This window comes from Streptomyces sp. NPDC046379 (assembly GCF_055587785.1).
In genome coordinates this window covers 1-49574 of sequence record NZ_JBVJFP010000027.1, presented here as the reverse complement: position 1 = coordinate 49574, position 49574 = coordinate 1, and the positions used below count along the sequence as shown (strand labels likewise).

The window sequence follows — 49574 nt, the reverse complement described above, 5'->3', positions numbered from 1 at the left end:
CACCCCCCAGGTCATCCGTTCGACAGGGGGCAACAGTCATGCCGGGCCCGGAGGCCAGCGGCCCTCTTGCAGGACCGCGAAGAAGATAACGGGGGACTGCGACGCGCGCGGAGGCTGTCACAGGAGCAGCGGAACACCCCCGCGTCGGCGGGGAGGACTGACCCCATGAACGCGCCGAAGGGCCGCCCGACGGAACACCCCCACGTCGGCGGGGAGGACCGCCGGCAACCGCACGAGCGGGAAGGACTGATTGGAACACCCCCCACGTCGGTGGGGAGGACGGCCACCGGCGCGTAGGGCTGCTCAAAAGTCACCGGAACACCCCCGCGTCGGCGGGGAGGACGACTCACCCTCGACCGCCGGCGACTCCTCCGCCGGAACACCCCCACGTCGGCGGGGAGGACCCGGTGGCCTCCAGCCACGGGCGGTTACAGTGCGGAACACCCCCACGTCGGCGGGGAGGACACGGACACACCGCGCAGGAACTGGCCCTTGATCGGAACACCCCCACGTCGGCGGGGAGGACGATATCCAGGTCCGGGCCGGCCATTACGCCTCCGGAACACCCCCACGTCGGCGGGGAGGACCTGATAATGCGCCACGTTGCCTCTTGCTTCTACGGAACACCCCCACGTCGGCGGGGAGGACGGGTCCCTCACGGAGGCGCGCGCTGCCGGACTCGGAACACCCCCACGTCGGCGGGGAGGACCTGGCACGCCCTCGAGGAGACCCGGGAACGGGCGGAACACCCCCACGTCGGCGGGGAGGACGCCCGCGCGGCCTTGGCGTGACCGGATGCGGCCGGAACACCCCCACGTCGGCGGGGAGGACGCTGATCGTGCAGGGCTATGAGGAGACGTGGGCGGAACACCCCCACGTCGGCGGGGAGGACTGCCAGGCTCGGCGGAGCCGACCGCGAAGCGGCGGAACACCCCCACGTCGGCGGGGAGGACGCAGCCGGCGAGGTACGCGTTCACGGAATCGTCGGAACACCCCCACGTCGGCGGGGAGGACAACCACGGGAGCCGCCCCATGGCCGAACTCAACGGAACACCCCCACGTCGGCGGGGAGGACCTACCCCAAGACGCGCCGAAGGGCCGCCACAGCGGAACACCCCCACGTCGGCGGGGAGGACCTCGGTCTCCATGTGCTGCCGCAGCGTCGCGGCGGAACACCCCCACGTCGGCGGGGAGGACGTAGTCGTTGGTGGTGAGGTCGCGCTCGGCGGCGGAACACCCCCACGTCGGCGGGGAGGACAGCGGGTGGACTGCGGGGGCGAACACCACGCTCGGAACACCCCCACGTCGGCGGGGAGGACCCCAACGAAGTCACCGCCCTTCGTCGCGCCGGCGGAACACCCCCACGTCGGCGGGGAGGACGCCATCAAGCTGCGTGACGAGTGCATCCGCCGCGGAACACCCCCACGTCGGCGGGGAGGACGGGTGGCGGCTGAGGGCGTGGTCGACGTAAGCCGGAACACCCCCACGTCGGCGGGGAGGACCGCTTGGTGAAGGTGACCTCGCTGTAGGTCTGCGGAACACCCCCACGTCGGCGGGGAGGACACGGCGACCTGCGCCTTGTCGACGTCGTCGAGCGGAACACCCCCACGTCGGCGGGGAGGACACGCCGGCTATGTGACGCTGACGCTGCGGGAACGGAACACCCCCACGTCGGCGGGGAGGACGGCTGAATCACGTTGCGTTTTTTGCGTTCAAACGGAACACCCCCACGTCGGCGGGGAGGACGCAGCCCGTGCAGTGCGCGACCGGCAGCCGGCCGGAACACCCCCACGTCGGCGGGGAGGACAGGTTCTTTTGCCCTCCGGGCACTGGGACGAGCGGAACACCCCCACGTCGGCGGGGAGGACGTAGAGCTGCCACCCGCTGATCGGGCCCAGCATGGAACACCCCCACGTCGGCGGGGAGGACGTCTCGAAGTGGTCGCCGCCGATCTGCATACCCGGAACACCCCCACGTCGGCGGGGAGGACATCGCTGGGACGCTGAACGCCATGGTGCCCGGGGAACACCCCCACGTCGGCGGGGAGGACTCGCGGACTTGCACGCAGGTCTTCCGGTCGACCGGAACACCCCCACGTCGGCGGGGAGGACGCATACCCCGCCATTCACTCCACCATGGACGCCGGAACACCCCCACGTCGGCGGGGAGGACTCGGCCCGCGCCGCAGCACCGCGAACAACTGACGGAACACCCCCACGTCGGCGGGGAGGACGTCTGCGCGACCGGGTCGGCGTTGCGCCGCACCGGAACACCCCCACGTCGGCGGGGAGGACTTCTGCCACTCCTCCAGCGGCTTCTTAAGCTGCGGAACACCCCCACGTCGGCGGGGAGGACCCTTCCCGACCTGCAGCTTAAGAAGGGCTTTGCATTTCCTTTACCTTTGGTGCGGCGGTCATGCGGATCAGGGTGAGGCCGTCGAAGTCGGCTGGGATGCGGCGGCGGGTTCCTGCGGTTCGGATGGCGTAGCCCTGTTCGGTGGCGGCGGGGTGGACGAGGACGGCGGCGCCGTTGCCCACTACTTCGGTGACTGCGTTCCAGAGTTCGTCGCGGACGCGGGCTGAGACGCTGCCGATGAAGATGCCGGGGACTACTTCGCTGGTCCATCGGCTGAGGGCGCCGCGCAGGTGGTCTGGGACGGCGGTGGTGGCGATGACGAGCATGGAGGGCATCAGCCGCCTCCTTCGGCGTAGTTGACCCCTGCCGGCAGTACTCCGGTCTTGGGGTCCCAGAGGTGGACCATGCGCACGTCGCGTCGTTCGGAGTTTTCCTCGCCGGCGTCGTCGGCTGTCGTTGCGTCGGCGTGGGGCGGGGTGAGCAGGGACTGGACGTCCTGGACGATGCGGGGCAGGAGGCGTAGGAGCCGGAGGTCTTCGCGGAAGCGGCGGCGGGCTTCCTGCTCGGGGTTGTCGGAGTTGTGGAGGGCGAAGGCCAGGGGGAGGGTGACGTCGGTCTTGTAGAGGTCGGCGATGTCGTAGACGAAAGCATGCTGGGTGCCGGCATGGACGTAGCCGAGTGCAGGCGAGAGGCCGAGGGCGAGCAGAACGGCGTGGACGACGCCGTACAGGCAGGTGTTTGCGGCGGACAGGGCGAGGTTGACGGGGTCTTGGGCTTCCCATTGGTCGGGGCGGTAGTTGCGGCGGAAGCGTCCGATGCCGTGCTGCTGGGCGAGGATTTTGTAGTAGGCCTTCATGCGCTGGCCTTCCATGCCGCGCAGTTGGTCCAGGGTGACGGAGTCCGGTACGTCGGCGTCCTTGAAACGCATCCGGTACATGCGCACCGCGACCTCCAGGCGCCGGGCCGGGTCGGCCCATGTCGCGACCTGCTGTTCGAGCCAGTGGGTGGTGAGGGAGTCCGGGAGGATGCCCGCGTAGGCGCGGACCGCGCCGGCTCCGACGCAGACGACGCTGGTGCCGTGGCGGGCGAGGGTGGTCAGGGCCGGGGTGGTGATGGAGACGCCGGGGCCCAGGAGCAGGCAGGACAGGGCGGCGGTGGGGATGTAGACGAGGTCGGTACGGTGCTCGTCAACCTGGATCTGCGCGCACACTCCGGTGTCGTCCTGCACGACGCGGACCATGTCCAGGTAGAGGAAGGACAGGGAGTCCGCGACGCGGGGAAGCATGGCAAGGGTGGGGGCGGCGAGGCGCCTGCGCGCATCGCCGCCCCGTCGGGGCGCGCTCACGCGGTTCTTGCCGGGGCCAGGCTGAGCAGGCCCGCGCCGTAGGATTTGGCGCGTCCGATGCCGTGGACGACGGCTTCGCGGAGGGCGTCGGGGTCGGTGACGGTGGCGGTGCCGTCGTAGCGGAGCAGGCTGTGCCGCATGCCGGCGGCGTCCCGGCCGCGGGGGCGGGTCGGCTCGAGACTGGTGGGGGTCAGGACGTGCAGGGCGAGGCCGGATTCGGCGGCGCGGCGCAGCCACCACTGATCGGCGTCCGCGCCGGAGAGCGGCATGATGCGTCCGCGTTTGCCCTTCTCCTGCTGGGACAGCCGCTCCCGTTTGGCGGGGTTGACGACGATGCGGTAGCGGACGCCGAGCCCTTTGCGTAGGGCGGTGAACATCGGAGCGAGGCTTTTGACGTCTGCTTCTCCGTATCCGGCGGGCAGGCGTGCCGGGTCGAGCGTGGCGGCTTGCACGAGGAGCATGCCGGAGGTGTCGGTCTCGTCCAGCCGGTACAGCAGCCCGGCCTTGTGGCGGGGGGCGTCGCCGAGGCCGTCGGGCGCCATCCGCATGACGGTGCGGTGCATCTCGGTGGCGTCGCGCAGGTCCCGCTGCACCTCGCGGCTGTACGGGTTGAGGCGGATGCGGGCGAGCACCGGGTGGTCGTTCATGCGCTTTCCTCGAGGTGGGCGTAGTCGATCAGGCGCTGCATCAGGGTCTCCGGGGGGCCGGCGAGGGAGCGGGGCACCGGGAGCCGGGTGCGGTGGATGCGGCGGCCGGTGTGGCTGCGGCCGTGCCGGGCGAAGCTGACCGGCGTGTCGTTCACATCGATTACGTCGGCCGGCGCGCCGTGTCCGGGTTCGCCGGCGGGCGGCGGTTGCTCGAAGAGGAATTCCACGGCGATCGTCTCGGCTTGGCCGCTGCTGTTCCCCGTCTTCGGTGCGGGGCGGCTGAGCGGCACGCGGGTGCGGAGTTCTTCCTCGGGGTCGTCGACGTGGCGGCGCAGCAGGAACGGCTCGTCGGGGACGCAGGAGCGGCGGCCCAGGTAGGGCGCCCAGTGCGGGCGGCTGAGGGCGTCCGCCAGGCGTTGGAGGAGCTCGTCGGCGGCGGTGACGGCGACGACGAACACGGCGTCGGACAGGTAGTGGCGGCGGGTGATGACGGCGGCGCCTTTGTTGCTTCCGCCGCTGGTGGCGGCGGTGCGGTCCTTGGGGAATCCGCCGCCGACGGTGTGGTAGTCGACGAGCCGGACGCCCGGCCGGTCCACGCGCACGGTCAGCCGCACGTCCTGGTAGCGCTCCAGGCCTGCTGCTTCGCGGTCGATGCCTTCGGCCGCGGCGAACATTCCGATCAGTGCGGAGCGGGTCGGGAAGGGCGCGGTGTCCCGCACCGGGGTGAACGCGGAGCGTTCGCCCCAGGACTGCAGGGGGCCGGCCAGGCGGAGCAGGAGCCCGCTCACTGCTGGTCCTCCACGGTGGGCACGGCGGCCTCGACGGCGGCGTCGACGAGCTGGTCGAAGGAGTCGTGTGCGGCGCCGAGCCCGGTGTACTGCTCGGCGGGGTCGATGACGGTGTGGCCGTGGAAGCGGCGGTTGCGCTGGCCGGTGAGGCGGTTGAGGTTGCCGGCGTAGGCGTCGAGGGCCTGGCGGGAGGGCCGGGAGAAGCCGCCCTGCCGGTCGCCGGTGACGGGGGTCTCGAAGGCGGCGGCCAGGGACAGCGGCCGGTGTTCCCGCACGGCGAGGTAGGCCAGGTCCGGGACGGTGTGCGGGGCGGTGCTGTTCTTCTTCGCCTGCGGCAGCGAGAGCAGGAAGTGCTCGGCGAAGGAGCTGAGGACGGTCCGGGCGGCCTTGACGTCGCCTTCCAGATTCTTCAGCAGGTCGGCGACGTTGACGGTCGCATACCGGTAGAAGACGCCGGCGCTGAACTCGGCGGTGTCGAGGTGGCCGCTGCCGGTCTCGGCCTCGCCCAGCCAGTCGTCGACCGCGGTGAAGTAGTCGCGCTGCGGCTCGGCGGCGTGCGTGGTGAACGCGTGGGCGACCTGGGCCGCCCCGTCCACGTTGGCGTCCGGGAGCTCGGCGAGCATGCGGCCCAGCAGGCCGATGGAGGCGGTGCGCCGCTTGAGGATCGCCTCGATCCTTCCGGGCGGCAGGACCTGGCCGGGCTTCTTCCTGCCCTGGGCCGCCTCCAGCTTATCGCGGTGCTCGGCGCACACGGCGGCCAGCTCGTCGATCGCCGCCTCCGGCAGGAACAGCAGCACCGAGGTGTGCCCGGCCGATTCCGTGCCGATGCCCTTCTTCCCGGCGCTCGCGGCGACCTGCGCCCCGGCGAACGCGGCCAGCTCGGCCGGCCAGCCCGCGCTCTCGAGGGCGCGTTGCACCTTCGCCGGCACCAGACGGGTGCGGGCGGCCTTCTCCCCCAGGTCCTGCTCGACGCCGAGCCGGATGACCCGCTTCCAGGACTGGCTCGAGACCCTGATGCGCGAAGCGTTGCCGTAACGCACCTGCTTGGGCGAGCCGAGGTCGTCACGGTTGAGGTTCGCGGCGGGCACCGACTGCAGAGCGCTCAGGTCCAGGTACAGGGTCATCGGTCGTTCTCCTCAGCGGAATCGGGGTGAGCGGGGTCGGTCGCGCCGACGGCGGTGCGGAAGTAGCTCTCGAGCCAGCGGGTGGCGATGCGGTCGCGGCTGCGGTTCCACCAGGCCAGGTCCTCCAGGAGGACCGCCCAGTCGACCGTGACGCCGCCGCCCGCGAGCTGGCGGACCAGGGCGGGCAGACCGGGATGGACGGCGTCGCTGCTCTGCCGGGCCATCAAGTGCAGAGCGCTCTCGGCGGAGTTCTCCTTCAGCACGCCCTGGGCGACGGCCTGGCCGAGCGAAGCGCCCAGGTTGGGCCGCTCGTACCAGGAACCGGAGGCGCTGTCGCCGGGCGCGGTGTCGCGGGCCGAGCGGGGCCGCGCGGCGATCAGCGACGCCACCGCGTAGTACGCCCGCCGGACGTCGCCGTGGTGCGGATCGTCGTGGTCGCGCAGCCACGGCACCAGGTAGCGGTGCATGTAGTTGCACCGTTCCACCGGCAGCCCGAGCCCGCGCCGCAGCGCGGCACGGGCCTGATTGGACTCGCACACCTGGTGCACGTAGGCGACGAACCGGTCCGAGACGCGGACGCTGGAGGAGTCCGGCGGGGCAGGCGCCGCCGGAGTGGAATCGGTCATGAAGACATCCCTGATACCGGGGAAATGGGGGTGAGGTGACGAAAAGCCGACGGCGTCGGCGCGGGCGCAGCCGGGCGCGTTCAGCCGGCTGCGGGCCGCTGCAGCAGTGCGAGGAGCAGGCTCCGCGCCCGGTGACGGGCCCGGGCCACGCGGATGTCCGCGCGGTTGGCCTGGCCGATGGCCTCGTCAAGAGCGGCGAGAGCCGCGTCGACGAACGGCCTGCCGACCTGCTTCCCGCTCGGGCCGGCACCGGTCAGCTGCCAGAACTCCCGCTCCGCGGCCGGCCAGTAACAGGTCAGCGCGGCAGCAGCCCACGGTCCGGGTTTGCGGGCGTCCAGCTTGATCTTGGCCTTCGGCGACAGGTCGACACCGGCGTCGGTAGCGATCTTCCAGGCGATCCTCGCCGCGAAGTCCAGCCGGTCGCCGGCCTCCTCCGCAGCGGTGTGGCAGCGCTTGACGTGGTAGGCCATCTCCTGGTCGTTCTCCTCCTGCCACTGCAGGACTGGAGGACTCGTCGCCCGGAACCAGACGCTGTCCTTCTGCTGGCCGTCCTGGTCGAAGCCGTAGGCGCGCACCCGCAGCCGCGGCAGCAGCCAGGCGGGCAGGTGCTCGAGGACCGGAGGGCGCAGTGCGTCCTGGCGGCTGTCCTTCAGCAGCAGCGAGTCGAGGTCCCGCCACAGGGCCCTGGCGCCGTCGGCCTCCCGAGGCTGGAAGTCCCCGTCCTTGCGCCGGTCGAGGATCTGATACGGGTCACGCACCTTCTGCGGCGGCTCGTGCGTCGACCAGGTGAGGTAGGCGTCGGTCACCGTCCGGCTGTCTTCGGACGGCACGAGCAGCGCGGCATGACGGAACCGCCCCGTCAGCATCCGGCCCGGCCACATCACCGGCGGCAACGGCCCCAGCGGGGCGTTGAGATCCTCCTCCCACGGGCACGCGTCGGCGGTTTCCCAGTCGACCTCGGCCTGCGGGCTCGGCACGGCCAGCACCAGCGTCGTGAACAGGTCCGGCGCCCACGGAAAGTAGGAGACGGACTTGCGCAGCGGGGCCGCGTCACCGCTGCCGGTCCGCTCATCGGTGATCCGTCGGGGCGTGCACTGCCCCGACGGCCCGTAGTACAACTGGGCGATCAGATGCCAGGCGGCCTCCGCCGCCGGAACCGGCACGGGCGCGGTGTCGGTGAAATGCCCGAACAGCACCGCTCCGTTGATCCCGGTGGGGCGGCCCATCACCAGCTTGTTCACCCCGGACGGGTTCGGCGCCCCCTTCGCGTCCACGCACTCCGTGCGCAGCCTCGGGTCCTGCAGGAACGGACGCTCGGGATGGAACAGATCGAACCGGCCCGCCAGATCTGCCCGGCCGAAGTAGGCGTCCACCGCCTGCGGATCGAACCGCCCGGCCTTCAAAACCCGCCCGCGCAGACCGAACCAGTCCTCGATGTCCTCCGCGACGTCCGGGTCATCGAGCCGATCCCCGCCATCGGCGGCGATCCTCGCCGCGATCGGCGCGAGGATCCGCAGCAGGCCGGCCGCCGCCGACGGCACCGGAAGCTCCACATCCTCGATCTCGTGCGCACGTTCGAACAGCTCGCATAAGCCGAAACGCGCCGACTCCCCAGTCAGCATGCGCACGGGAATCCACGGCTCGACCCGCAGGTCGAATCCCCCACTCACAGACAACAACCCCTCCAACGCCCTTGTTGCAGACGACGCACGGGCATGGCAAAGCCCCCCAGCAGCCTTGCTCTGGCGTCGTACCGGCATCTAAGCACCCGTCACTGACAATGCGCCCGAGCATGCGGATTTTCGGGTCAACGGCAGGCAAGGACCTGTATCAGCGGCGAATCAGACCACAGTCCTGATCCAGGCGGAGCGTCTTGCCGCCGACCTTCACCGCCCGCGGGCTCCCTCCCTGTACGGGCTGCCGAAGAACACGAAGCTCCGAGAGCATCGGGTGCCCGGTCCACGACTGCGGCGGGGCGACGCTGTCGGGGTCCGCATCCTTGAGCCAGTCGGCGCGCATCGGGAGGGTGCGGCGCATCACCTCCCGCACGGCCGGCGCCGCTACCGTGCCGCCCGGCCCGCTCTCGGGCAGCAGCCGCTCACCCCTCAGGTCCAGGGTCACCCGGCCGTCCTCCTGGACGTACACGCACAGCAGCCGCACCGAGTCCGCGCCGAGCCTCGTGGCCACCTCCCACTCGTCCTCTTCCCCAGGAAGAGCGTGCAGGTCGTGCAGCGCGGAAACGCTGCGCGCCCGCGGGACGGCGAGCAGGCCGGCCATGCTGCGTTCCGCCATCTCCTTACCCGCATGCGCCGTCCAGGCCTTCGCCTCGTCGCCGCCCGGGCGGTTCCAGTCGAAGGCACTGCTGTCCCCGTGCACGGCCTCGACCAGGTCCTGCACCCCGCCCGGCACGGAGATGGCACCGCCGTCGATACCCGCGAGAACGCGGGAGGTGGCGGCGAGGAAGTGCCCGGAATACACCTCGCCCCACTGCTCAGGCGCCTTCCCGCCGCCCGCCAGCGGGTCCAGCACTACCAGGCGCGGCCCGCCCGCCCAGGCCGGACGGCCGCGACCACCAGGGTAGCCGTGCCGGGCCCAGTGGTTCTCGTGCCGCCAGCACCGCCCCGCACGCTGCAGCAGCAGCGACAGCGGAGCGAGATCGCTGACGACGATGTCCGCATCGAGATCGAGCGACTGCTCCACCACCTGCGTGGCCACGACGATCCTGCGCTCCGGCCGCGGACCGCCGCGGCCCAGCCCATCGGTGACCTCTCGCGTGCGCACCTCGCGCACGTCCCCAGGAAAACGGGCGTGCAGCAACTGCACACTCCCGCCCTCGTCGTGCGCACGCTGGTCGAACCGCTCACGGAGCCGCAGATACGTCTCCTGGGCGTCCCCCACGGTGTTGCACACCACCAGCGCCGTGCCGTACCCCTCCCCCTCGTACACCGGCTCCAGGATCCGCTCGATCACCCCCAGCCGCGCCCGCGCCCCGCCACCGCAGCCGTGGACGACCGGCTCCACCGCCACACCGAGCGACAAGGGCCGCACCAAGGCCTGCTCCTCCTGACGGGCACACGAGATCCGGGTCGTCCGCCCGCTCTCCCCGTCCGCATACAGCCACCCCGGGTACGGCGCCGGGAACGTCCTCCCGCTCAAAACCGCCTTCTTGTGACCGGCGCCCTGCAGATACTCCTTGATCAGCCGGTCACTGATCGAGGCGGGCAACGTCGCCGACAGCAGAACGACCGGCACACCGTACGCCCCGAGCCAGTTCAGCAACCGGCCCAACAACACCTGCATGTACGGGTCATAAGCATGGGCCTCGTCGACAATGAACGTCTTGCCCGACAAGGCCAGCAACCGCAACGCGTTGTGCCGGACCGGCAGAACCGCCATCAACGCCTGATCGATCGTGCCCACCGCGAACTGCGCCAGCAGCGGCCGCTTGGGCCCACGCAGCCACTGCTGCGGCCGCATATCGGCCTCCGCCCGCCGGCTCCCCTCCCCAGCCTCGTCACCGTCACAGGTCAGCACGCTCTGCGCAACCAGGTCCTCGTCGGCGTACGCACTGTTCAGCCAGGCCATACTGTGGACCAGCGTCAGCCCGGCGTCCTCACCGGACTGACGCAACAACGTCTTCGCCACCCGGCCGTGCATCTGATCGCTGGTGGCCATCGTCGGCAGCAAGAACGCATACCCCTGCGTGCCGAAAGCCTCCGACAAAACCCGCTCGGCCTCCAGCGCCGTCTCACTCTTCCCATCCCCCGGCGCCGCGGTCACCAGCAGAATCCCACCACGCCGCCCCTCTCCAACCGCCTGCCGCAACTCGTCCATCACGGACCGCTGCAACGGATTCGGCTCCCCCGCGATGCCGTACGCCTCGGCGAACCCCTTGCGCTGCAACTGCACCCGCGCCAAACCGGCATCCGCCAGCAGACGGGGAGCATCCGCCTGAGAGCGCCTGAAGTGATCCGCCAGCACCGGCTCGAGCGCCCCCTGCCGTGCCCGCAGATACGCCTCCTGACTCACCAGCCAGTCCGCAAGAATGACCACCCCCGTCACCAGCACCGCAGCCGGCGCCTTGAACACGCCCGGCGCCTCCGGCTCCCCCAACGCCTCGTACACCGCCGCCGCGTGCGCCATCCTCTGCCGCGCCCAGGCGTCCCCACCCAGAAACGCCGGCGCAATGCCGTCCTCAGGACGGTGGAAGCGCCCGTGATGACCGCCGATCACCTCGGCCAGCCGCTCCGCCGCCCGCAGCTCCCCGTCAGCGGCAAAGCCCAGATCAGCCAGCACCGTCTTCACGCTCTGCAGGCCGGCCACGTCATGCCCGAACCGTTCCGAACACATCTTCGTGCGGTCGCCACCCAGCTCCGCGCTGAGGTACTGGCTACCGTGCGAAGAGCAGAACTGGAACCCAGACACCTTGCCGATGTCATGCAGCCCAGCGCATAACCCGACGACCCTCCTTGCCCGTTCCAGATCGCCGGCCAGCCCCATCCCCTCCGCGATCCACACACGCTGGTTCTCGGACAAGTAGGCGTCCCACAGATGCAGCGCCATCGCGGCAGCATCCAGGAGATGCCGTACCAGCGGATACGGCGGCAACGCCGGATCCAGCCCTCGCGATTTCCCCCACACCGACTCATCCGGCGCTTCCCGCATCCCCAGCATCCCCATCCCTCGCCCCGACCGGCGTGCGCTCCGCACCACCGGAGTTGGCATTCAACCACTCCCTACCGACAGACGACGCTGCAACCGTGTAGCCCTCGATAGGGTGACGACATGGACATTCACCCGCTCCGACCCCAGGCCCGAATCAAGGCAAAGAATGAGCAAAGCCCTTCTTAAGGTGCAGGTCGGGAAGGGTCCTCCCCGCCGACGCGGGGGTGTTCCGACGAGTGGTACGAGGTGCAGCCGACACCAGCCGTCCTCCCCGCCGACGCGGGGGTGTTCCGTTGACGCGGGCGCTCGACCGGGCAACCGAGGGGTCCTCCCCGCCGACGCGGGGGTGTTCCGGCGGAGCGAGCGAAGCGCGCATACGATCACCTGTCCTCCCCGCCGACGCGGGGGTGTTCCGGTGGTCATCCTCAACCGGCAGCAGGTCATGGAGTCCTCCCCGCCGACGCGGGGGTGTTCCGCGCTGTGTAGCGATTGGAATCCTGCGCCACCAGTCCTCCCCGCCGACGCGGGGGTGTTCCGTCCGCTTGATCGTGGCGGCGATGTACGCCTCGGTCCTCCCCGCCGACGCGGGGGTGTTCCGTTGGCCCACGGATTCGCTGATCCGGGCTGCGAGTCCTCCCCGCCGACGCGGGGGTGTTCCGCCGCCATGGCCGAGGCGGAGGTGACGCGCGCCGTCCTCCCCGCCGACGCGGGGGTGTTCCGACCTTGAGGCGCGCAAGAGCGAGCTTTCACAGGTCCTCCCCGCCGACGCGGGGGTGTTCCGTCCTCGGTGTCGACCGTGACCGTGGAGAGTTCGTCCTCCCCGCCGACGCGGGGGTGTTCCGGCCCGCATCCTCGCCGGTCTCGCCGGAGCGGAGTCCTCCCCGCCGACGCGGGGGTGTTCCGCGCCGATGCAGTGTCCGGACGGCGCGGGACTAGTCCTCCCCGCCGACGCGGGGGTGTTCCGCCAGGCGAGGTGGACCGGCACCATCTCCGGGTGTCCTCCCCGCCGACGCGGGGGTGTTCCGATCACTGTCACTCCGGGCATGGTCCGGGCGATGTCCTCCCCGCCGACGCGGGGGTGTTCCGAGTTTTGCCACCGATGCGCCCTCGGCGTCCGTGTCCTCCCCGCCGACGCGGGGGTGTTCCGCTGACCCGCATCGCCTGACACGCAATCCCCACGTCCTCCCCGCCGACGCGGGGGTGTTCCGTCGGCCGGTGCCAAGTCGGCCGAAACGATCACGTCCTCCCCACCGACGCGGGGGTGTTCCGCGGGACGGCTGGACCCGCAAGCGTGACGGCCGGTCCTCCCCGCCGACGCGGGGGTGTTCCGGTGCGCGTGATCTTCGTGCCTGGCCGTTCGGCGTCCTCCCCGCCGACGCGGGGGTGTTCCGGCTACTTCTTGCGCAGGCCGTTCGCGACCTCCGTCCTCCCCGCCGACGCGGGGGTGTTCCGTTCGGCGTGAACTTCTCGCAGCCGATCGAGACGTCCTCCCCGCCGACGCGGGGGTGTTCCGGACCCGGCGGAGCGGAACGCCGTTGCGATCGAGTCCTCCCCGCCGACGCGGGGGTGTTCCGACGGACGCGCACCCTGCCGACGCGCGCACGGGGTCCTCCCCGCCGACGCGGGGGTGTTCCGCGGCTGCCGCACCGCATACCGGCCGCACATGTGTCCTCCCCGCCGACGCGGGGGTGTTCCGCGAACACGGATGGTGCATTGTCGACAATGGCGAGTCCTCCCCGCTGACGCGGGGGTGTTCCGGATCGGGTCGGTGAACCGGGCACCGTTGGTCCGTCCTCCCCGCCGACGCGGGGGTGTTCCGACACACATGGTCACCCCGCCCGCCCCCAAGCTGTCCTCCCCGCCGACGCGGGGGTGTTCCGTACGACGACGCCGTCGCCAAGAGCGGTGCGTCGTCCTCCCCGCCGACGCGGGGGTGTTCCGGCCCCGGCCAATCTGGCTCGGGGCGGGCGGGCGTCCTCCCCGCCGACGCGGGGGTGTTCCGCCGCGAACCACGCGCCGCCGCTCTGGCATGACGTCCTCCCCGCCGACGCGGGGGTGTTCCGGTGTGCAGGTCAGGCGGCCAGCGCGTACCGGTGTCCTCCCCGCCGACGCGGGGGTGTTCCGCGACAAGGGGGCGCATGACGGAGGCCCGCGGCGTCCTCCCCGCCGACGCGGGGGTGTTCCGTTCGGCAATGAGGACCCGACCGTCGGGCGCGCGTCCTCCCCGCCGACGCGGGGGTGTTCCGAAGGGCAAGACCCTGCTCCGCATCACCTTTACGTCCTCCCCGCCGACGCGGGGGTGTTCCGGCTCGGTACTGGGTGAGCCAGTCTTCGTTCGGGTCCTCCCCGCCGACGCGGGGGTGTTCCGCTGTCGAGCCGCCGGTCCTGCTGCTCAATCCTGTCCTCCCCGCCGACGCGGGGGTGTTCCGTCTCTCGCCTCTGGTAGCGCACCGCCTCGGCCGTCCTCCCCGCCGACGCGGGGGTGTTCCGGCTCCGATCGTGCTGCCGGTTCGTCCCAGCCGGTGCTCCCCGCCGACGCGGGGGTGATCCGCAGGCTGGAGACGTTGCGGCCGCCGCTGAGCCGTCCTCCCCGCCGACGCGGGGGGTTCCGGCCTGCGTCACGTTGTACAGGGCGTCGGAAACGTGCTCCCCGCCGACGCGGGGGTGTTCCACGAGCTCGGCGACCTGTACATGGCCGCCAACCGCGGGGCTTATCTAGGGGCACAGGCGTGTTCGTACAGGTCAGGGCAGTGATTCACCTGTCAGGCATGTAAGGCAGGGCCGGGAAGCTCACGACCGTAACGCTTCCCGACCCCCGTCCGAACTACCTGGATGACCGCCCCACCGGGGCCTTGGCCCGGACGTCGTCGTCACGCCCGAAGGGCGGTGCACTACCACCTCACGCCGGTCAAGTCCGCGCCGGTCAGGATCGCGCCGGCCCGGTTGGCGCCTGTCAGGTTCGCCCACTCCAGGTTCGCGTCGGTCAGGTCCGCGTCGGTCAGGTCCGCGCCGGTCAGGTCCGCGCCGCGCAGATTCGCATCGGTCAGGTCCGCGCCGGTCAGGTCCGCGCCGCGCAGCTTCACTGCGCCCAGGTCCGCGCCGGTCAGGTCCGCGCCGCGCAGGTTCGCGTCGGTCAGGAACGCGGCGGACAGGTCCGCGCTGCCCAGGTTCGCGCCGATCAGGTCCGCCCGCTCCAGGCTCGAGACGGACAGGTTCGCGTCGGGCAGGTTCGCGCCTCTCAGGTTCGCCCACTCCAGGTTCGCGCCACTCAGGGTTATGCGGGCGGTGCTGTCATGGGCGGGGTTCCGGCTGCCGAGCGCGGTGAGGGCTGCCTGGATGTCGCTGGCCGGCCCCTTGGGCATGTTTGTGCCTTGTTTCGGTTTCCAGGAGCGGTTGTGGATGTAGGTGGACAGGACGTTGACGATGGAGGGCTGGTCGCGGGGGGAGTCCTGCATGATGCGCTGCAGGGCGTAGATGCCGCCCAGACGTACCTCCAGGGCGTCGTCGCCGATGTTGCCGACGGCGTTGTTGTAGCGGTCGGTGACCTGTCCCTCGCGGGTGAGGGCGTGCTCGTTGCGGGTGAGGGCCTGTTCGTTGTCGACCTGCTGGAGCGACAGCCAGGTGAAGACGATCACAGCGAGGGTGCCCAGGGCGGCCAGGGTGCCTGCGGCCTGCTGAAGACGGGTCCACCGGTCCGTTGGTGCGGCAACCACCAGCTGCGGGGTGGAGGGCGCGGGCCCGGGGGTGCGGCCGCGTCGCCTTGGTGGGCGGGAGCCGATCGGGGCGGGCGCGCGGCGGGGCGCGGTACGGGTGCGGGGGCGGGCGACGCGCCGCAGACGGGCGGCGCGGCCGGAGCGGCGGGGCGGTGTGGTGGCCATGAGGATGTTGATACGGGCGGTGGGCGGCCGGTGCGTCCGGTGTTGCGAAGCTGTGGCAGTGCGTGAGCGAACGGAGTGGAGGTCGGCGCCCAGCCGTACCTGGCGGGCTGCCCTCCCCAGGAGCCGTTCACTCCTCCGCGTACAGCATGGGGGCGAGCGCGACAGACTCCACCGCAGCCGGTGCGGCACACCGTGACTCACATGGCCAACATGCCTCAGCAGCCCCCGGATACGTGTGAGGCACATACGAGGCAAAGGCACCTGCCTCACATGCCTGAAGCCTTCCGGCGATCCTAGATAATCATCTTGGTCTCCTACCGGCGTCCGTACGTCAGCAGTGAGCTGCGGGCGGCGCTCGCCAGCTGCAGGGCGCGGCGTACCAGGTTGGTGCCGTAGAGCTGCTCTGCGGTTTCGCGGCCCATGGCTTCGACCGTCACGGTGATCAGCGAGGTGTCGCCCACCATCAGCCGCTGTCGGGCTTCCGCGCGGGCTTCGGCCACCGCGTTGTCGTCGAGGTCGTTTACGCCGGTCACCTCGGGAAGGGTCTCTGTGTCGGGCGTGGCAGCTCGGGGCTTGGGGTGGAACGCGGCGGCGAATGCCTGGTTGACCTGCCGCTGGACGGTGTGGCTGGTCGGGGCGTCCCAGTCGCCGTCGTAGCGTTCGGTGCGGGCGCGGATGTGTTGGATGCGGTGGCGGCGGGCGGCTTCCTGGGCGCCGCGCCACTGTTCGATGGCGTCGGCTCGTTTGGCGGGGGTGTCGAGGACCGTCTCAGCGCCGGTCAGGAGCACGGCGAGCAGGCCCGATCCCCGGCGGACCCTGGCCGCCTCGCCGCGCAGGTGCAGCCAGGCGCGGACGTCGGTCACGGTCCATCCGGCATCAGCCACGCCTCTGGCCACCCAGGCGATCCGGGGCACCGAGCAGCCGCGCAGCCAGTCCAGCTCCTGGGTGAGCTCACGGGCCAGCTGGAAGCGGCGCCCCACGCGGTTGAGCTTTCGGTGACCTTCGGCCTTTGCCTTGGACTTCTTCGGGGCGGGGGACTTGGCATCCCCGCTCGCGAGCTTGCTCTCAGGGGGGAAGGAAGTACCACCCGCAGAAGGGACAGTTGAGGTACCCACCTGCATTGGGGTGCAACGAGCCTCATCCGAAACAGCCGTCACAACAGTCTGCTCAGCCCTCTTCCGGGAGCCCTTCGCCGGGGCCTTCGAGGACCGCTTTGAGCGCGGCTTGCGGACCTTGCGGGCGGCTTTCTTCGCCAGCTGCGCCATCAGCTCCCGGCCGGCGTCCGCGATCCCGGACGCCGCCCGCGTGTACGCCGGAGCGTCCTCGTTCCGCTGCACCGTGCGAATACCGAGCGCGACGTCGAACTCGCGCGGGATCATCCGCGCGAACTCACTGGCCTGCGCCGGACCGTCGGACACCCGCGTGCCCTTGACGATCCACACGAGCAGCCCGGCCTCCCGCAGCATGCTCAAGTGGTACTCCACCGACCGCTCGGACAGCCCGGTACGCCGCATCAGGTACTCGATTCCCGGACGACATGGGGTCAGCTCAGCCAGCTCTTGGGCGACGCGCACGGTCGTCGCACCGAAGCTGCGCGGCCCGTGTGACCGGTACCGCCGTGGCATGTAGAGCCCGGACCCGGCGACCCAGTGGACCGCCTGCATCCAGGAGTAGCCGTCCGACGCGATCCGGCCCGCCGATGTCGACAGCCACTGGCCCGCCTCCGGCACATACAGACCGGGCAGTACGGAGACGCCGTCGTCCACCGACGGACGCTGGGAAGGGAGCAGCGCGGCGGCCGGCACAGCCGCGCCGCTCATCGGCCCACCGTCCTGGCCGTAGCTGCGGATACGGGCTGTGTCGTCAGCGGGCGGGTATACAGGCCAGAGCGGACACCGCAGTTCCGGGGCAGAACGTGCGCTTCCGGATCTGTCCGGCAAATTTGAACCGAACGATCTGTAGGCACAGTCCGACGACCGGTGCCGGAGCTGTAGGCGGCGGAGGTTCGAGTCGTGCTCAAGGGGGAGGCGTCGGCAAGTAGTGCTGGCGGTGACATTTCACGGAAGGTGTGAAACTGGACCAACCGGACATGGCAGGGCTGGAAAACGGCATGACAGTGCTGCACAATGACTCCAGTCGTGGAGGCATCGCCAAAACGGCATAGCGAAGCCCCAGTGGTGCTTCGTGGTTCTGGGGAGAACCTGTACGAGCGTTCGATCCGGCTGCTAACCGGCCCGAACGACCCCTTCGACCAGGGCTGCTAACCCGGTCGGTGTTGGGGACGCTCAGCCAAGGTGCTGCTAACACCTCGCGAACTGGGCGTCCCGGCGGCTTTTGGCCCGGCGATGGGTGTCGCCAGGCATCGAGTGATTACGACGATCGAGCCTCCAGAGCGGAGAGACGACCGTGCTGCCCGCCAGCACGGAAGCTGCTGCGTCCGGCAGAGGCCAGACGGCCCGACGCAGGCTGGACACAGAGGAGCTGTTGGAACGCCGAGCACCCTGCCGGAGCGACGCTCTCACGTCGCTTCAACGGCGGGGTGGCGTGTGACCGCGTGCGAGTACGGGTACCCTGCATCACGCGACCTCCTTTCTTGCCGAAGGGGGTGCGCCGGGCCGGGTTACCCCGGCCGAGAGCCCTCAGGACTTGCCTAAGGTCCAGAGGGCTTTTTCTTTGCAGTTGTGGATCAGTCCGGGGCCACCCTACTCCCCCGGCAGTCCCGCAGCAGACCACACTCGGCGACGTGTCGGACAGGAGTCTGACGGGCCATCACCGAGCGACTTACTTTGACTCGGGAACCATCGAAAGCCGGGTCCGTCCTGGCCCATGGCACGCTCGGTTCGCTGCCGTCCTCGCTGACATGACCGCCCAATCGAGTAGGTGGACAGAGCGTGGCGGGGGCGATTGCTCGCCTGTAGACAGCGCAAGTCCTGGTCTCAGTCGGGCCCGTAGATCAGCCGCGCTCTTTCGGGGCGTAGCGCAGCAGTACGACGTCGCCTATCGGGCGGGCCTCCAGCAGTCGCATTCGGGCGGTTGAGCCACCCGGGTAGTCGGCGGTGCCCAGGAACTTCGGGGCTCCGGCTTGGCCCACCAGCAGCGGTGCGACGGCGAGGTGAACCTCGTCTGCCAAGTTCTGGGCCATGAGCTGAGTGTGGATCGTGCCACCGCCCTCCACCATGAGCCGGCCGACTCCACGGCGGCCCAGCTCGTCCAGGACTATCCCCCAGTTGAGTTCGGTGCCGACGTTGACCACCTCCGCGAGGTCCCCGAGCGTCGCCTTCACCTTGTCGACGGCGGAGTCGACCGTGAAGACGAGTTTCTGACCTCCGAAGTGCCAGAATTTCAGGTCAGCGTCGAGGTCACCAGAGGCCGTCACCGTCACCTTCAACGGGTACTCCGACCGGCCCTCCGCGAGCCGCTTCGCGCGACGCTCCTCGGAGTTGACCAGCAGCCTCGGATTGTCCTTCCGCATCGTCGTCGCGCCGATCAAGATCGCGTCGCAGGAGGCGCGAACCTCATCCACGCGGTCGAAGTCGTCAGTATTGGACAACAGCAGCCGCTCAGAGCTGGTGTCGTCTAGGTAGCCATCGACCGACATGGCAGCAGACAACAGAACGTACGGGCGGGCAGTCATGGCTCAGGCTTCCGTTTCAGTCTCGTGTACGAGGGTGGAGTCGAAGGCGGCGCGGAACTCATTTACGACCGGTTCGCGCTGCCAGGGGATCAGAGCCTTGTCGAGTCGCGCGAGTTCGCTGGTGATACGGCCGGAACCGGTGTCCTCCGCCACGGTCAGCGCGTGCATCCCGATGGTGGCGGCCTGCTCCGGGGCGCGGGCGCCGGCCAGTGCAACAGCCTGCCGCGCCATGTAGACGCCGCGATCGCGGTGGTAGCCGTCGGGCATCATTCGGATCGCGGCGGCGAACGCCTCCGCGGCCTGGTCGTGCTTGCCAAGAGCTTCCAGGCCCTGGGCGTGGTGAATCTCCACGTACGCCGCGTTCAACCACACACCCCACGGTGTCGGGTCGGCGGTGGCGCCATCGAGGGCGTTGTGGACGTCGTCGATCGCCCGCTCGCTCTCGCCAGCGTCACCGCGCAGCGCGTGCCCGTACGCCTCGTACGTGCGCGCGACGGCGGCGAGTCGGCTTCGCGGCCGCGCCATCCGCTGCGCGGCTTCGGCGAGGTCGACCACGTCGACCAGGTCCCCGGTGTCGCCGGCCAGCTGGGCCTTGCGGGCCATGACGTACGTGCTCAGGTCACCGTCGCCGACCGTCTGCGACCACTGCATCGCCCGGTCCAGCCAGTACGACGCCGCCTTCGGGTTACCCAGGTCCTGGTAGAGCCAGGACAGGAGTTCGCCGTACTGCGTCTGCAACTCCATGAGATCGTGCCGGTCGGCGCCCTTGGCGTCACGCCGGAGAACCTGGATGACCTCGATGTGGTCGCGCACCGCGCTGACCGCACGGCGCGCGCCGAGCAGGTTGTCGGTGTCGATGAGCACCCGGCGCGTGCGGCGCAGGTGCTCCACCGGCGTCGAGCCGTACGCCGACGCGGCCCGCGCCTTGCGGACCAGCCCCGGTACCGAGCCCGAATCTGCGGACGCCGGCGAACTAACGCCGACCGTCGCAGCGGCTCCCAGCCCCACCCCCGCGCGCAACAGTGCACGCCGATCCAGAGCCACCCAAACCACCGACCCATCAGCTAGACGACAGGGGACAGAGATCCCTTCACCGTCCGACGCTGCCTCGTCCGGCAAGGCCAGGGCCAGATCCACGGACGACTTGGCCACGTGAACCGGCGAATTGGCCACATGGCCACGATCGTCGTCGATCCGCTCCCACAGCCGTAACAGCATCCCGTTGGCACCCAGTACCTGGTCCAAGAGCGCGGCCTGCGCTCGGTCAGCCTTCCGCTCAGCGCGCTCGAATCGCCCCAGGTGGCTGTGGTCGATCCGTGCACGCTCGGCCAGGCCGCGCAGGGTCATTCCACGCGTCTGACGTAGCTGCCGCAGCTCGTAACCCCAGTTATGCAAGGGGGACACCCAGGGCGTCAGCTCCCGTGGCTTCTGTGCCATCCCGCCTCAATCCTGTGGCTGATGTGGCCAGTTCGCCCGGCCACATGTCAGTTATGGAACTGGTGGCTCCCCGCGAGCTAGAACCGAATCGGCGATTCGAGCCCAGCGAGGGGGTGATGCTAGTGCTTGGTATCGGACGCTGCCGTCTCAAGCTCCGGTCCGGTGCCCCGGGTGTAGTTGGCCGGGCGCTGGAACAGGGCACCGCTACTGCGATCCTCGGCTTCTACGGTTCGTACGTGCGTGAAGCCGCGATCGGCGTAGTACTGCTGCAACGCCTCGTTGGAACGCCACGCGTCAAGACGCAGCAACTCCTTGGCCTGACTCAGGGCCTGCTGTCCAGCCCAGTCGAGCATGGCCGATCCGAGGTCCAGGCCCGCGACGTCACGACGTACGACCATGCGGTGTACGTAGAGGGCGGGTTCGGCGGCCTCGGCGGGGCTCCAGAAATCGGGATCGGCGTGCTCGTCGAGCGTGATGGTTGCCACGGGGGCCCCGTCCGCTTCGACGATCCAGCATTCGCCGGCCTCGATGTTCGCCTTGATGCGGTCCTCGCGCGGCGGGTACTGCCATTGATCGATCCCGCGCTCGTTGAGCCACGATGCGGCGTGCTCCCACAGGTCGGTGACCGTGCGAAGGTCCGTCACGGTGGCCTGACGGATGGTCGGCGCGCCTTCGAGCTGCGGTCGGCTTCGCTCGTACGTGATGACGTGCCGATCGCCGGGCAGGACGTTGACCACGGCGCGGACGGGTCTTCCCTCCCTCGTGTAGCCCGTGCACAGATGCACCGCGACGGGGGTGCCGGGGCCAAGTTCCAGCCGGTCGGCTTCCTCGGGGGTCGGCATGCGGACGTGGAACTCATCGAGGGCGCGGACTTGCTCGTAGCCCAGCTCGGACAGGACGACGTTTGCACCTCGCGCGATGTCGTCCGGGTTCATGATCTCGCTGCTCTGAACCAGGGACAGCGGGAAGTGGCTGTCGTTCGTGTTGTATGGGATGCCGTCGATGAAGCGGACGCGCCGGCGGACAACGACCAGCTCGCCCTCGCGGAGCTGGAGTCGCTCACGGACCTGACGCGACGGAGCCTCCACCTTCACCTCGATGTGCTGGCTGGCCTCCCGGCCTTCCTCGGACATCTGGGTGAGGAACTGATCCATCTCCGGGCTCAGCGGCCGCTTCCGGAACTCACCTTGTGGCCTGTAGACCATCGGCATCTTGCTGCGGACGAAGTAGCCGCGGGGGCGGTCGCTGATGATGAGGCCCTCGTTGACCAGGACTTTCAGGCCTTGGACAGCGGTCGAACGAGTCGTGTCCCACTTGGCAGCGATCTCTACCTCCGTCGGCAGCCGGTCACCCGGACTCAAGTGCCCGTCGGTGATCTGAGCACGGAGTTCGTCCGCGATGCGCTGGTAGAGGGCCCGTGCCCTGCCGCTGACTGCCATGGGAGATGTTTACAGCGCAAGGAATGACTAGTCAATGTAGGCGAAAGTGCTTGACCGTGCGTCGCGTGACGTGCATGCTTAATCGCGTTGAGCATTGACTAGTCAATCTAGGTCTACTAGCTAACCGTCCCGTTGCTTCACCGCACTACTTGATCAACAGCAGGAGTCACTGCCTCTTCGGAGGTAGCGGCAGTGGGGTGAGCCGAGCTCCCCCGGTCGAGGCGCCTGTACCGAATAGCGAGCACCACAGATCCACCTCGAACAGCGCTGCCGCTGTCTGTCCGCCAGGACCAACCTGCCGAAAGGCGGCCTGGCGCGGCAGAGAAGGCAGCATGCGCACCCGACCCCACGTCAGGAGGACTCGATGCCCCGCAAGCGTCCCGGCCGCGTCCGGACCAAGAACACCAACCGCCGTGCGCCGCTGCTGCTCAGCACCATGGCCCCGGAGGACTACAACGTCCGACCCGGCGAAGTGAAGTCGATCGCCTGCCCCGACTGCCGCACCTGGCGCCGGATCATGGGCGACACGGTCCTCAAAATCCGAGAGCACTGCGTCTCCGACAAGGTCGCGGAGGGTGAGAAGCACGCCCTGTGCCCCGGCAGCAACCAGCTCGTGGTCATCGACATCGACGTCCGCCGCTGGCAGGCCCGGCAGAACCGGCTGCTGCGCGATGCGATGCCACAGGAGACCCGGCGCGCGGCCCGCCAGTTCTACAAGCCCCTCCCGGCCCCGGCCGCCCCGATCGCCCGTATCCATGCGGGGGTCACGCTGACAACGGCCCGGCAGGCGTACCTCGCCCACCTCGAGGAATGTGTGCGCTGCGGCACCGGTCAGCACTGCACGCACGGAGGCGTCCTCGCTCACCGCTACGTCCTCGTACGCAAGGAGGAGTCCGCCCGCCGCGAGGCCCGAAAGCGGTCGGCGCCGGCCGCTCGCAAGGAGCAGTGGAGTGAGCGCGGCGGCCAGACGGTAGAGACGGCGAACAACCAGTGCCGTCCCCGCTTGGACGGCGCGGTCTCCGAATACCGCGGCCCCCAGGTTCCGGCCAACCCGCTTCGCGTCAACGCCTGATCACAGCGACGAACGAGCACGGCCCCGGCCACCCCGTCAGAGGGGTGGCCGGGGCCGTGGCTGCTCGTACGACAAGCCAATACGACGACCCCCAGGGATTGCGCCCCTGGGGGTCCGGTCGCAGGTCACCTTCGGAGAGGACGACCCACATGCCCAGCATCACATCTCTGCACGCTGCCGCGTCTCCTGAGCACGACGGCCGCCAGGACACCCCGGCGGCTGGCCGCCCGCACCCTCACGTCCGCGACATCGCCGAGCAGATCGGCCCTCGCGCAGCGGGCGCCATCTACCAGAACGTCGACGGCAGGTTCGAGGTCCTGGCGCTCATCACCGATCCGGCCGAGGCCGCGCAGCTGCTGCGCCGGAACTCGGCCCGCTGGGCGGTCATCGTCCGCGACACACTGCGCCCCGACGGCCAGCCTTTTGCGGTCGGCTCGGTGTGGACGGACAGCGACTACCTAATCCGCCCGGCCAAGACGGCCTACCAGCGCGCCGCCTGACGATCCGCCACGGTCCCCCTCCACCCGCGCCCACGCGCGTGGTGGAGGCGGGCCGTGGCCGGCCGTCCGGCCGGTCACGGCGACGGCCCCGGAGCTCTGACCTTCCGGGGCCGTCTGAACAGGAACTGGAATGGGAGTCCCTGTGATCCACAGCATGACATGTCCCCCCACGGCCACGGCACCCCAGCCCGCGGCCGCGCACCGTCAGCTCGGCGACCTTCTGGCGCGCATGACGCGGGAGGCCGACGCGCGGATCCCGGCCGGCCGCCGGGCGCGCCGGACGCTGCAGGAGATGGCGCCCGGCTACGAGCGTCAGCCGGTCCTGATCCTGCACCGGCCGGTGATGGCCGACGACGCGTGCGGCCTGTGCGGCTACTGGCGCTGTCGCTGCGGCGAGGCCTCGACCCGCACGGAGGTGACCGCATGATCACCTGGCTCACCGATGAGGAGCGCGAGGAGCTGAGCCGCAAGGTCTCCGAGGCCAACAAGCGGTCGCAGGACCAGCGGAAGTAGATGAGTCCTCACCCGATACAGGCGGCGCGGGCCGCGCAGCAGCGCGCGGCCCGCGCCGTCGCCGTAGTCGGCTCCGCGCACCCGCTGGCCCGCGCGCTGCTCGCCGCCGCCGCGATGGCGGCCGCGGCCGCGTGGGACGCGGGACACCGCGTCGCCGACCTCCATCCCCTGTGCCAGCGTCAGCCTGAGAGAGACCCCGCGTGACCGATCCTCTGCACGCCCGATACATGGCCGCGCATCGTGCGTCCCAGCAGCACATCCAGTCCTGTGGCGACTGCGTCAGCGACGCCGACCGCTGCCCGCAGGGGCAGCGGCTGTACGACGAGTTCGTGCGGCTGCAGGACGACTACCTCGCCCGTCAGCGCAAGCAGCGCTGACGTCGACACTGCGCACCTTTTACCCCGGCTAGCCGAGCGCCGCCCTCGCCCGGCGGGGCCGGCGGAGAACGCCGGGAGTCCATCCCTCGCTCCGGCCATCCGGCCGCGACACGCAGACACGCGAGCAGCTCCAGCACCCCTGGGGCTGCCTTACGAACTTTCTGGAGGCCTTGATGAACCGCTCCATCGTGCGCACGACCTACGCGCCCTCCGCCGGCCTGCCGGTCAGCACCGACTGGCGGGCCCGCTCGGTGTGCAAGGACGAAGATCCCGAGTTGTTCTTCCCGGTCGGCAGCACCGGGCTGGCGCTGTTGCAGATCGAGGAGGCGAAGGCCGTGTGCCGTCGCTGCCCGGTCGCCGAGCGCTGCCTGCAGTGGGCGTTGGAGAGCGGTGAGGAGCACGGGGTGTGGGGCGGCCTCGACGAGGGCGAGCGGCGCCGGATGAAGCGCCGCGTCGCCCGCAGGCGTCCCGCCGCTTGACCGCTGGACGACACCGACGGGCCCTTTCTGGCCCGCCCCGCAGCACTGCCGCCGACCGGCTTCCCGCACGACGGGTGGCCGGTCTTTCACACGTCCCAGCCCGGGAACGCCTCGGGCTCCCTTCATCCCTGGGAGAGCTTATGGACCGCACCACCACGACCGTCACCGGCACCCGGCGGCTGCCGGACTGGCTGTGCACGCACACCCCGACGTGCCCGTCGGCCGACAGTCCGGATCGGGAGGCCGCGCACGTCGTGGCCGGCCACCCGGAGCAGGGGTGGAGCCTGCTGTGCAACGGCCTGGTGCTCTTCGAGGACACCGGCGAGCTGCTCCCCGACGGTCAGATCATCCCGCCGCACCGGCCACTTGCCGCGGTCGCGGTCTGACGGCTGCCTGATCCGCCCGCACCGACCGCCCACCACCGTGGCGGCCGGGTCGGGCGGTGACGGGGAGCCGGACAGCCCGGACCACCCCTGCGACAGGAGTTCCCGATGGCCTTTGACATGAGCAAGTTCGGTGGCGGCCGCTGGGTCAAGACCCACCCGAACAACGTCCACACCCACGGCTCGCTCGAGCCTGTGCTGAGCATTCTCGACGTGCGGGGCTTCGAGCTGCACGACCTGTTCCTGATCGGGATCAGCGACAGCTGCGGCTCCATCGTGCTGCCCAGCCAGTCCCGGGCCGAGAACGCTGCCGCCGCGCTGGAGCCCGCCTATGAGACCCGGGTGCACCTGATGGGCCGCCGGGACGGCGAGGAGGTGTGGGCGACCGACTACACCCGCCGCGCGCTGGACGGCACCACCCTGTCGGCCTTCATCACCAACCTCACCCTCAAGGACGGTCGCCAAGTCATCAAGGACGGCCGCTGGATCCGCTGATGCGTCGGCCTGCCGACTGCCTCCCCCTGCCCGCGTGGTCTCGCGACCGGCACGGGCAGGGCGGCGGGGAGCCGGACAGTCCGGACTACATGATCGTCAAGGAGCTACGGATGCCCTTCTCCACCCCGGCCGCCACCACGGCGGCCTCCGCGTTCAAAGTCGACGACTTCGTGCTGTACCGCGACCCCGCCATGTTCTGGGCGGGGAAGCCGGGCCACACGATCGTCTGCCGCGTCAGCAACGTGGTGCGCTTCACCAGCGGCGAGTGCCGCTACAACCTCCTGCCGGTGACGGGCGGCCTGGTGCGCGAGGTCCAGGGCGAGTACATGCGGCTGCTGCCGCCGCTCGACGCGATGCGGGACATCGACACCGCTCCGCTGAACGGCGACGACGCCGCCGACGGCATGACCGCGGCCGCGATGGCTTGGCTCACCCAGCAGGCCGCCACCGCCAACCGGCGACCGGAGCTTCCGCCCCACTGACCCCGCCCCCTCAAGCCCTGCCGGGCCGCCGCCTCCCCTCAGACGGCGGTCCGGCAGGCGTACACCAGAAAGGAGCCCGCCTGTGAGCACCCGACGCCAGCCCGCCCGCAAGGCTCCCGCCAAGAAGACGACGACCAGGGCCAAGACCACCACGGCCACCGTGGTGGCCGAGGCGGCCGCGGCGGCCGGCGGCCCGAGCGAGGCCGCCGACACGATGGTGGCCACCGAACCCGCCCCCGCTCCTGTCCCGGCGCCGGTGTCGGAGGCCGACACCGAGGCGATCGTGACCGCCGCCCGCGCGGAGGCCGACCAGCTGCTCGCCGCCGCGCGCACCGAGGCCGATGCCCTGATCGCGCAGGCCCGCCGGCAGAGCGCCGACGCCGATACCGCCGCCCAGAAGGCGCAGGCGGAAGCGGACAGCATCCTCGCCGTCGCCAAGGACCAGGCGATGCGGATGCGCAAGCTCACCGAGGAGCAGATCGCGGCGGCCGAGGAGACCGTGCAGCGCGCCCGCACGATCGCCGACGGCGACCTGGCGGCGGCCGAGCAGACCCTCACCCGCCGCCGCCAGGCCGCTCAGAAGCTCCAGGCCGAGGCCGAAGAAGAGGCCGCCCGGATCGTGGAGGCCGCTCGCGCCCGCGCGGCGCAGCTGCGCACCGAGGCCGAGCAGGACAAGGACCGCGTCCAGGCCGAGGCGGAGGCCACCGCCGCGCACGCCGCGCACCTGGTGGAGGAAGCCAAGCAGCGGGCCGCCGACCTGGTGGCCGCTGCCGAGGACGACGCCCGCGCCCGCCGCGAGGCCGCGACCGAGATGCGCCGGCAGGCGGAGAAGGACTCCGAGCAGCTGCGCACCCAGGCCCGCGAGGAAGTCGCCACGGCCGAAGAGGACGCGGCGAGGATCCTGGACCACGCCCGCGGCCAGGCCGCCGAAGTGCTGCGCGAGGCGGAGCAGGACGCCGACGACACGCGCGGCGAGGCGCAGCAGGTCCTCGAGGCCGCGCAGGCCCAAGCGGAAGAGGACGTCCTGAAGGTCCGCTCGGTCGCGGAGGCCAAGGCGGCCGGCGCCATCTCCAGCGCGGAGGCCGCCGCGTCCGAGCGGATCACCGCGGCGGAGAAGGAGGCGGGCCGCCTGGTCGCCGACGCCAAGCGGGAAGCCGAACAGGTCCGAGGCCGCGCCCGTACCGAGCAGCAGTCGGCGTGGAAGGAGCTGGAGGCCACCCGCGAGGAGGTCGCCAAGGCCCAGGCGCTCATCGCGAAGCAGGAGAAGAGGAGGAACTTCGTCAACACCTGGGGGCCGCGCGTGGCCCTGGGCGCGACGATTGTCCTCACCGCCTCCGGCGAGTTCGCCCTGGCCAAACTGAGCGGCTGGCCCGCTGAGGTCGCCTGGGCTCTGCCGCTGGCGATCGACGTCTACGTCGTGCAGGCGTTCCGCCGGCACCGCGACGTCGCGGGCGCGCTGATCCTCATGGTCGCCGCGAACGCGATTTACCACCTCGCGGACGCCGGTCTGGTCGGCGTCGATAAGAAGGGCGACCCGCTGTGGTGGCTCATCGTCGGCGTCGCCGCCATCGCCCCGTGGGTGATGTGGCGCATCCATCAGATCACCAAGGAGCCCGGTGAGACCGGCACCGGTGAGACCGGCACCACGAGCGGCGCCGGGCCGGATGAGACCACACGCACCACGCCCGCCGGTGAGACCGAGCACACCCGGGCCGCCGATCTCACCGGCTTCGGTGAGACGGTTCTCCACCCGCGCACCGCCCCGGCACCCGCTGCCGAGACGGGCGAGGGTGAGACCCGCCGGGAGCTTGAGACCGGACCTGCTGAGACGAGCGGCCCGGTGAGCACGACTGAGACGGCGTCTCACACGAGTGAGACGCACAGGTCAGACGGTGAGACGGCTTCCTCCGGCAACGACGCGACCCCGGTCCCGCTGCGCTCCGGTGAGACCGGCCGCCCCGCACTCGCCCGGGACGCTGAGATCGAGGGACAGATCACCTCGCTGCTCAGTCTCATGTACCGGCGCGGAGGCATCGACACCGTCTCAGTCGACCAAGCCAAGGACATCCTCGGCGTCTCACGCGCCACCGCCGGACGCCGACTTGAGATCGCACGGACCCGCTTCCGCAACGTCTCGTGAGACCGCGCGGCGCGCACCGACCGACGGGCCTCGCGCCCTGACGCGCAGCACCGCCAGCGGTCGCAGGGAGAAAGGCCGGCGCACCGCACCATCCGGCACACACCAGTGAGGGCCAGCCCGAAGGAAGCGGGCTGGCCCTCGCTGCGACTGCCGGAGGCAGTCAACAGCCATCCGAGTACAGCAGATCCGACCCCCATGGAGGACCCCGTGAGCACCGAAGACAAGCCCTTCTTCGACGACCCGAACGCGGCGCTGCGCGAGATCGCGCAGAACCCGGCCGCCTACGCGCACTACCTCGCGGACTTCCACCGGGTCGTGCTGGACATGCAGGCCAAGCTGGAGGTCCTCCAGCACGAGACCCGCGTGCACTGCCGCGGAACCCGCGTGGAGGGCGACAAGTGGAAGCAGGCGCAGCTGCGCTCTTTCCCGGTGGAAAAGTCCCTGAACGACGTCATCAAGCACCTCAAGAAGGCGACTTCGGGGCTGGAAAAGAGCGCCCATAAGCGCCACGCCCACGACGAAAAGGTGAAGGAGGTCAGGAAGCAGCGAAAGGAAAAGGCGCTGCTCAAGGAGCGGAAGAACAACCCGCCGCTCCAGGCCGCCCCGGAAAACCCGGGGCGGCAGGGTGCGCAGAGCCCGAATATGGGCTATGGTGGCCCCACGTCGATTTACAACCTGGACCGCAGGGAGTCGGCGTGAGTGCAGGTCGCCCGCTCACGAGGGAAGAGCGGAAGAAATTCAACCGTGCGGAACACGAGCGGAAAATCAAGCAAGAACTGATCGCTCAGCACGGGGAAGACCTCGGCACCTTCTACGCCTGGCTTCGGATTGTGAATATCCGAGGCACGCAGGCTTATCGCGCAGGGAACAAGGAGTTCATCCGTGAGGTGACGCTCGCCCTGCACAACGTCTACAGCCGTCACGGCGGCTAGCTCCCCGCGTCCCGCACGAAGGGCCGCTCCCGATCCCCGGGGCGGCCCTTCGGCGATCCCAACGCGTGCCGCGCGTGACGCGTGCCGCGCGTGGCGCGCACGCGCGTACGCGAGGCCGGTGCCGACTGTCAAGCCCAGGAGGAGGGGTCGCGTGTCCGACGACACCGACAGCAACGTGATTAACCTCCCCACCCGGGGCAGTGATTCCGGAGGAATGCCGGACGCTCCCGATGGCGGGGATCTCTTTTACTCTGAACCGTCTGACAGCGGCTCGGGTGGCGTCGTTCCCCCGGAGTCCCCGGCGGAGACGACAATGGAACTTCCGCCTATTCGCGGGCCTATTTCTCCGGAAACCGCTTTGCGGGAAACGGGAACGCCCGCTGCGTCGTATTCCGACGACGGAGAATATGAGGAAGGCGAATATGTCCAGCCTCGTTCTCTCGCCGATAGGCTCGGTGACTGGCTGGAACTGCGGATCGAGATGGCGCGGGAACGGCACGCCTCCGAAGCGCCGTTCCGTGAGGCGGAAATAGCGCGAAAGGCCGCGCTGCTGGAAGCCCGCACCGCCCAGGAAACCGCGATGATGGAGCAGAACGCCAAACTCCACACCGCGCAGATGAAGGCGAAGGCCGACAAGGCGGCGGCGCGCGGCAAGGCCGACGCGGCGCGGTCCTCCAGCTCCGGCCTGGGCACCGACAAGGGCGGCCGCTCGAAGGCCGGCGGCGGGGGCGGCTCACGCTCAGGCGGCGGCAGTTCCGGCGGCACCGGTCGTGGTTCCGGGAGCGGCAACTCCCCCAAGGGCACCGGGAAGGGCTCTGATCGCTCCGCTGGCGGCCGTGGGGGTGCCTCGAAGGGCAATGAGTCGTCCGGTGGCCCGAAAGGCCGCCAGAACGGCCCTGGAGGCTCCGGCGCGGGAAAGCCTGGCGCGGGCAAGGGAAGTTCGGGCGGCTCGGGCAAGAACGGCTCGGGCAACTCGGGTTCCGGTAAGGGCGGCTCGAAGGGCGACGGCGGCAAGTCGCAGAACTCGCCGGCCGCGAGCCCCCGGGCCGAACGGGCCCGCGGCCGCCAGGAGCGCGCCGCTGCCCGCCAGGCCGCCCGGCAGCAGCGGCGTGGCGCCAACCAGGCCGCCGACCTCGCCGACCGCAGCAAGGACCGCGACCAGGACCGGGCCAACCGGCAGGCGGAGCGGGAGGAGCGCCGCAGAGCGAAAGCCGAGCGGAAGGCCGCGAGGAAGGCGAAGCGGGAGGCGGCCAAGGCCGCCGACGACCGCACCACCCTCGGTGAGGCCGTGGCGGAGGAAGCGCAGCGCCGCTGGGACAAGCGCCGCGCAGCCGAGAAGGACAAGGCCGTTAAGGACGGCAAGGCCAAGAACTCCACCAGCGACAAGGACGCCAAGGATTCCGAGGCCACGACCAAGAAGATGCCCAAGGACGGCCCTGAGCCGCCGTCTGACGGCCCGAAGGACGACTCCGCGACCAAGGAGCCGGACGACGGAAAGAAGACCGGAGAGAAGCCCTCTGACGGCTCCGACGGCAAGGGCGCGAAGGACGGCACGGGTACGGACGAAGGGGCCAAGGGCGACGACGTCAAGGACCCGCCGGGCGCTGACGACAGTGACGACGGCCGCTCCTTCAAGGAGAAGCTCAAGGGCTTCTTCACCAAGCCCGGCGAGGACACCACCCCGCCCGAGCCGGAACCCTCGACGCTTCGGCCCGAAGACCTCAACGTCACGGTGGACAGTCCCGGCCGGTCCAGCCGCCCGCCGAAGTCCGAAAAGGCTGAGGAGGACATCCCGGACGCGGTCGTCGTCGAAGACGCGGCCGATCCCTTCGGGGCCACCGTCTCCAGGCCGGCGAGTCTCCCCCGGGCCCCGGAGCCCCACACCCAGCGTCCCGGCACCAGCCGACCCACCACCGCACAGGAGGACCCCGTGGCATCGGAGGTCAGCAAGCCCACGCCGAGCCAGGCCGGCATGGCCGCGCAGCACCGCACCGACATCACCTTCGGCGAGTACCTGATGGAGATCGTGAACATCGCGATCGCCGCCGCGCTCGACAAGGAGCGCGCCCAGGAGCTGGCCGTCGCGCTCGGCAAGGTCGCCGACGCCCTGCGGGACATGGCGGCCGATCTGGTCGGCGACCACAACATCGCAACCGGGGTCGTCGACCAGATCACAGACCTGGCCGACGCCGCGGACCGCATGAAGCAGCTGGCCGAACGGTGCGCCACCGAGTGCGAGATCGCCTCCGAGGCCGCCCGGATCGCCGCCGCGTCGGTCGGCCACGTCTACGGCGAGGACATCCAGGCCATGGACGACGCGGGCTTGGCCCACGCCTCCGCCGCCGCTCACCACGACTAGGAAAAGAGGGGGATTCGCCGTGAGCGACCTCGCGCCCACCACCGGCGGCGGCGCTGCCGCCACGACCGACGGCGACAACAAGTACAGGGCCGTCCAGCACAAGCTCAAGACGCTGGGCACCGCGATGGAGCTGGCGGGCAACGAGCTCGAGCAGCTGCTGCGCGGCATGCGGCAAAACGCGCAGCGCGCGGAGGGCCTGGCCGTCGACATCGCCAACGCCGAACTGGACCGCAAGTTCATCGAGATGACCAACCAGGTGGCCGTCGCCCTCGGCGGCGCCGCCGCGGAGGTTCAAAAGCTCCACGAGACGGCACAGGAAGTGTCCGGCCTGGCCACGGACGCGCGGCGTACGCACGCGCGGCTGTACGAGGGCCTGGACACCGTCCGCTCCGGCCGCAGGGAGCGCACCCCCAAGCCGGGTTTCTTCGCCCACTGACCCCCGACCCCGCCGAAAACCCTGATGGGCGGCCCGCCACCGACGGCGGGCCGCCCATCGCCATCTCTCGAAGGAGACCAGCCTCGTGTCCGTGCCGCGCAGCGTCGCCCTGGAGCGCACCCTCTTCACCCTGGCCGCCCCGGTCCTCGCCGCGGCCCCGAACCTGTACCCCGACAGCCCCGTCAACACGGCCGTGCAGCTGGCGGGTGCCGCCGGCGTCGGCGGCGCGTACCTCGCCTACAAGAGCGACGAGCCCGGCACAGGACGCAAGGTCCTGCGCTGGTCGCCGCTCGTGCTCGCGGCCGCCGTCGACGTCGCCGCGAAGCACACCGTCGGCTGGGGCCCCTACTGCCTGGACGCCCTGCTCGCCGCCGGGTGGGCGGCGGCCGGCCTGCTCGTGATGCCGTTCTCCCGGCACACCCGCCGCGGACACCGGCCCGCCCTTGCCGCACCCGCTCCCGCACCGCAATTGCAGCCCAGCCCCGAGCCCTCGCCGGTGCACCTGGACGACGGCGCCGACCACTTCACCCGCCAGGTCCGCCAGCTGTGGGAGAACCGCGGCCTGCCCGGCCGCACCATCGTCATCAAGGCCACCCCGCACCCCGGCATGCGACACGACCTGTCGCTGCTGCTGCGCGCATCCGAGGCCGGACGGCCCATCACCGGCCTCAAGGAGGAGGACGTCGCCGCCGCGTTCGAAGTCGACGTCACCGATGTGCGGATCGAGGACGTGGCCCGGCAGAACGGCCGCGGAGGCGGGCCCGGCTGGAAGGAAGTCCACGTCACCCCCGACGCCGCGGAGCGGCGCCGCAAGGCCCCCACCGCCCACGAGTGGTGGGCCGACCGGATCGGCGCCGCAGGCGGCCCGGTGCCCGGCTCGGAGTTCGTCAAGGAAGTCCGCGACCACGCCCGCCGGGTCACCCACTACATCGCCCAGGTCCCCGACGAGATGGGCGAGCCCCGCGTCAACAAGCACGCCCTGGCGGCCGCGCTGCGCACCAAGTACGACGAAGGCCGGCTGTTCGTCACCGTCGACGGCAACCAGGTCCTGGTCTCCCTGTGGGACTCCAGCCCGCTGGCGCAGGTCTTCCCCGCCACGAGGGAGCTGCTGACCCCGGACAAGGACGGCCGCTGGGTGACCGGCTACCTCGGCAACGGCCAGCCCGCCCGCAACCGCGTCTACACCGACCGGGGAGCCGCGCACGGAATCTTCGTCGCCCCCTCCGGCGGCGGCAAGACCCAGCTGATGGGCCTGCACGTCGCCGCCGATGCCTTGTGGGGGGCCGTGGTCATGCTGGCCACCGAGGCCCCGGACGAGAAGACGGCCGCCCTGGGCCGGCACACCGCCCGCTACGGCGTCGGCGCGCTCTACATGATCCGGCTCCTGCGGGCCATGGTTGCGCTCATGGAGATCCGCGGCGAGATGCCGTGGGAGGACGGCCAGGTCCACGAGTGGGACCCGACCCGGCCGGGCTGCCCCTACCGGATGCTGTCCGCGTACCTCGATGAGTTCCTCTCCGCCGCCCGCCACGGCGACTACGGCGCGGAGATCATGGACCTCGCGGAGCTGGTGTCGGTCAAGGGCCGCAAGTACGGCGTCGGCCTGAAGGTGGCCGGCCAGTCCATCTACGTCCAGGACGGGTTCACGCAGCTGCTGTGCGAGAACCTGCGCGACAACTGCATCCCCGTGGTGCTGAAGGTCGCGCCGAAGAAGGTCACCGACATGTTCAAGGCCCTCGGCATCGCACCCGAGCACATCCCCGACCCGCTCCCCCGCTCCTTCTCCCCCGAAGAGAAGGGCCGGATCGAGCGGATCATGCGCGGCGAGCCGGAGCCGCCCGCCGACTCCAACACCGGTGGCGCCGGATGGATCGTCGAAGGCAAGCAGCCCGAAGTCCTGCGCACGCTGTTCATGGACTTCAAGGCGGGCATCGACGGCTACTTCCCCGACACCATCGCCACCCTGACCGACTACGAGATCCGCGAGCTCGAAGCGCGCGAGTTGTGGTTCGACTGGACCGAGCCGCCCCGGCCCGGCGAGTTCGGCCCCGAGCCCGATGACGAGGACGGCGACGACGGCGCGCCCAAGAAGGGCGGCGGCAAGCGCCGCGGCGGCAGCAAGCCCGCCGCGCGCCGCGACGCGGTCACCTCGCCCCGCCAGGCGCTGGAGGCCATCAAGAACCTCTCCGGCGTCTGACCCACCCGCACCGGCCGGGCCCCGCTCACACCTGGAAGGACACACCGCCCGTGGCCGTATCGATCTCCGCCGTCGTCCTGCTCGGCATCGTCGTCTTCGTCCTCATCCGAGGCGGCTACGTACGCCTCGGCCCCGCCCTGGCCTGCGCCGGGTTCGGCTTCTTCCTCGCCTCCACCGGCGCCGCGCCCACCATCACGAGCGCGATCAGCACCGTCACCGGCTGGATCTCCAGCATCTGACACCACCCCGGCCGCCGGCGTCGAAGGCGCCGCCACCCCCGCCCCCGCGCCTTCGACGCACCCAGGGAGCCCCGATGCCCCAGACCCACCCCGCCGTAGACCAGACCACCCCGACGACCACAGCGCCCACGCCGCCGACGGAACTGTCCCTCGAGGAACGACTGGCGTTCATCAACACGGCGATGACCGTGAAGCTGGACGAAGCCAAGGTCGCCTACGAGGTCAACACCGCCCACATCGACACCGAGCCGGTGGACCTTTCCGACGTCGTCACCGGCCCCGTCGACACCGGGCCTGCCCCGCTGCCGGACCTGTACCCGACCCCGGTCGCGGCTCTCCTGCAGCGCGCCCACCACCGGCTGCTCACCGGCGGCTGGTGCAAGGACGTCCTGGTCGACGAGGACGGCGCCCGCTGCATGCTCGGGGCCATCCGGATCGAGGCCCGCGGCGATCGCAGCCTGGAAGCAGGCGCGGCCGCTGTGCTCCTGGACGCGATCCGCCGCAAGTTCGGCGACGACGTCGACTCCGTGCCCTCCTTCAACGACGCGCACGGATCGGCCCGTGTCCCGATCCGCATGCTCGACCAGGCCGCCGGCCTCGCCGACGCCCGCGGCCTCTGACCCCCAGCTCCGGACCACCTGCCTCGCACCCGAACCCCTCGCGGTCGGGTGCGGGCCAGGCCGTCCGGCCTGCGCACCGCCGCCCACCACACCGACCCGAGCGAGGGAGTTGCCCCGCCATGCAGCCCAACGACAAGCCCATCAACGGCCAGCACACGAACAGCCCGAGCTTCTTCGACCTGCTCGACCAGACGCCCCCGCCGCCGCTGCCCGACGTGGAAGACGTGCCCCGCCCGAAGCGCTTCGCCGGGCTGCGCGAGGCATGGGACGCGTCCTGGGAGCAGGGCGGCTTCCTGCACGAGCGGTGGCAGGAGCTGTTCCAGGCCCGGCATCTCGGCTGGCACGAGATGAGCAACTGGATCAAGGCCGTGCTCAGCCTCGCCGGGGTCTGCGCGGTCATCGTCCTGCTGGACGCCGCCAGCGACATCGTCAGCGCCGTGCTGCACCGCCTGTCCGCCACGCGCACGGTGATCGAGCCGCCCGGAGTCGACACCACCAGCGGCCTGTGGGGCGTGGTCGACAACCCGATCCGCTCCTACATCGGACAACACAGCGTCGCCCTCACCGTCCCCGGCACCGCCGTCTACGCCTTCTGGCAGTTCACCGGGCTGATCGGCCTCATCGGTGGATTCGCCGGCAGCAGCGGCGCGCGCATCCTCTGGGCAGGGTGGGGCTTCTCCAGCATCGCCATGGTGTGGTCCGCCGCACCCGCCGACAGCCGCACCGTCGCCACCGGCATCGCCGCTCTCATGTGGGCCCTCGCCAGCATCGTCGCCCTGCGCGGCCTGAGCCTGCGCCCGGTCATCAACAACCCGGAACCGGCTACGCCGCAGGTCAACATCTACCCCGCGATCCACATCCCGCCGCAGCACGCCCCCGTGCACGACGACCTGGACGACGTCCACCCGCTCCAGCGCTGACCACGGCACCACCCCCGCCCGCCCGACTGCTGCGGCCCCGCAGCCCCCCGCTGAGACCTGACGCCCTGCCTGGTCCTCGCCCGCCCTGCACGCCGGGGCCGGGCGAGGACCGGACAGGCCGCCTGGCCGAACGCACCACCCGCCGCACCCCGCCGACACCAGCACGACGTCGGCGGGGTGCAGCGCTGTCCACCGACGACTGGAGGAGATCACTCGTGCTCATCCCCCGCCCGCGCCGCCGGATCGGCCGGCCCCGCCCGCAGCGTCCCGGCCCCCGCTACCCGCACCGCCCCGACCGGCTGCCCGGCGCCTGGAGCCGCTGATGCCGCGCATGAGGAAGAAGCGCCGCCGCGAGGTGAAGCGGGTGCCGCGCAGCGACGCGACGCTGCCGGAGTTCGACCGGCGCGCTTGTCCCGAGGGGCTGGTCACCCGGCGGCAGTTACGGGACCTGGGGCTGAGCCCCGGCGGGCACGGCCCGGTCGCGGTGCTGCGCTGCAAGGCGTGCGCCTACCGGCCCGACCAGTCGTGCATCCATCCCACCCGGGCCTGGCTCTACAGCGTGGAGCTCGCCCGGCCGAAGCGGGTGCCGACACTCGCGCAGGAAGAGGCGCTGGACCGGGCGATGGCCGCAAGATCCACGTGCCCGCAGTGCCGCCGGAGGTACTACTTCTGCCTCCCGCTGCGTACCCAGGGCGTCTGCGACCCCTGCGACAAGGGCTACGAGCCCAGCCCGGACACCTACATGGCGTCCACGGCCCCGGTCGTCCACCGGCTGGCCGCATAGCGCGAACCCCGTCCCAGCCACACAGGCCGGGACGGGGCCCACCCGGGCGGCCGCAGCACCGGCAAAGGGCCGGCCGCCCACTCCCTCACCCCTTCGAGATCGGGAAACCACCCTATGACCGCCGCAGCCACCGACACCGACAAGAACCTGGACGACGCCTGCGCCTCGGTCGCCCACGAGATTAATGGAGTACGCGCGGGTTCCCGCCGACCGTTGGTGAGCATCACCACGGCATGTCAGCAGGCAGGAGCAGGGTTACCTGTGCGTCGCTCGATGGTGTGAGATTCCAACGGTAACTCGCAGATTCTGCGAGCAGAGCCCGTAATTTGCTGGCTTGTGGCAGATTCCGAAAGTCGCGTGCTGACGCTCGTGCGACCCGCCGATGAGTCGGCCGTTCCGGTCGATCCGGCGGTGGTCTCGGTCGAGTCTGGACTCGCGGACGTCGTCACACTCCAGCGGCGGCGCCAGGCCCGGATCTCGGCGCAGGACGAGGAGAGCTTCTTCCTCGACACCTTGTCCGAGTACCAGTGGGCGCGCGACGCGGCCGGGCTGGCGCCGAAGACCCTGGACGGGCTGATCAAGCCTGTGGTCGAGGTCTGCGAGTACTACGGCACGGTGCCGTGGCAACTCTCGTCCCGCGAGATCGACCGGTACTTCGCCGGGGCGGGCAAGCGGGCGCCATCGACCCTGCGCGCCAAGTTCGGCAAGATCGACGCCTACTTCGCGTTCCTCGAACAGCGCTACGCAGGCGAGATCATGCGGCGCTTCGGGCACGGCGTCGAGTCGCCGATCGACCCGTTCAACCGACCTCGGCACCGAGGCGACTTCGGGCTGCGGATCCCGCCCTCGCAAACGGCGATGCGGGACTTCTTCGGCCGCTGGCGCGAGGACCTGCCGAATGCGCGCAAGTACCTGGTCGCCTGCCGCGACTACGTGATGACGAAGGTCGCATACCTGTCGGGCGTCCGGGCCAACGAGCTGTGCGGGGTGTCCATGGGTGACCTGCACTGGGAGTTGGGTCAGTGGGGCCGATTCGTCGTACTCGGCAAGGGCGCGGGCGGGTCGGGGCCCCGGCCGCGCGAGGCATACATGTTCCAGGAGGGCCGGGCCCTGCTGTGGTGGTACATCGAGGAGGTCCGCGGAGAGTTCGGCGACGACGTCGAGCACCCGAAGGCGCCGCTGTGGCCCTCCGAGCGCAAGCCCACCACGGTGGCGGCGCTGAACCTGCCGATCGCGCCGGCGATCGGCCCCTCAGCATTCCGCAAGACCCTGCACACCGCGGCCGATGCCTACCTGACCGGTCCGGTCACCGACCTGTTTCCGCACCTGCTGCGCCATGCCTGCGCGACCCACAACTACGAGCGTGGGATGACGTTGTGGGAGGTGCAGAAGGTCCTCGGACACGCCTGGGCGACCACGACTTTGCGGTACATGTCGACCGCGCACGCCGACCCGGAGCACGCGAACGTGGCCGCCAGCGACCGGGCGGCCCAACGACTGGTGATGGACAAGGGGAACCTGCGGTGAAGTGGAATCTGCGGATGGTCGCCGCCCAGCGCGACCTGTGGCGGCCCAGTGAGGTGCTGGCCGCCTTCCAGCGGGTGGGGTTCAACCCCTCGCTGAGCAAGGTCGCTGCCCTGTGGAGCGGTCAGCCGGTCACGGTCCGCCTGGACGACCTGGATCTGATGTGCGCGGCGCTCGGCTGCACGGTCAGCGATCTGCTCCAGGCCGAACCGCTCGTTGCTGCGCGGCCGGTTGAGGACTCCGGCCAGGCCGCGGTCGGCGCCGACCACGATCCGGCGGGGCCGGTGAGGCCGGTCCCCCGCTCGCGCCCTGCCGGCGGCCCGCGGTCGTTGCCTCCGAGCTGAGGAATGGTCATGGCCAGGGGGAAAGGGACTGCCCGCAGCTGCTCGTTGTGCCTGGGCTGGTCGGTTCTGACCGCACGCGCCTGCTCCGGCTGTGAGAAGTTCGCCCGCGCACATCCCGTACGCGGAACCTGCCCGCGTTGCCGGCACGATGCGCACCTGGGATCCGACGGCTTGTGCAAGCCCTGCTTGCAGGCCATCCGGGCCGAGGACGATGCGGAGTGGGCGCTGGGCATCCCGGGAGCTGGGCCGCGCGCGCTCCAGCTCACCGTTGGCATCCACCGCCACTACGCCACCCAGGCCAATCCGATCGTGCTCAGCCGGAGCGGCGGTCGCGGAGTGAGTGCCGGGTGGAAGCGCAAGCTGAACAGGCAGCGCACCGTGGAGCGGGATCAGTCAGCCCTGCTGGAGCCACAGGTGTGGGGCCAGCTTCCCCTGTTCGCCTTGCCGCGCACCTTGACCCGCGACACGGCCCGTGCCATTGCCACTCGCCAGCTGTCCGGCTGGGAGAAGGCTGAACCCGTGCTCCTGACGCTGACCGCTGAGCGCCACATGAGCAAGGCATGGCGCTGCCAGGCCGCCGAGATGGTGCGGCTCGCACTGGCGGTGCGCGAGGCCGATGGCGCAGAGCTGTCGTGCGAACGGCTGCTGCGGGAACTGCCGAAGTCCGGCGACGTGGTCTGCATTACTCTCCTGCGCGCGGGCCTGCTGGTCAGCGAGACCGTTTCTGATCTTCGGCTCGCAGCGCGCTCGTGCGGCGACTGCAACGCCTGGATGCCCGAGAGCCCGCATGCAGGATTTCGCTGCGCCCCGTGCCGAGACTGGCGCATGAGCCGCCACCGGCAGCCGGGCCAATGCGCGCGCTGCGGCAGGGACGGGCTGGCGCTGGGCGCCGGTCACTGCCGGGCCTGCCACCCCTACCGTGACGACGACCGGAGCAGGCATGCCGCCACGCAGTTGGTGATCGACCTGCCCGCCGACCCGGGCGGACCCGGCCCGTCGCCGCAGGCCTGCGAGCCCTTGTCGTTGCCCGTGGACGTGACGCCCGCGACGACGATCGGCCCGGGACAGGAGACCCTGTTCACGATGCGCCGCGACTGGTCACCGGTACTGGCGCGACTACGGGGCCGGCTCTTGGCCGACCTGCCGCTGACCGAGGCAGCCACAGCGCTCGTGGACGACTTCGCCGAGCAACGCCGCGACCAGGAGGGGACGGGCTTCAACAAGAACATTCGCACCCTCACGATCCTGAGCTACTGGCTCGGAGTCGAGAACGCCTTCCATGAGCGAGACGTCCACGACCTGGCCCGCCTCGAGACGCATCTCGCGGCCAAGCCCGTCTGCCAGTTCCTGCGCGCTCGTGGCCTGCTCGTCGACGATCCCGGACTGCACCGGGACCGCGATCTGGCCTGGATCGAGGTGGTGCTGGCCACACTGCCGCAACCCGTCGCCGAGGAGGTCGACGCTTGGGTGAGGGCGCTGCGCGGCCAGGGCCCCCGGGAGAGCGAGCCGCGCAGCTGGGAGGGCATCCGCCGCTACCTGAGCACCCTGCGGCCGGTCCTCACTGCGTGGACGGCGACCGGCATGACGACTCTTCGGGAAGTCACCACAGACCACATCCAGGACACACTGGACGGCCTGGAGGGAACCGTTCGCCGCCAGCGCGCCACCGCTTTGCGCAGCCTGTTCCGGGCACTCAAGCGTGAACGGCTGGTCTTCCGCGACCTTGTTCGCCACCTGCCCGTGGGCGACCTGACCGGCATCCCCCGGCCGGTCCCCTCCGACGTGCTGGCCGGCCTGTTCGACCAAGCCACCACCCCGTTCGCGCGGCTCGCCATCGCCCTGGCAGCCATCCACGCTGTCCCCGCCGCAGAGATCCGCACCGCGCTCACCGCCGACCTGAACCTCGCCCGCGGAACCCTCGAACTGCACCGCGGCTTGCGTCGGCACACCCTCTACCTAGAGGAACTCACCTACTCCTTGGCCGCCGACTGGCTCACCTACCGTCACCAACGCTGGCCCACCAGCGCCAACCCCCACCTGCTGGTCACCCAGAAGACCGCTCCCGACCCGGACTACCCGGCCGTGCACCGGATCACCATGCAGAAGGTCCTGCCCAAGGGTCAGACCCTCGACCGGCTGCGCCAGGACCGCATCCTCAACGAAGCGTTCATTACGGGCGATCCGCTCACGCTCATGAGGCTCTTCGGTATCACCGAGGCGACCGCCATGCGCTACGTCACCGCCGCTCACCCGGAGCGCACTGCCAAGCTGCCGCAGTAGGTCGCCGATGGCCATCAGCTCGGGCCGACGGCTTCCGTTGCTTCGAACGAGTCCATTGGCCCCTGAATCCGCCAAGGCTCCGATTAGCGATCTTGGGCGCTCGTCGTGAACGAGTCGATTGGTCCCACCTGAGCGAGGGTCGAGTCAGGTGTCGGCCGTCGGGTTCAACCGCTAGCGACCGTAATCCGGTCGCTGCCGTTCTGGGCTCGCTGATACATATGTGCGATGGCAGGCGACGACTCCGGTGAGTTTCAAGCAGGGCGGTCGGGACTCATCGTGAGGGTCCCCGAGGCGGAACCTGCTGTTCGAGCGTGGCGTGACCGGCTGGACCCGTCAGCCCATGCGGGTGTTCCGGCCCATGTCACCGTCCTCTTCCCGTTCCTCGACGAGAGCCGCATCGACGACGGTGCTTACGCTGCCATCGGAGAAGTGATCGGGCGTCACCGGTCCTTCGAGACGCGGTTCGAGCACTGCGGGCGATTCCCGGGGATCTTGTATCTCGTCCCCGAACCGGACCTCCCGTTCCGCAAGCTCACCGAGGCGATTGCGGACCGGTGGCCGGAGGCCCCGCCGTTCGGCGGGCAGTTCGACGAAGTTGTCCCGCATCTGACCATCGCTCAGGGGCAGGACGATGCCGTGCTGGAGGAGGCTGAGGCCGACCTTCGCGGCCGGCTTCCTGTCACTGCCCGCGTGTCGTCGGTCGATCTGATGATCCACGACGGAACCAGGTGGCAGCAGCGGGCGTCGTTCGCGCTCCGGTGACTCCTCTGCTGGTGATCGGTCAGCCGCTGCTCTGCCGGGCCTGAGCAGCGTTTCGCAGGCGGACGACATACTGAACCCGCGCGCGAACACTTCCCGAGGCCGCCTCAGAGTGCATGTTCCTGCGGCTGGACATCCCAGAATCCGCGAACCCGCGCGTTTTCAGCAGAACGGACGGCAAGTCGTCCTTACTGCTCGCCTTCAACGGCGCCGTCCTGGCGGGCCTCGCGTCTGTCGCCGACAAGGACCTGCCTCTGCCGACCAAGGTGTTCGGCACGGCGGCCGTCCTCGCCCTGGGCGCAGCCACCGTGCTGCTGCTCCTGGTCGTCCGGCCCCGGCTCAGCGGCGCAGACCGGGCCTCCTTCCCGTACTGGGCGCAGCTCGACGAGGACGCGATCCGCGACTGCATGCAGGGCGACTCCCGCGCAGCCCGGATCCGGGTCCTGTCCACCCTCGCCGTGGCCAAGTTCACCCAACTGCGGCGCGCGATCGACCTGTCGCTCATCGCCCTGGCACTGCTCGCGCCGGCCACCCCCGGCCTCGCCCTGTGACGGCGGCCGCGATGGCCCACACACGCCTGCAACGCATCCGCGCCTCGGTTGGCATCGCCGCCCTGGCCGTCCAGCAGATCGAGGACGACCTGACCGCCGACGACATCGACGCCCGCGAGCTCGCCGCGATCCTGCGCGAGCTCCAGGAGGACATCGACGTCCCCGGCGGCCGCTTCCCCGCCCTCGCGCAGTTGGTCAGCACCGCCGCACGGCGGGCGGAGCAGATCGAGCCCGACCGCCACGGCGACGCCTCCTGCCCCCTTCAGGAGGCCGCCACCCTGATCACCGACAACGCCGGGCAGCGCTTGAACTGGGCTGCCCGCTCCCTCGACCCGCAAGGAGACGTCGAATGACCTCGGTGCTGTACCCGGACCTGCCGGAGAACGGGCTGATCGTGCTGATCGGCGCCTCCGGTGCGGGCAAGTCGGCGCTGGCCCGCACCTGGCCGGCCTCCCAGATCCTCTCGCTCGATGCTCTGCGGGGCGTGGTCAGTGACGACCCCGGCCGACAAGACGCCACGGCCGATGCCGCCGACGTCCTCAAGCTGATCCTGGAGCGCCGGATGGGCCTGTTGCGCCGCGACTCCTACACCGCCCGCGCCCGCCGGCTCCTGGCCCGCCACGGTGACGACACGGCCGTGGTCCCTGGTCGACCAGGACCACTTCAAGGCCGTGAACGACACGATGGGCCACCCGGCCGGGGACGCCGTCCTGGCCGCGACCGCCGCGCGGCTCACCGCGTGGGCGGGCCCGCGCGCCGCCGTCGGCCGCCTCGGAGGCGATGAGTTCGCCGTGGTCCTGGAGCTGCCCGCCGCCCGCCTGGAGCAGCGCCTCGCGCAGCTGGTCCGCATGCTGCACACCCCCGTCGTCCTCGAGGACGGCCGCACCGTCGACGTGGCCGCCTCGGTCGGAGCCGCGACCCCGCACGCGGTCGGCTCCCGCGACCTGACCGTGCTGCAGCGGGCCGCCGATGCCGCGCTGTACGACGGAAAGCACTCGGGCCGCGCCGCCGTCGCCTCGCCCGCGCACACCACGGTGCCGTCCATCAACGGCCGCCGCGCCGGGCGCCCGGGAACGGCCGTGTGGGGGCGAGCCGCATGAGCCCCGCGACTCTGCCCGAGGGCGACTGGATCCGCGGCATCAGCATCCGGCAGCCGTACGCGGCCTGCATCCTCGCCGGGGCCAAGACGGTGGTGAACCGCCCCGCCCGGTGGCGGACCGGCTGGGTGCTGCTGCATACGAGCAAGACCATCGACCAGCCCGCCCTGCGCACCCCGCTGATCGGCCGCACGATCCGCGGCCTCCAGCTGGTCACCGGCGCGGTCGTCGGCGTCGCCGGGATCACCGACTGCCACGTAGAAGGCTCGAACTGTGCGGTGGAAGGGAAGGCAGAAGAACTTCGAGCTGGTTGTGCCGTGCCCGTGGCTTCCCGCGGTTCACGATCGCTCATGCTCACTGCTCCCGTTCACGACCAGGCGCAGACGGGTTCCGTCCCCGCACTGTCCGTCGAACCGCCCTCCCCGCGGGAGGGCCTGAGCGATACCAACGAGGTAGGTACCCCGCGCCTGCTCTTGCCGCACGCGCCAGCGAAGGCGAAGCCACAAGGCCAACGGGCCGGTCACAAGGCCCGCGCATAGGCCCAGAGTTGAGAAGTCCATACTAGTGCCGCATCAGGCAACGTTCGCCCTGGGCGGTCTGCAACGATGACTCTATGGACGAGGAAGTCATCCCCATTCTTCGCGTCGAGGACGCTGCGGCGGCGGTCGCGTGGTACGAGCGACTGGGCTTCGCCAAGCAGTGGGAACACCGCTTCGAACCGGGACTTCCCGCGTTCGTCGAGGTCGCCCGGGGCGGGGTGCGGTTGTTCTTGTCGGAGCACAAGGGCGACGCCCGTCCCGACACGTTGGTCTACCTCCGCATTCGTGATGTCGAGGCCATCGCCTCCGAGTTCGGTGTGCAGGCAAAGGACGCTCCGTGGGCGCGTGAGATTGAGCTGCGCGACCCTGCCGGCAACCGGCTTCGGATCGGCACGCCGACGGAATGACACTCGCCGGCAGCGCACGGCAGGGAAGCTGTGCTGGTGGCTGAGCGAGTATGCGTCCGCGAGATCGATGACGACGAGGGGCAGCGCCTGCTGCGGATCATCCGCCGGGGCAGCGGGTCGGTGGTGACGTGGCGGCGGGCACAGATGGTGCTGCTGTCCGCGCAGGGCATGCCCGTGGCGAAGATCGCCGAGGTGACGTTCACCAGCGCGGACCGGGTCCGGGATGTGATCCACAACTTCAACGCCGACGGCTTCGGCTCCCTCTACCCGAAGTACAAAGGCGGTCGGCCCAGGACATTCACCCTGCCCGAGCGGCGCGAGATCAAGAAGATCGCCAAGTCCAGGCCGACCGAGCACGGTCTGCCATTCTCGACCTGGAGCCTGGCCAAGCTGGCCGACTTCCTGGTCGCCGAGGGGGTGGTCGACGACATCAGCCACGAGGGCCTTCGGGTCCTGCTCCGCGAGGAGGGCGTGTCGTTTCAACGCATAAAGACCTGGAAGACCTCCCGCGATCCCGACTACGCCGCCAAGAAAGCCCGCGTCGAGCACCTCTACTCGATCGCCGACGGCGAGGTCATACCCGAGGACGGCGAACCCGAAGTCGTCTTATGCCTGGACGAGTTCGGCCCGCTCAACCTCCAGCCCCACCCCGGCCGACAGTGGGCCGAGCGCGGAGGACGGCACAAGGACCCCGACCGGGAGCCGAGGCCCCGCAGGCGGGCGACCTACACCCGTCCGCACGGGGTCAGGCACCTGTTCGCCGCCTACGACCTCGGCAAAGACAAGCTCTACGGCCACATCAAACCGAAGAAGAACCGGACGAGGTTCCTGGAGTTCTGCCGCTACCTGCGCAGCCTCTACCACCGAAGATCCGCATCGCGATCGTGCTCGACAACTTCTCCCCGCACCTGACCACGAAGAAGGACAGCCGGGTCGGCGACTGGGCCGCGGCCAACAACGTCGAGTTCGCCTACACGCCTACGAACAGCTCGTGGCTGAACCGCATCGAGGCCCAGTTCACCGCCCTGCGCTACTTCACCCTCGACGGCACCGACCACGCCAGCCACAAGGAGCAGGGCAGCATGATCCGTCGCTACATCATCTGGCGAAACCGTCACGCCGACGATCAACGGCTACGGGCCGTGGTCGACAGGGCGAACGTTGCCTGATGCGGCACTAGGTAGAGGGCTTTGAACCGGTGAGCGTGAACTGCTCCCACAAATTGCACGACGACACCGTCCTTCCTCTCGCACCGGACGTGACGAAGAGCTGGCCTTCCCCAGGGGTCAGCCAGGTCAGGCCGGGGCAGCCCTTGCGCTGGCAGACCCCCGAGACCTGCCCGGGATGATGCGGTATCCCGTCGGATTTCAGCAGGCCGCGGTCGATGAACCAACACGAAGGCGAACCTCTGCGCCACAAGACGGCCACCAGGGGACAGACCATCGAACGGCGTTGACCCACCGCGAGAAGGTGACCCCGTGCCGTGACGAGACAGCACGAGACCCCGGGCAACTACCCGCCTGGGGTCTCGGCACGCTGGCGTGTCCAAGATCGCTGCTCAACGCCGGAGCATTCACGTCGCGTCCGGTCGGGCATGCCGCTCATCCAGCGTTGTCAGTGGTCCGTCTTAAGCTCATGAGCTCATCACGCTGAGCAAGGAGAGTGCGTCCATGGCCGTTGACTTCGCTGCTCTACATGAGCCGCTTGTGGAATGGGTCCACGACCAGACGGCCGCGGATGCATCCGAGTACGTGACGATCACCCCCTTCGGTGAACTACACGGTCTCAACGAGGAGCAGTCCTTCCGACTCCTGGAGACGTGCAAGGAATGGGGCCTGCTGAGCGATCACTACGCCACGATGGGTGACCCGGCGGCCAACCTGACACCACGCGGACTGCAGTGGATGCAAGAACGCCAACGCCAGCGCGCTGACCCCAAAGCGCGCGCCGTAGCCGCGCGCACAGGCCTGCTGACGTGGCTGTGGCATCAGAAGAATGACGGTGTGGGGCACCCCAATGTCGAGGCCATCCTCCAGTCCCCGCTCTCACTCTTCGCGGGGGAGCGACTGACACCAGCCGAATTCGACCGCGCCGGGGCCTACCTGATGTCCAAAGGACTGATCACAGGTATCAAGACCGGTCAGACCGAGGGGCCCGTACGGGCTGAGATCACTGCGGAAGGGCAGGACTGCGTGGAGCACTACGACGGTGACGTCAGCGCCTACGAACGCCGGAACAGCAGCGGCAACACAACGTTCAACATCGGCGAGAACACGGGCAACATCGCCGCCAACAGCCGTGACTTCACCATGAACGCCACGACCAGCAAGGACGGGATCGACCCCGCCGCGGTCGTCATGCTCGCCCGCGCCCTGCGCCAGGCCGCCCCAGTGCTGGGTCTGCCGGAGGACGACGCTCAGGAGCTCACCGAACTCGCCACGCGTCTCGAAACCGAAGCCGTCAGCGAATCTCCCAACCCCAGCAGGTTCCGGCGTTGGGGCAGCCAAGCCGTTGGCATCCTCGAATCGCCCGTAGTCAGCGGGGCACTGGGCAGTGTCCTTGCCGCATACGCCGGCGTCGCCCTTCCCGGACTGCCTTCCGCCTAAAACCAGGCTCTGCTGCGGTTGCCGGCCGAATCCGCCCGGCAACCGCAGTCGCATTCCTTCCGGGTGCGCTGGAAGGAATGCACTGATCGTCTAGGGTGATCGTGCGGAAGCCGCAGGGGTCACCAGCCGTCATCGTCTCCGAGTTCCGCGAGCCGCTCTTTCTCCGCGAGCCGCCGCATGTCCTCTTCGAGGAGAGCCGACGCGAGCGAGTCACTTTCGCCGAATCGGATCAGTTGTTCTGCTGGGCTGTAGAAACGGGGTGTGGCGCCGAGGCTGGCGCGGCAACCGCGGCACCGCCACGGCCTGCGCAGGGTGACCCAGTGGGCGCGGACGCACGACGGGCACTCGATGAGATAGGCGCTTGGACCGTACGCTGCGCCCCACCATGCGTGACCGTAACGGGCGCGGTACCCAGGCCGGTTCGGGCTGCGGTGTGAGGGCCAGCCCAGCAAGACCAATTGGCCACCGGGCCACCGGCAGCTGCAGGCACCCTTGCAATGGCAGGCGCGGCCCTTGCCGAGTTCTGTCGCCTTCTCCCGCCGGGGTGTGTTCGGTCCCTTGACCTCCAGCCATGTTCCCACCTCAGGGAGCCAGAAGTCAGGCAGGTACTGGGTGCCGGAGGGAAGGACGATCAGCTCAGGCTCGTACTCCCACAAGATGCCGAGGCCGTCGAGCGTGATGGCCCAGTCAGCTTCGAGGCGGGACCGGAAGCGGGTGCCGGCATAGGTCGTGGGGACGGCGTCCATGGGCTCTGACATCGCGATGTTCCTGTCAGGCGTGCAGCTGTATGGGATAGGCCTGGTCGTTGATCTCGCGCAGGACGCTGACAGCGAGCATGAGGGCGATTACGGCGTTGGCAGCGGTGTACTGGAGAGCGCCGGCAGCGTGGGCGGTGGCGTGCCGGTTGAAGCCCTCCGGCACAGGGTGCTGGCGTCGGAACTCCTCCAGCGTCTTGGCGAAGGGAAGGAAGACAGCCGCTTTGCGGAACTGTCCGATCGTGGCGTCGTCGTCGACGTCGACGGTGGGGACGCTCCGCCCGATCTTGGCGTAGCCGGGCCACCAGCCCTTATCGGTGAGCCATGTCGGGTTGGCGAAGGCCAGGCCGCGAACAAGGGTGTCCCAGACATTCGCGGCAAGTGCCTGCGCACCGCTGAACATGCCGCGCTCGGTCATCCGTACGCACTCTTCAAGCAAGGTCTTCTGCGCGGAGAACCGTGCGTCAGTGACGGCAGCCAAAGCCTCGCTGCAAGAGGCGAGGATCTCTGGTCGGCAGTCGTCAAGGACCGCCGTGCGGGCGGGGGCGTCACCCGCAACGAGCAACTGCCGGATCACCTCGGCCGGGGGCACCCACGCCAGGGGCATGCCCTCCTGCATCAGCCGGACCATGTCCTTGTACGCCAGGCGCTGGCCCTGCCAGTTCTCCGGCATCATCGAGTCCAGGCGTTCCAGCACCGACTGCAAAGGCGCGACGGCCTTGGACAGACCTTCCAGCAGCGGCGCTGGAAGCTCCACCTTCGGTGTTCGTATGAAGTTTGCTGCCACCGTCCGACGGATGTTCTCCGTGGCTGCGTTCAATACCTCGGCCAGCTGTGCATCGAAACCGTTCGCCACCTAGATTCCTCCCTTGCACGTTGGAGCATCTTCCGGCATGACAACCCGTGCTGACCAGGACCGGAACGGCTGGACTGCCTCACGAAACCCACCGGGCCGCGTGACCGGTCGCCCCGTTTGCGAGGTGCCGGCTTCATGTCAGCGAGGGCGTGTCAGTCGCAGTTGAGCGGAGAGCTATGTGCTTGCTGGTCGTCGGCTGGGAGCCGGGGCGTGCCACTGATACGGCGGTGGTACTTCGCGACCGGTCAACTGTCATGGGGTGGGATACCCCCAGCTGGCTCAGTGCCACGAAGACGGCACATCGCAGTTCACGCGGGGAAGGGCCCACTTCCTGGATGCGGTCCTCGCCCGATGAGCCCGGATCACGCCAACCGACCCCACGGCCCTCAAGCACGGACTGCGCATCGGCTGCGTCAGGTCGTGGGTGGCTGCGTATCACCGTCGGGGCCGGCGCCCAGGGACCGGCGCGCGGCCGGCCGCGCGCCGGTCCCTGGGCGTGGTCGGGGGTGGGTGGGATGCGTTCCGCGGCGAGTAGTGCACGGGGCGCGGGCGGTAGCACCGGGGGAAGGTTGGCAGGGCTGGGGCCGGTGCCCAGTGAGCGGCGATTGGTCACCGGGTGATTGTCTCCACTCAGCCGTACCGATGTGACGGACTCTCGTCCCTGAAACCCGACTGCCGCCTTGTGCGCGGCACTGCGCAGACCTGCATGGTCAGGGTCGTGCTGGCATGGGGCCACGTGTCAGTGGGCCCACGTGCTGGTCTGGGTGCGGACGGGTCGCCACACGGGCGCGGAGGGCCCATCGCGAAGGATGTCGGTCCGCCGCGGCGAGGACGGGAACCAGACAAGGCGGCCGGGCCGGGCCCTAACAGGTCATCTCATTTGGCGTGTTCGATAGTCTGCCGGTGTGGGGATCGTTGAGCGGCTGGTGCCGGATGAGCTGTGGGAGTTGTTCCAGCGAGTTGTGCCGGAGGCGCCGACCCGTCCGCAAG

General features: G+C 70.2%; 43 protein-coding genes, 2 pseudogenes and 2 CRISPR repeat arrays. Of the genes and pseudogenes, 30 read left to right on the top strand and 15 right to left on the bottom strand.

Annotation, left to right across the window (positions count from 1 at the left end; translation table 11 throughout):
• Window positions 1-313: 313 nt before the first annotated feature.
• Window positions 314-2355: direct repeats of the CRISPR family, unit length 29 nt; unit sequence CGGAACACCCCCACGTCGGCGGGGAGGAC.
• Between the two features lie 17 nt (window positions 2356-2372).
• From cas2e to ACZ6KF_RS31620, 13 genes are all read right to left on the bottom strand, one after another.
• Complete coding sequence (cas2e, locus tag ACZ6KF_RS31680) at window positions 2373-2690, bottom strand: type I-E CRISPR-associated endoribonuclease Cas2e (RefSeq protein ID WP_469241541.1); 318 nt, start codon at window positions 2688-2690, stop codon at window positions 2373-2375.
• A complete protein-coding gene (gene cas1e / locus ACZ6KF_RS31675; RefSeq protein WP_469241539.1) occupies window positions 2690-3640 on the bottom strand; it encodes a type I-E CRISPR-associated endonuclease Cas1e in 951 nt (316 codons plus the stop codon). Before cas1e ends, cas2e begins: the two co-directional genes overlap by 1 nt.
• A gap of 56 nt (window positions 3641-3696) precedes the next feature.
• Window positions 3697-4347 carry a type I-E CRISPR-associated protein Cas6/Cse3/CasE gene (gene cas6e, locus ACZ6KF_RS31670; protein ID WP_469241537.1) on the bottom strand — a complete coding sequence of 217 codons (651 nt, stop codon included), beginning with the start codon at window positions 4345-4347 and terminating at the stop codon, window positions 3697-3699.
• Entirely contained in the window at window positions 4344-5135 is a 792-nt protein-coding gene (gene cas5e, locus ACZ6KF_RS31665; protein ID WP_469241535.1) for a type I-E CRISPR-associated protein Cas5/CasD, read from the bottom strand. The genes cas6e and cas5e overlap by 4 nt, the downstream gene beginning before the upstream one ends.
• A complete protein-coding gene (gene cas7e / locus ACZ6KF_RS31660; protein ID WP_469241533.1) occupies window positions 5132-6259 on the bottom strand; it encodes a type I-E CRISPR-associated protein Cas7/Cse4/CasC in 1128 nt (375 codons plus the stop codon). The genes cas5e and cas7e overlap by 4 nt, the downstream gene beginning before the upstream one ends.
• A complete protein-coding gene (gene casB / locus ACZ6KF_RS31655) occupies window positions 6256-6885 on the bottom strand; it encodes a type I-E CRISPR-associated protein Cse2/CasB (RefSeq protein WP_469241531.1) in 630 nt (209 codons plus the stop codon). Before casB ends, cas7e begins: the two co-directional genes overlap by 4 nt.
• An 80-nt stretch (window positions 6886-6965) precedes the next feature.
• Window positions 6966-8555 carry a type I-E CRISPR-associated protein Cse1/CasA gene (gene casA, locus ACZ6KF_RS31650; RefSeq protein ID WP_469241549.1) on the bottom strand — a complete coding sequence of 530 codons (1590 nt, stop codon included), beginning with the start codon at window positions 8553-8555 and terminating at the stop codon, window positions 6966-6968.
• 160 nt (window positions 8556-8715) lie between these two features.
• Window positions 8716-11550, bottom strand: a complete 2835-nt coding sequence (locus tag ACZ6KF_RS31645; RefSeq protein WP_469241547.1) for a CRISPR-associated endonuclease Cas3'' — start codon at window positions 11548-11550, stop codon at window positions 8716-8718.
• Window positions 11551-11753: 203 nt separating this feature from the next.
• Window positions 11754-14222: direct repeats of the CRISPR family, unit length 29 nt; unit sequence GTCCTCCCCGCCGACGCGGGGGTGTTCCG.
• Between the two features lie 219 nt (window positions 14223-14441).
• Window positions 14442-15428: a pentapeptide repeat-containing protein gene (locus ACZ6KF_RS31640; protein ID WP_469241529.1), complete on the bottom strand. Its 987-nt coding sequence runs from the start codon at window positions 15426-15428 to the stop codon at window positions 14442-14444.
• Window positions 15429-15742: 314 nt separating this feature from the next.
• Window positions 15743-17194, bottom strand: coding sequence for a transcriptional regulator (locus ACZ6KF_RS31635; RefSeq protein WP_469241527.1), 1452 nt, complete (start codon window positions 17192-17194; stop codon window positions 15743-15745).
• Window positions 17195-18381: 1187 nt separating this feature from the next.
• Complete coding sequence (locus ACZ6KF_RS31630) at window positions 18382-19062, bottom strand: RibD family protein (RefSeq protein WP_469241525.1); 681 nt, start codon at window positions 19060-19062, stop codon at window positions 18382-18384.
• Between the two features lie 3 nt (window positions 19063-19065).
• Entirely contained in the window at window positions 19066-20499 is a 1434-nt protein-coding gene (locus ACZ6KF_RS31625; protein ID WP_469241523.1) for a helix-turn-helix domain-containing protein, read from the bottom strand.
• Between the two features lie 119 nt (window positions 20500-20618).
• Window positions 20619-21938: a GNAT family N-acetyltransferase gene (locus ACZ6KF_RS31620; protein WP_469241521.1), complete on the bottom strand. Its 1320-nt coding sequence runs from the start codon at window positions 21936-21938 to the stop codon at window positions 20619-20621.
• Window positions 21939-22302: 364 nt separating this feature from the next.
• Here ACZ6KF_RS31620 and ACZ6KF_RS31615 point away from each other — a divergent pair, with 364 nt between their 5' ends.
• The 30 genes and pseudogenes from ACZ6KF_RS31615 (at window position 22303) to ACZ6KF_RS31470 (ending at window position 46973) form a co-directional block, all read left to right on the top strand.
• Window positions 22303-23010 (top strand): hypothetical protein, encoded by a 708-nt coding sequence (locus ACZ6KF_RS31615; protein ID WP_469241519.1) that lies wholly within the window; start codon window positions 22303-22305, stop codon window positions 23008-23010.
• Between the two features lie 149 nt (window positions 23011-23159).
• Window positions 23160-23510, top strand: coding sequence for a hypothetical protein (locus ACZ6KF_RS31610; RefSeq protein ID WP_469241517.1), 351 nt, complete (start codon window positions 23160-23162; stop codon window positions 23508-23510).
• Window positions 23511-23664: 154 nt separating this feature from the next.
• Window positions 23665-23937: a hypothetical protein gene (locus tag ACZ6KF_RS31605; RefSeq protein WP_469241515.1), complete on the top strand. Its 273-nt coding sequence runs from the start codon at window positions 23665-23667 to the stop codon at window positions 23935-23937.
• Between the two features lie 86 nt (window positions 23938-24023).
• A complete protein-coding gene (locus tag ACZ6KF_RS31600) occupies window positions 24024-24227 on the top strand; it encodes a hypothetical protein (RefSeq protein WP_469160540.1) in 204 nt (67 codons plus the stop codon).
• A 23-nt stretch (window positions 24228-24250) separates the two neighbouring features.
• On the top strand, window positions 24251-24400 hold the full coding sequence (locus ACZ6KF_RS31595; RefSeq protein ID WP_469160539.1) for a hypothetical protein: 150 nt from the start codon (window positions 24251-24253) through the stop codon (window positions 24398-24400).
• 173 nt (window positions 24401-24573) lie between these two features.
• Complete coding sequence (locus tag ACZ6KF_RS31590; RefSeq protein ID WP_469241513.1) at window positions 24574-24879, top strand: WhiB family transcriptional regulator; 306 nt, start codon at window positions 24574-24576, stop codon at window positions 24877-24879.
• A gap of 191 nt (window positions 24880-25070) precedes the next feature.
• On the top strand, window positions 25071-25265 hold the full coding sequence (locus tag ACZ6KF_RS31585) for a DUF5999 family protein (protein ID WP_469241545.1): 195 nt from the start codon (window positions 25071-25073) through the stop codon (window positions 25263-25265).
• A 105-nt stretch (window positions 25266-25370) separates the two neighbouring features.
• Window positions 25371-25757, top strand: a complete 387-nt coding sequence (locus tag ACZ6KF_RS31580) for a hypothetical protein (protein WP_469241511.1) — start codon at window positions 25371-25373, stop codon at window positions 25755-25757.
• 110 nt (window positions 25758-25867) lie between these two features.
• Entirely contained in the window at window positions 25868-26239 is a 372-nt protein-coding gene (locus ACZ6KF_RS31575; RefSeq protein ID WP_469241509.1) for a hypothetical protein, read from the top strand.
• Between the two features lie 82 nt (window positions 26240-26321).
• Complete coding sequence (locus ACZ6KF_RS31570; protein ID WP_469241507.1) at window positions 26322-28379, top strand: hypothetical protein; 2058 nt, start codon at window positions 26322-26324, stop codon at window positions 28377-28379.
• A gap of 207 nt (window positions 28380-28586) precedes the next feature.
• Window positions 28587-29078 (top strand): hypothetical protein, encoded by a 492-nt coding sequence (locus ACZ6KF_RS31565; RefSeq protein ID WP_469241505.1) that lies wholly within the window; start codon window positions 28587-28589, stop codon window positions 29076-29078.
• Window positions 29075-29311: a hypothetical protein gene (locus ACZ6KF_RS31560; RefSeq protein ID WP_469241503.1), complete on the top strand. Its 237-nt coding sequence runs from the start codon at window positions 29075-29077 to the stop codon at window positions 29309-29311. The genes ACZ6KF_RS31565 and ACZ6KF_RS31560 overlap by 4 nt, the downstream gene beginning before the upstream one ends.
• A 151-nt stretch (window positions 29312-29462) precedes the next feature.
• On the top strand, window positions 29463-31670 hold the full coding sequence (locus ACZ6KF_RS31555) for an ATP/GTP-binding protein (protein WP_469241501.1): 2208 nt from the start codon (window positions 29463-29465) through the stop codon (window positions 31668-31670).
• A 19-nt stretch (window positions 31671-31689) separates the two neighbouring features.
• Complete coding sequence (locus ACZ6KF_RS31550) at window positions 31690-32106, top strand: conjugal transfer protein TraB (protein WP_469241499.1); 417 nt, start codon at window positions 31690-31692, stop codon at window positions 32104-32106.
• A gap of 85 nt (window positions 32107-32191) precedes the next feature.
• Window positions 32192-34303 carry a chromosome segregation protein ParM gene (locus ACZ6KF_RS31545; protein ID WP_469241497.1) on the top strand — a complete coding sequence of 704 codons (2112 nt, stop codon included), beginning with the start codon at window positions 32192-32194 and terminating at the stop codon, window positions 34301-34303.
• A 50-nt stretch (window positions 34304-34353) separates the two neighbouring features.
• Window positions 34354-34542, top strand: coding sequence for a hypothetical protein (locus ACZ6KF_RS31540; RefSeq protein ID WP_469241495.1), 189 nt, complete (start codon window positions 34354-34356; stop codon window positions 34540-34542).
• A gap of 74 nt (window positions 34543-34616) precedes the next feature.
• Window positions 34617-35162 carry a DUF6197 family protein gene (locus ACZ6KF_RS31535; RefSeq protein WP_469241493.1) on the top strand — a complete coding sequence of 182 codons (546 nt, stop codon included), beginning with the start codon at window positions 34617-34619 and terminating at the stop codon, window positions 35160-35162.
• A 119-nt stretch (window positions 35163-35281) separates the two neighbouring features.
• Window positions 35282-36082, top strand: coding sequence for a hypothetical protein (locus ACZ6KF_RS31530; RefSeq protein ID WP_469241491.1), 801 nt, complete (start codon window positions 35282-35284; stop codon window positions 36080-36082).
• 322 nt (window positions 36083-36404) lie between these two features.
• On the top strand, window positions 36405-36866 hold the full coding sequence (locus tag ACZ6KF_RS31525; protein WP_469241489.1) for an RRQRL motif-containing zinc-binding protein: 462 nt from the start codon (window positions 36405-36407) through the stop codon (window positions 36864-36866).
• A gap of 357 nt (window positions 36867-37223) precedes the next feature.
• Entirely contained in the window at window positions 37224-38393 is a 1170-nt protein-coding gene (locus ACZ6KF_RS31520; RefSeq protein WP_469241543.1) for a tyrosine-type recombinase/integrase, read from the top strand.
• The gene (locus ACZ6KF_RS31515; RefSeq protein WP_469241487.1) at window positions 38390-38734 is read left to right on the top strand and encodes a helix-turn-helix domain-containing protein; all 345 of its coding nucleotides are present in this window, start codon (window positions 38390-38392) and stop codon (window positions 38732-38734) included. The genes ACZ6KF_RS31520 and ACZ6KF_RS31515 overlap by 4 nt, the downstream gene beginning before the upstream one ends.
• A gap of 186 nt (window positions 38735-38920) precedes the next feature.
• The gene (locus ACZ6KF_RS31510; protein ID WP_469241485.1) at window positions 38921-41014 is read left to right on the top strand and encodes a hypothetical protein; all 2094 of its coding nucleotides are present in this window, start codon (window positions 38921-38923) and stop codon (window positions 41012-41014) included.
• A 225-nt stretch (window positions 41015-41239) separates the two neighbouring features.
• Complete coding sequence (locus ACZ6KF_RS31505) at window positions 41240-41776, top strand: 2'-5' RNA ligase family protein (RefSeq protein WP_469241482.1); 537 nt, start codon at window positions 41240-41242, stop codon at window positions 41774-41776.
• Window positions 41777-41889: 113 nt separating this feature from the next.
• Window positions 41890-42324 carry a Pycsar system effector family protein gene (locus tag ACZ6KF_RS31500; RefSeq protein WP_469241481.1) on the top strand — a complete coding sequence of 145 codons (435 nt, stop codon included), beginning with the start codon at window positions 41890-41892 and terminating at the stop codon, window positions 42322-42324.
• Window positions 42325-42335: 11 nt separating this feature from the next.
• On the top strand, window positions 42336-42677 hold the full coding sequence (locus ACZ6KF_RS31495; protein ID WP_469241479.1) for a hypothetical protein: 342 nt from the start codon (window positions 42336-42338) through the stop codon (window positions 42675-42677).
• 212 nt (window positions 42678-42889) lie between these two features.
• A pseudogene (locus tag ACZ6KF_RS31490) lies at window positions 42890-43424 on the top strand (GGDEF domain-containing protein); the annotation flags it as partial.
• Entirely contained in the window at window positions 43421-43960 is a 540-nt protein-coding gene (locus tag ACZ6KF_RS31485; protein ID WP_469241477.1) for an ASCH domain-containing protein, read from the top strand. The pseudogene ACZ6KF_RS31490 and the gene ACZ6KF_RS31485, both read left to right, overlap by 4 nt.
• 74 nt (window positions 43961-44034) lie before the next feature.
• The gene (locus tag ACZ6KF_RS31480) at window positions 44035-44367 is read left to right on the top strand and encodes a glyoxalase superfamily protein (protein ID WP_469241475.1); all 333 of its coding nucleotides are present in this window, start codon (window positions 44035-44037) and stop codon (window positions 44365-44367) included.
• A gap of 36 nt (window positions 44368-44403) precedes the next feature.
• Window positions 44404-45536: pseudogene (locus tag ACZ6KF_RS31475) on the top strand (IS630 family transposase).
• A gap of 501 nt (window positions 45537-46037) precedes the next feature.
• On the top strand, window positions 46038-46973 hold the full coding sequence (locus tag ACZ6KF_RS31470; protein WP_469241473.1) for a hypothetical protein: 936 nt from the start codon (window positions 46038-46040) through the stop codon (window positions 46971-46973).
• A 119-nt stretch (window positions 46974-47092) separates the two neighbouring features.
• Here the strand turns inward: ACZ6KF_RS31470 and ACZ6KF_RS31465 are convergent, their stop codons facing one another.
• On the bottom strand, window positions 47093-47731 hold the full coding sequence (locus tag ACZ6KF_RS31465; protein ID WP_469241465.1) for a PDDEXK family nuclease: 639 nt from the start codon (window positions 47729-47731) through the stop codon (window positions 47093-47095).
• Between the two features lie 13 nt (window positions 47732-47744).
• Window positions 47745-48584, bottom strand: a complete 840-nt coding sequence (locus ACZ6KF_RS31460) for a hypothetical protein (RefSeq protein ID WP_469241455.1) — start codon at window positions 48582-48584, stop codon at window positions 47745-47747.
• Window positions 48585-49574 lie beyond the last annotated feature (990 nt).

Bases quoted from the DNA above. Each gene is read 5' to 3' on its own strand.
- cas2e (WP_469241541.1), bottom strand. From the start codon at position 2,690: ATGCCCTCCATGCTCGTCATCGCCACCACCGCCGTCCCAGACCACCTG.
- cas1e (WP_469241539.1), bottom strand. From the start codon at position 3,640: ATGCTTCCCCGCGTCGCGGACTCCCTGTCCTTCCTCTACCTGGACATG.
- cas6e (WP_469241537.1), bottom strand. From the start codon at position 4,347: ATGAACGACCACCCGGTGCTCGCCCGCATCCGCCTCAACCCGTACAGC.
- cas7e (WP_469241533.1), bottom strand. From the start codon at position 6,259: ATGACCCTGTACCTGGACCTGAGCGCTCTGCAGTCGGTGCCCGCCGCG.
- casB (WP_469241531.1), bottom strand. From the start codon at position 6,885: ATGACCGATTCCACTCCGGCGGCGCCTGCCCCGCCGGACTCCTCCAGC.
- ACZ6KF_RS31645 (WP_469241547.1), bottom strand. From the start codon at position 11,550: ATGCGGGAAGCGCCGGATGAGTCGGTGTGGGGGAAATCGCGAGGGCTG.
- ACZ6KF_RS31640 (WP_469241529.1), bottom strand. From the start codon at position 15,428: ATGGCCACCACACCGCCCCGCCGCTCCGGCCGCGCCGCCCGTCTGCGG.
- ACZ6KF_RS31630 (WP_469241525.1), bottom strand. From the start codon at position 19,062: ATGACTGCCCGCCCGTACGTTCTGTTGTCTGCTGCCATGTCGGTCGAT.
- ACZ6KF_RS31625 (WP_469241523.1), bottom strand. From the start codon at position 20,499: ATGGCACAGAAGCCACGGGAGCTGACGCCCTGGGTGTCCCCCTTGCAT.
- ACZ6KF_RS31620 (WP_469241521.1), bottom strand. From the start codon at position 21,938: ATGGCAGTCAGCGGCAGGGCACGGGCCCTCTACCAGCGCATCGCGGAC.
- ACZ6KF_RS31615 (WP_469241519.1), top strand. From the start codon at position 22,303: ATGCCCCGCAAGCGTCCCGGCCGCGTCCGGACCAAGAACACCAACCGC.
- ACZ6KF_RS31610 (WP_469241517.1), top strand. From the start codon at position 23,160: ATGCCCAGCATCACATCTCTGCACGCTGCCGCGTCTCCTGAGCACGAC.
- ACZ6KF_RS31605 (WP_469241515.1), top strand. From the start codon at position 23,665: ATGACATGTCCCCCCACGGCCACGGCACCCCAGCCCGCGGCCGCGCAC.
- ACZ6KF_RS31600 (WP_469160540.1), top strand. From the start codon at position 24,024: ATGAGTCCTCACCCGATACAGGCGGCGCGGGCCGCGCAGCAGCGCGCG.
- ACZ6KF_RS31595 (WP_469160539.1), top strand. From the start codon at position 24,251: ATGGCCGCGCATCGTGCGTCCCAGCAGCACATCCAGTCCTGTGGCGAC.
- ACZ6KF_RS31590 (WP_469241513.1), top strand. From the start codon at position 24,574: ATGAACCGCTCCATCGTGCGCACGACCTACGCGCCCTCCGCCGGCCTG.
- ACZ6KF_RS31580 (WP_469241511.1), top strand. From the start codon at position 25,371: ATGGCCTTTGACATGAGCAAGTTCGGTGGCGGCCGCTGGGTCAAGACC.
- ACZ6KF_RS31575 (WP_469241509.1), top strand. From the start codon at position 25,868: ATGCCCTTCTCCACCCCGGCCGCCACCACGGCGGCCTCCGCGTTCAAA.
- ACZ6KF_RS31535 (WP_469241493.1), top strand. From the start codon at position 34,617: ATGCCCCAGACCCACCCCGCCGTAGACCAGACCACCCCGACGACCACA.
- ACZ6KF_RS31530 (WP_469241491.1), top strand. From the start codon at position 35,282: ATGCAGCCCAACGACAAGCCCATCAACGGCCAGCACACGAACAGCCCG.
- ACZ6KF_RS31525 (WP_469241489.1), top strand. From the start codon at position 36,405: ATGCCGCGCATGAGGAAGAAGCGCCGCCGCGAGGTGAAGCGGGTGCCG.
- ACZ6KF_RS31505 (WP_469241482.1), top strand. From the start codon at position 41,240: ATGGCAGGCGACGACTCCGGTGAGTTTCAAGCAGGGCGGTCGGGACTC.
- ACZ6KF_RS31500 (WP_469241481.1), top strand. From the start codon at position 41,890: ATGTTCCTGCGGCTGGACATCCCAGAATCCGCGAACCCGCGCGTTTTC.
- ACZ6KF_RS31495 (WP_469241479.1), top strand. From the start codon at position 42,336: ATGGCCCACACACGCCTGCAACGCATCCGCGCCTCGGTTGGCATCGCC.
- ACZ6KF_RS31485 (WP_469241477.1), top strand. From the start codon at position 43,421: ATGAGCCCCGCGACTCTGCCCGAGGGCGACTGGATCCGCGGCATCAGC.
- ACZ6KF_RS31480 (WP_469241475.1), top strand. From the start codon at position 44,035: ATGGACGAGGAAGTCATCCCCATTCTTCGCGTCGAGGACGCTGCGGCG.
- ACZ6KF_RS31470 (WP_469241473.1), top strand. From the start codon at position 46,038: ATGGCCGTTGACTTCGCTGCTCTACATGAGCCGCTTGTGGAATGGGTC.
- ACZ6KF_RS31465 (WP_469241465.1), bottom strand. From the start codon at position 47,731: ATGTCAGAGCCCATGGACGCCGTCCCCACGACCTATGCCGGCACCCGC.